The sequence below is a fragment of the Streptomyces sp. NPDC059874 genome (genome assembly GCF_042731135.1).
Classification (GTDB): Bacteria; Actinomycetota; Actinomycetes; order Streptomycetales; family Streptomycetaceae; genus Streptomyces.
On record NZ_JBHWJY010000038.1, the window covers coordinates 1 to 57671 of the forward strand.

Genomic DNA, 57671 nt, shown 5'->3' on the forward strand with positions numbered 1-57671 from the left:
GGCTTGAGGTCGTGGACGGAGACGATCATGCCGTAGTGCTCCGCCACCGCGTCCCGGCCGAAGGGCAGGGTGGGGTTGGTGGAGGAGCCGATGACATTCGGCACGCCCGCCATCTTCAGCACGTTCGGGACGTGCCCGCCGCCACAGCCCTCGATGTGGAAGGCGTGGATGGTGCGGCCATCCAGCACCCGCAGGGTGTCCTCGACGGAGAGGCACTCGTTCAGGCCGTCGCTGTGCAGGGCGACCTGTACGTCGTGCTCCTCGGCCACGCGCAGGGCGGTGTCCAGGGCACGGGTGTGAGCGCCCATGTCCTCGTGGACCTTGAAGCCGCAGGCACCGCCCTCGGCCAGCGCCTCGACCAGCGGCGCCTCGTGGGAGGAGGAACCGCGAGCCAGGAAGCCGATGTTGACGGGCCAGGCGTCGAAGGCGTTGAACCCGTGCTTCAGCGCCCACGGGGAGTTGACGCCGACGCCCCAACTCGGCCCGATCTCCTGGCCGATGATCGTGGTCACACCGGAGGCGAGGGACGCCTCCATGATGCGCGGCGAGAGCAGGTGGACGTGCGTGTCCACGGCCCCGGCGGTGGCGATCAGACCCTCGCCGGAGACGATCGAGGTACCGGTGCCGACGACGACATCGACCCCGTCGAGGGTGTCGGGGTTGCCGGCCCGACCGATCGCGTGGATACGACCCTCGCGGATGCCGATGGAGACCTTGCGGATGCCGACGACCGCGTCGATCACCAGCACGTTGCTGATGACGACATCGCAGGTCTCGCGGATGGCGGCGGCCTTCAGGTGCAGGCCGTCACGGGCCGTCTTGCCGAAGCCCGCGAGGAACTCGTCACCGGGCAGTTGCGAATCGGACTCCACGCGCACGACGAGACCCGAGTCGCCGAGGCGGACCCGATCGCCGGCGCGAGGACCGTGCACGGTGGCGTACTCGTGGGGGTCGATGTGCCGGCTGCCCGGCCCGCAGTGGTCGCCGTGCCTGGTCCGCTTGCTCATGACCGTGCTCCTCGCGCGTGCTCGGCACCCAGGTAGCCGCAGGCCGCGGCCCTGCGCAGGGCCTCGCCCTTCGCACCGGGCGCGTCCAGGGGTCCGTCGACCAGGCCCGCGAAGCCGATCGCGATCCGGGCACCGCCCATCGGCACCAGTTCGACGTCCACGGACTCGCCGGGTTCGAAGCGTGTGGAGGATCCCGCCGGTACCGCCAGGCGCATCCCGTAGGCGGCGGCCCGATCGAAGTCGAGGCGCGGGTTCGCCTCGAAGAAGTGGAAATGGGAAGTGACGCTGACCGGCACCGTGGCGGTGTTGCGCACCGCGAGGGTCGCCGCCGGCCGAAGCCCTCGTACGGGCTCCGAGGCCGGGATGACCGCACCCGGCGCGCTCGGGTCCCAGGGGTGGGCTCCGAACGGGGCGCTGACCACGGCCAGACGCGTGCCGTCTGCGAAGACGGCCTCGACCTGGATCTCGGTGACCACGTCGGCGACTCCGGGCAGCACGTCGTCCGGCCCCAGCACACTGCGGCCGCGGTCGATGGCGGCAGCGAGGCGCAGGCCGTCACGGGCTGCCTCGCAGACCGTGTCCGCGATGAGTGCGGTCGCCTCGGGGACGTTCAGACGGAGCCCCCGGGCACGGCGGGACCGGGCCAGCTCGGCAGCGGTGAACAGCAGGAGCCGGTCACGCTCGGTGGGAGTCAGTGCCATGGCTTCATTCCTTCCTCCGGAAGGTGGGCAGGAGGCCGCCGCGGGGATCGTCGCGGGGCAGGGGGCCGGCATCGGTCGGGAAGTGGACCGGGCGAACGGCAGGGGCAGCGAGGGCGGCACTGCGGCCCATACGGCCGCGGCTCGCATCGGGTGCGGTGCGGCGCCGGACACCATGTCCGGCAGTGGCATCACTCTGTCACTGACTGAAAAATCAGTCAACACGCGAGGCGTGCGGACACCGTGTTCGGTCATCACGTGCGTAGAAGCCCGGGGCGACGGCGCCGAGCCGGGGTTACTTCTGGCGCAGTCGCGCCAGTTCGGCGTCGATCGCGCCTTCCATCAGCGTGCGCGCATGTGTCATCTGGAGTCCGCCACTGAGCCAGCGCATGCTCAGCCCCTCCAGGAGGGCGGTGAGCCGCTCACCGGCCGCGGCCAGGGCGGCCGCCGGGGCCATCGGCTCGACCTGACCCAGCAGAGCGGCGACCTCCTGAACCCACACCAGGGTCGCCCGGGCCAGATCCTCCCGCAGCACCTCGTCGAAGACGGCGCTCGCCCTCAACTCGCCCCAGGCAGAACTGTTCTCGCGGACCTCATCGGTGTCCTGGAGTTCCAGGAGGAGGGTCTCCGCGAGTTCCTCACGGGGGCTGAGCGGTTCCGCGTCCGCGTCTCGGGTCGTGGTGTAGCGCTCGGCCCGGTCGTTGATGAACTCGAGCGTCGCCCGCAAGAGACCGGTGCGGTCCTTGAAGTGGTAGTAGAGCAGCGAGGTGGACACGCCCGCCTCGGCCGCCACTTCCTCCACACGCAGGCCACGGACGCCGCTCCTGGCAATCACCCGGGCGGCCGCTTCGAGAATGGATTTGCGTCGGGCCATGCGGCGAACCTTACCCGGCCGCTCCTGACCACGCGGAATCGGTCTCCGCGTCGCACCGAGCCCGGGCGCACCACGGGTGAGCGGGTGCGGACGGCTCGGGCTCCGTCTCCCCCCGTGCTCCGGTGGTGGCTCATTTCCACTGTGACGGGTCCGCCGCCCGGTGCGGCCTCGATCAGGCGCTGGCGGGGCTCAGCTCGTCCCCGGCCGCGATGAAGGCGTCGCTGTCCTCGGGGGCGACGAACCCGGTCTGGCTGCGCGCCAGGTACCAGGTGGCTGTCTCCGCCGGGACCACCTTTCCGGCCTTGAGATCGAATTCGTAGGTCGGCTCCGGAGAGGTCAGTTCGACGTTCGCGTAGCCGGCGGTGAAGGCGGCGCCCGACGAGGAGGGCGTTTCGGAGTGACCGCCCGGAGCGGCGGGGGAACCCGTCTCCTACCCGTCCGGGACGTCAAGGTGGTAGGCCGCGGCGCCTGCCGGCAGCAGCGCGGAGACTGCCGACAGAGCGATGACCGGCAGTCGGCGTCCACGCCGGCGCGCTCGACGGGAGGGCGGATCCGACCGAACGCTGTTCGCGGCGCGCGGAGATGGAGCCGCCGGGGCCGTGAGGGTGAGCCGGTCGTGGGCGGGGGCCGCCTGCTCGACGTGCCCGGATATCTCCCTGCCGACCTGGCGGGGGAGCCAGCCGTCGGTGAACTCCAGACGATGGCCCACGGCGGGATGGGCCCGTACGGCCGAGATCAGATCACTCGGCGCGGGTCGGTCACCGGCCCGCTTGGACAGACACCACGACAGGAGATCGTGCAGGTCGGACGGCACCCTGGAGAGGTCGGGCTGTTCGTGAACCACCTCGTAGAGGGCGGCCGACTCCGCTCGGTGTGACTTGTAGGCCCATCGCCTGTTCCGGTGCCATGAACGCGGCGGTGCCGATCCGCAGTCCGACACCGGTCAGCGCGGTGGCGTCGGCCGCGCGCGATCCCGAAGTCGATGACGCGGGGGCCGTCCTCGGCGATCAGGACGTTGGCGGGCTTGAGGTCCCGGTGGACCACCCCGGCCCGGTGGATGACCTCGAGCGCCTCGGCGATCCCCGCCACGAGCAACAGCACCGTGCGCACCGACAGCGGACCGTGGCGCTCCACCACCTGCTGCAAGGACGGGCCGGGCACGAAGGCGGTGGCCAGCCACGGGGTGGGGGCGTCCACCCCCGAACGGCCACCTGGGCGATGAACAGCCCGTGGATGCGCCGGGCACTGGCGACTTCCCGAGCGAAGCGCCGCCGGAATTCGGGATCTCCGGCAAAGTCCGCGCGCACCGCCTTCAAGGCGATCGGGCGACCCCCCGGAGTGTGGGCCAGGTACGCCACCCCCATACCGCCCGAGCCCAGCCGGGCCTGGAGGCGGTAGCCGCCGATCTCACGGGGGTCCGAGCCGGCTGGACCGCATCGTGTCGCTAACTGAAGATTCAGTCAATGTGAGACGATGCCCATCGAGAGCATCAGGAGGGATCAGGCAGTGACGGACCGCAGAACGGCGATCTTGGAAGCGGCCGCCCGGCTCATAGCCCGGCGGGGGGTCCGCGGGCTGCGCGTGGAGGAGCTCGCGGCCGAAGCCGGGGTGTCCACAGCGCTCGTCTACTACCACTTCAAGGACCGGGCCGGCATTCTCCGCCGCACCCTGGAGTTCATCAACGACCGCGCGGAACGTTACACGGGCGGCCTCGACGACATGGACGCCTCCCCGTCCGACCCTCGCAAGACCCTGGAGCAGTCCCTGCTGCTCGAATTCCAGGACGTGGCCGCGGTGCGCGAGAACAGCACGGCGTGGGGCGAACTGCGCGCCAGCGCGATCTTCGAGCCCGAGCTGCGAGAGGACCTGGCCAAAGCGGGCCTGAGCTGGGTCCAGGAAGTCGCCTTCCTGCTCGCGTGTGCGCAGCCGATGACACCCGCCCCCGCGCTCACGGCCTCCGCCGAACGGCTGACCGCACTGCTCGAAGGACTCAGCATGCGCTGGCTCAGCGGCGTGTTGCACGTGTCGCACGCCCGTGAACTCATGCTGGAAGCCGTCGAAGTGGAGCTGGGGCATCTGAGCCGCCCGAAAATTGACTGAAACTTCAGTCAATGCAAGAGTGGCAACGAGGCGCCCCCACCCGCTCCTGGCAAGCCCGGCCCCCTCACACGGTGAAGCCGACGCCCCCCCTGCTCCGACCAGGCCCGGGCTGCGATCTCCGCGCCCCGCGTCCCCGCAACGCCCATCGCCGCCGGATAGCTTCATCCCGCCAGTTCACGATCGGAGTCACCCGTGTCCAAACTCGCCCTCTCCCGCCGTACGGCCCTTCGCGCGTTCGCCGGCTTCGGCGCGTTCGTCTTCGGCGCCTCGGCTTGCGGCCCCGGTGAGTCCGGGCGGCCCGCCTCCTCCTCCCCCGCCACCGGCCAGGCCGCCAAGTCGGCCGACGCCCGGAGGCTGGGTGCCGAGTGGGAAAGTCACACGCGCACCTTCATGTCCTGGCCCGCCCTGGCATCCGTCTGGGAGGAGGACCTGCGCTACGTACGGGAGGACATCGCCCGAGTGGCACGGGCGATCGCGGATTACGAGTACGTCGTGATGATGGCCCGGCCGGACCAGCAGGCCGCGGCCCAGAAGGCGTGCGGCTCCGAGGTCGAGGTCATCCCCCTACAGGTCGACGACCTGTGGGCGCGCGACACCGTGCCGGTGTTCGTGGAAGAGGGCGGCAAGGTGATCGGTGTCGACTTCAACTTCAACGGCTGGGGAAACAAGCAGGAGCACAAGAACGACGCCCAGGTCGGCCGCACCCTGCTGGAGAAGTACAAGATCCCGCGCACCCAGGCGCCGCTGGTCGCCGAGGGAGGCTCCTTCGAGACCGACGGCGAGGGCACCCTCCTGGTCACGGAGAGCTCGATCGTCAACGACAACCGCAACCGCGGCAAGACCCGGGACCAGATCGAGGCCGAGCTCAAGCAGACCCTGGGCATCGAGAAGGTCATCTGGCTGGCCGGCGTACGCGGCGAGGACATCACCGACGCGCACGTCGACAGCCTCGTGCGGTTCACGGCGCCCGGTGTGGTCCTCCTCGACAAGGCGTTCCCCGGCATGCCCGCCGATTCCTGGTCCCGCTCGGCCGACCAGGCAAAGTCCGTCCTCACCCAGGCGACCGACGCTCGGGGACGGCGCCTGGAGGTCATCGATCTGCCTCAGCCCGACCCGGACAGGATCACGGGCCGCGGCGACGACTTCGTGTCGACGTACGCCAATTTCTACGTCGCCAACGACTCCGTGTTCATGCCCCGCTTCGGCGACGCCAAGGCCGACGACCGGGCACGGGGAATCCTTCAGGAGCACTTCCCCAAGCGCGACATCGTGCCGGTCGAGATCGACACGATCGCCTCGGGCGGCGGCGGCATCCACTGCTCCACCCATGACGAGCCCGGCAAGCCCGCCGACTGACGGCAGGGCCGGCGGCTGTCGGAGTGCCCGTCGAGTCGAGGTCAGGCATCGACCAGGGGAGAGTGCCGGGAGCTGCGCAGCGGCCCGGCGAGTTCGGCGAGCGCCTGTTCGAGGCCGTGCAAGTGGGCGAGTGCGGGTTCGGTGGCGGCAGGTCGCGGGACCGTGTCGGGCGCCGCGGTGTGCGCGTGGCGTTTCCTCTCGTCCGCGGTCAGCGCCTCCACGGCCGCCTCGACGCGCCAGCAGGCTGCCGCGAGGCGGGCGTCGTGGCTCGCGTCCGGGTCGGCGGCGACCGCCGCGAGGCCGCGCACCTCGCGGGCGCAGTCGTCCAGCAGCGCGATGACCTGTCCGGCGCGTGCCTTGCGCCCCCGGAACGGGCTGAGCGGGTGCACGAGCGGGGCGAGTGCCATCCGGACGCGGGCCAGCAGCACCTCCAGCTCGGCCGCGTGCGGCGCGGGATCGGCGGTCGGGGAACCGGCCAGCCGGGCGGTGGCTTCGGCGGTCGCCGCGTGGACGCAGCGCAGCGCGCGCTGGATCCAGGCGTCGTTGGTGGCGTGGGTGGTGACCGGCAGGATGAGGACCACGGCGAGGGCGGCCCCGAGCGCGCCGATCGCGGTCTCCTGGAACCGCAGGAGCAGCAGACCGGGGTGCAGGACCCCGAGGAGGCCGTAGAGCAGCCCGGCCATGACGGTCACGAAGAACATCATCCAGGAGTACGAGGGCGCCGCGGTGTAGAAGATCCCGAAGACGCACACGGCGACGAGTACGGCGGTGGGCGCCGGTGCTCCGTGCAGCGGTACGGCGATCAGCAGGCCGGCGGCGATGCCGAGGACGGTGCCGAGGACCCGGCGGAAGCCGCGTACGAGGGTCTCGCCGCGGGAGGTGGTGTTGACGAAGATCCACCAGGCGGTGCCGACCGCCCAGTACCAGCGGTCCTCGGAGAGCGCCTGGCCGATGGCGAGCGCGAAGGCACAGGCGGCGGTGGCCTGGAAGGCCTGCCGGGTGGTGGGCCGCGCGAGCCCGGTGCCCGGCAGCCCGGGCGGGGCCGCGGGCGGCGGGGTACGCCGCTCGATGGGCCACAGTACGAAGCGCACGGCCCCGGAGGCGAGGAGCGCCAGCCCGACGGCGGCGAACAGCTCGGGCAGCTGCGCGGGCACGGCGTGCAGGAACTGGGTGACGAAGAACATCATGAAGCCGAAGATGCCGAGGGCGTGCCCGCGCGGCCCCCAGCGGCGGGCGTAGACCCCGACGAAGACGACGGCGAGGAACGCGGCGTCGCGGGCGAGGGGCACTCCGTGCAGGGTGGTGGCCAGCGCCAGGACCGGGAATCCGGCGACGGGCAGCAGGGCGGTGGTGACGCGCTGGGCCGACACCTTCGGGTCGAGCACGGTGAAGAGGGCGAGCAGGGCCGCCAGTCCCCCGGTGATGGAGGCGGTGAGGGAGAGACCGCACAGTTCGGCGAGGGCCACGGCGGCGGCGACGCCGATCACCGCGCGAGCCGAGTTCTTCAGCCTCGTGCGCCCCGGATCCGGAGCAACGAACATCCTCTTCACGGCGGTGTGCCGCCCCCCTTGCGATGGTGCGCGCCGGGCCCGTCGGCCGCCCTGGGGTGGTGGGAGGCGTACGGACACGACGAAGGCACCGCGGTCCGGTCCGGCCTCGTTGCCGGTCCGGCGCTGCGCGGCGCCGTAGATACATGGATACGACACAGATAAGCATGTAGGGGGCAATGGCTCAACCCGGCACCGAATGACTGGGCCATTGGCCCAATGGGGACGTGGGATCTTCGGCCAGGCCACGCCAACGGACCTGCTGCTCCCGGGGGCTCCGGACCGGGGCCCCCGAGGGCGGGTGGCAGCAAACTGCAGCCCCGGCGGCAGTTTGCTGGCGCCGCGGCCCATTGGAGCGGGCCCCGGCGGATGACAGATTTCTTCTTGTCGCCAGCACGACAACCCACTCGGAGGAAATCATGAACGCCCAGCTCACCACCCGCGCCAAGGCCGCCACGATCCTGATCGGCCTCTGTACCGCCCTCGCCCTGGGCGTGGTGACGGGCGCCGACGGGTCGGCCGCGCAGGCCGAGAACGGGTGGCAGTCGACGACCTCCACCGTCGTCCTCGCGGAGAACGGCTGGCAGGTCGCCCCGCTGGACAAGACCGAGAACGGCTGGCAGTGACCGCCGGCCTGGAACACCGCGCCCCGGTTCGCAGCCGGCAGATCGAGCTGGTGGCGCGCGCCGGCTCTCCGGCCATCGCCGAGGGCGCCCCGCTGAGCGTGGTCCGCTGGATCGCGCTGCTGCCCGCCGCGTGGCAGGCGGAATTCCACGGTCTGACGGACGACGGGCTTTCGATCGTGCTGCGGTTCTCGCGGGAACGGGACGTACCGGTGCGACGCGCCTGCGCCGAGGCCCGCCGAGCCCTGAGCGACCCCGCCATGGACGGCTGGGAGTTCCTGGCGTGCCGCGAGGTCGGGTGAGGGCGCGGGGCGGGAGTACGGCGCGTGGGTGTACGGAGCAGGGCCTGATCCACTGGATGCAGTGGACAGGCCCTTTTTTCGGCCTTTTCGACCTTTTCGGCCTCAGAGGTTGAGGCTCAGGACGCGGTCCACCGCGATCTCGACGACGGCGAGGTCCGGCGGGGTCGGCGGGGCCGCCCGGTAGCGGACGGTGTAGCGGCGGACGGCCTCGGCCAGCCGGGAGGGTTCGTCGGTGACGGTGGCGGGGCCTTCGAGGGTGATCCATCGGAAGCCGTCCACCTGGCAGAGCGCGACTCGCGCCGCCGGGCCGGCCGCGTCGACGTTCCGGGCCTTGCGGGCTCCCGCCCGGGTGGTCACCCGGGCCAGGCCGGTGGTCGCGTCGTAGGTGAAGCGGACGGGAGTGACGTGCGGGGTGCCGTCGGGGCGCAGGGTGGTGAAGGTGGCCGGGTGGGGGCGCGTCAGGAACGCCCTCGCGGCGGAGGCGAGATCCACCGATGCCCGGCTCACTTCTTCTTCACGCCCTCGTTCCAGATCAGCTTGGCGATGTTCGGTTTCACGGCCGTGGTGATGACGCCCATGGCCGTACGGACGTACCGTCGCTCCTCCAGCTCGCGCACCATGCTCGCGGCGAGGTCGGCGCGGGCGGTGAAGACGCCGTCGGCGCTGGTCTCGGCGGTCTCGTAGTCCGTGACGACGGGGTGCTCGAAGAGGCCCGAGGGACGGACGAGGGTCCAGTCGAGGTCCGTACGACGGATCACGGCCTCCATGCGGCGCATGTCCTCGTGGAGCGTGCGGCCGAGGCGCCGGTTCACCAGCGGGTCGAGCACGTGGTTGAAGAAGTGCGCGCCGGTGGGGCGCCAGTTCGGGTCGGCGATGCTGGAGCTGACGGCGAGCAGCCGCTTGACGCCCTGGCGGGCCATGGCCCCGGTGATGGCGGTGGCGCTCGCGGAGTAGGTGGTGATGGTCTCCTTGCTGAAGCGCGCCCCCAGCGCCGAGAGGACGGCGTCCGTCCCCTGGATGGCGGTGTCGACCGCCGCCGGGTCGGTGGCGTCGGCTACGGCGACGGTGAGGCCGGGCCGCGCGGGGATGGAGCCGGGGCGGCGGGTCACGGCGACGACCTGGTGGCCGGCGGCGAGGGCTTGTTCGGTGAGCCGGCGGCCGGTCGGTCCGTTGGCGCCGAAGACTGCGATACGCATGATGTCGGGTCATCCCTCCGTGTGATTTCCGGAACGCCCTTGACTGTGCCGATCACGGAACGCAGGCTCAACGCTGATGAATAACGCCGCCCCTGCCCCCGGCCGCTCCCGAGGCCGCCCCCGCGGGAACCCGCCGACCCGCGAGTCGATCGTCTCGGCGGCCCGTGCGCTGTTCCTGGAGCGCGGCTACCGGGGCACCACCCTGCGCGCGGTCGCCGGGGCCGCCGGGGTCGACCCGGCGTTGATCGCGTACCACTTCGGTTCGAAGAAGGGCCTGTTCGCGGACGTGATGCAGGTCCAGTGCGCCAATGCGCTGGCGGTGGACGAGGTGCTCGGCGGCGACCCGGCCACCCTCCCCGACCGCCTGATCGACGCGGTGACGGGGCTGTGGGAGGACGCCGACTTCCGCCGGCTCACCCTTCAGGGCGACGAAGCCGCCGAGGTGCTCCGCGAGTACCTGGAACACGAGCTGCTGGCCCGGCTTGTTGAATTTCTGGGCGGCCGGGACGCGACCGCCCGCGCCACGGCCGTCGTGACGGTCCTCGGTGGTCTCATCTACACCCGCTACCTCAACCCGCTCCCCACCCCGGCCGCCCTCACCCCGGCCGAGGCCCGCCGAGTCCTCACCCCGGCACTGCGCGCGGCACTGGCACCGAGGCCGCGCACCGCGGCCGCCGCGGCGGTCGCCGGAGCCGGCCGTCGGGGCTCGCCGGGCCGGGCGTACAGGACCGGGCCGTAGGGGACGTGCCGTAGCGGACGCGCCGTTACATCCAGCCGCGGTCCTTGGCGAGCATCGCCGCCTGGAAGCGGTTCGAGGCCCCCAGACGCAGCATCAGGTCGGCCACGTGCCGTCGGAAGGTGCGGATGGAGATGCCCATCTCGCGGGCCGCGACCTCGTCCTTGTCGAAGCGGGAGAGCAGGGTCAACACCTCGCGGTCGGTCTCGGTGATGCCGTCGGAGCTCTCGCCCCCGTTCCTGCCGGGCAGCGCTTCCGCCGAGGTCCACACCTTCTCGAAGAGGGCGACCATGTTGGAGACGAGTCCGCTCTGGCGGACCAGGAGCGCCCCTCGGGCGCTGTCGGACGGGTCGAGCGGCACGACGGCCGTGGCGCGGTCGTAGATGACCATTCGGTCCATGACCTTGTCGACCACTCTGAATTCGGCCCCCAGATCGGCCATCTCGTACAGATAGCCGCAGGTGGCGGGGTCTTCCAGGGCTGTGCGCAGAACCACCGTCCGAAGGGTGACCCCGCGCCTGATACATCGGAGGTCGAGGGGGCGGGCGGCCTCGATGAAGGCCGGTGTGAGCGGTCCGTCGGGCTGGAGAGCGCACATCTCCTCGCGGGCGAAGAAGGCGAGGTCGTCCAGCCGGGCCCGGATCTCGGCGAGTCCGTCGATCCGCTCGATCCCGCCCGCCGGGGTCTCCGTACGCTCCGCCGCGCGCGCCTCCTCCACCAGCTCCGGGATGAGCGAGCGGGCCGAGGAGACCAGCCTCAGCTGCTCGTTCAGCTCCCCCAGCCGCTGCTCGATCAGGCGCTCTATCCCGAGGGCCGGGTCGATGGCCACCCACTGCCCTTCGCCGGCTTCCCGTACCAGCTTGTAGCTGCACAGGCTCCGCAGGACGGAGTCCGCTTCGTCCCGGCTCATCCCCAGCTTCTCGCCCACCGATTCGGGACCGAGATCAGGCGCGCGCAGGAAGTGCCGGTAGACGGTTTCCTCGCCGCGGCTCAGCCCCAGACTCATCAAACTCACGATGCGCTCCCCCCCTGGCACGTCTGAGAATTCAGGCGGCATGCTACCGCAGGGGGCTGTTTTTGGATAAGTATTTTCGCATCGTGGAAGTAAGCCTCGCCAGGCGGAGCCCGTCAGGCCGTGAGCTTGAGCCGCTCCAGCGGTGCCAGTGCCTCGTCCAACAGCTCGACGACCCGTTCCCCGATGCGCCGCTGGGCCTCCTGGGTCAGGGCCCCGATGTGCGGGGTCAGCACCACGTTGTCCAGCGCCGCCAATTCGGTCGGCGCGCCCTCGCTCGCGAGCACGTCGGTCGCCGCCCCCGCGAGCGCCCCGGAGCGCAGCGCCTCCAGCAGTGCCTCCTCGTCCACGGTGCCGCCGCGGGCCACGTTCACCAGGTACGAGTCCGGCTTCATCAGGGCCAGTTCCGCGCGGCCGATCAGGCCCCGGGTGTCCGCCGTCAGCGGCACGGACAGGCACACCACGTCCGCCGCGGGCAGCAGGTCGTCCAGTGCGACGAGCCGGATGCCGCGCTCGGCCAGCTGCCGTGCCCGGTCCTGCCCCGGGCGGGCGACCGACACGATCACCTCCATGCCGAAGCCCTGGGCCAGCGAGGCGATCCGCGACCCGATACCGCCGAAGCCGATCAGCCCGAGCGTCTTGCCCCGCAGCTCACTGCCCATCAGGCCCTGCTTGTGCCAGACGGTGGACCGGGTGTGCCGGTCCCCCACCACGATCCGGCGGCACACCGCGAGCATCAGGCCGAGTGCCAGCTCGGCCACCGCGTCGCTGGACCCTCCGGGTACGTTGCGCACCTCCACGCCGGCCCGGGCGGCCGCCGCGAGGTCGATGTTGTCGAGCCCGACCCCCGCCCGGATCACCGTACGCAGCCGGGGCGCGGCGGCGATCACCTCCTCCGTCACCCGCACCCCGGCCCGCAGGACCAGGGCGTCCGCGGTCCGGGCGAGCGAGACGAGCTGCCCGGGCGTGGGCTTGGGGTGCAGGGCCACCTGGTAGCGCCGGCGCAGGTCGTGGAGCGCGTCGGGGTGGATCGGATCCACCATCAGTACGCGGGCCATCAGGCGGCCGTCACCAGGACGCGGCCCGGGGCCGGCGCGCCGATGTGCAGGGCGAAGTCGGCCAGCGTGTCGGCGTCGAACAGCTCGCGGACGGAGGGTCGGGTACCGGTGACCCGCTCCACCCCGGCACAGATCCGCACCGCGAGCATCGAGGTGCCGCCCAGCTCGAAGAAGTTGTCCTCCCGGCCGATCGGCCGGACCTGGAGCGCCTCCTCCCAAAGCCGGACCAGCGCGGCCTCGGTCTCGTCGGCGGCGGGCACTGCGGGCGCGTCGGTGAACAGCAGGCGGTCGTCCATGAGTTCCTCCAAGGGGATGTTTGCCATACGGGTGTGCGGTGAACGGAACGATCGAGGGGCGGCGGTCCGGGGCCTCGGCCTCAGGCCTGTGCGGCCGGCCAGGCCAGACCTCGTACGGCCGGAACCATCGCGGTCGCCGCGCTGACCACCAGCGCGACCGCCGCGGCGGTGACCAGTACGGTCGCGGGTGCGCCGTACGTGAGCAGGTGCGGGACGGCCACCAGGGCGAGCGGGGAGACGCCCAGCGAGATCAGCCAGTCGACGCTGGAGACCCGGCCGATCAGCTCGCCGGGCACCCGGCTCTGCAGGGTGGCCGCCCAGGCCACGGTGGCGGCCGACAGCACGGCCCCCACCACGGTGGCCACCGCGACGGAGGCGACCACCGACGGGGACAGGCCGAGCAGGACGAAGCCCCCGCAGACGACGGCCATCCCGCCGAAGATCAGCAGGCCCGGCGGGATCCGCCGCAGCCGGCCCACCAGCAGGCCGCCGAGCAGCGCACCGGCGGCCTGGCTGCCGACCAGCAGGCTGTACGTGCTCGCGCCGCCGCCGAGCACATCGGCCGAGGCCAGCGGCAGCAGGGCCTTGGCCGGGGCGACCACGAGCGCCACGCTGACGCCAAAGCTGCCGATGGACACCCACAGCCAGGGGTGGGAGAAGACGTAGCGGATTCCGCCGGTGGCCTCCTTGAACAGGCCGTCCCCCGAGGCGGGCCGGTCGGGCACCGGCCAGCGTCCCGCGAGCAGCACCAGGGCCAGTGCCAGCGCGAATCCGGCCGTGCCCAGTCCCAGCGAGACGGTGGCGCCGGCCGCGGCCAGCAATACCCCGCCGAGGGCCGCTCCCGCGATGCCCGCGGTGCGCAGGGCGATCGCCTGGAGCGAGTTGGCCGCCAGCAGTTCCGTCTTGGGCAGCAGCTCGGTGAAGGCCAGGGTGAACGCGGGCTCGAACGCCCCGTCGCCCAGGCCCAGCAGCAGCCCGCACGCGGCGATCGCCCACACGCTGCGGCCGCCCGCCGCGACCTGGGCGGCCACGCCCGCGGTGGCCAGGACCCGGGCCAGATCGGCCCAGAGCATCACCTTGCGGGCGCCGAACCGGTCCGCGAGGGCACCGCCGGCCAGCAGCATCAGCACGGTGCCGGTGGCCTGCCCGAAGAGGGTGTAGGCCAGCAGCGCCGGGCTGCCCGCGGTGACCGCGTACCCGGCGAGCGACACCTGGAAGACGAAGTCGCCGGTACGGGAGAGGCATTGGCCCGTGTACAGCAGCCGGAAGCGGCGCCTGCGCAGCGGTGCCCGCAGACCGGTCCCCGCGGTGCCGTCGGCCGCCCGTTCCCCGGTGGTGGCGGGCTCGGTCGCGGCGCTCATCGGTGGGCCGCCAACTCGGCGTCGACCAGACCGCAGAGCGTCTCCAGCGGACCGCCGGGGTCGAGCATGGTGAAGTGCGTGCCCGGCGTGTCCCGGACGGTCAGCCGGCCGCCGCACCGCGCGCCCCAGCCGAGGTCGTACGGTTCCTCGGTCACGTCCGCGCTGCGGTCCTCGGCGCGGAACAGGACCACGTCGCCGTCGAACGGCTCGATGACGTGCCGCTCCAGGGCGGTGCCGTTGTGCCGGTAGGCCTCCAGCATCCGGCGCAGCCGGTCCTCGTCGTAGTCCGCGGGCAGCGAGCCCGCGGCGACGCCCTGCTCCAGCAGGTGCCGGATCCGTTCCGGCTCGGGCATCGCGCCGAGTTCGGCGAGGTCGAGGTCGAGCTTGAGGGCCATGGTCACGAGGATCCGGGTGGCGTAGTCCTCGGTGGGGTCCAGGTCCATCCGCGGGTTGGTGTCCAGCAGGGCGACGAGGCCGATCTCCTCGCCGGCCGCCTTCAGCTGCCGGGCCGCCTCGAAGGCGATCACCCCGCCCATCGAGTACCCGCCCAGGTGCCAGGGGCCGCCCGGGTGGACCTTGCGCATGTGCTCGATGTAGACGCGGGCCATGTCCGCGAGGGAGGAGCAGGCCTCCTCGCCCGGCTGGATGCCCGGCGACTGGAGGCCGTAGACGGTCAGCCCCTCGCCCAGCGCGCGGGCCACCGGCGCGTACCGCACCACCGTGCCGGCCAGCGGCGGGAAGAGGTACAGCGGCGCCGTCCCGTCACCCGCCCGCAGCCGTACGAGCGGACCCGCCGCCTCGGCCTCGGCGCCGTCGCGGACCCGGCGGGCCAGCGCGGCCACCGTCGGGGCGCGGAACAGCTCGTTCAGTTCCAGCCCGGTCCCGAAGTGGGCCCGGACCGATCCCATCAGCCGGACCGCGGTGAGCGAGTCCCCGCCGAGGTCGAAGAAGTCCTCGTCGATGCCGACCGAGGCGCGGCCCAGGGCCTTGGCCCACAGGTCGCACATCTCGAACTCGACGCCGTCGCGGGCCCCGGCCGCACTGCCGGCCGTGTCGGCCCCGGGCAGCGGGCGGGCGGCGAGGGCCTTGCGGTCGACCTTGCCGCTGGGGGTCAGCGGGAAGCCGTCGACCGTGACGTAGGCGGCGGGCAGCATGTAGTCGGGCAGGACTCCGCGCAGGGCGCGGCGCAGCCGCTGCGGGGCGAGCTCGGCCCCGGCGGCCGGCAGGCAGTGCGCGATGAGCCGCTTGCCCCGGGTGGGCGAGTCGTCGACCACGACCACCGCGTCGGCCACCCCCTCCTGACGGCGGACCTGGGCCTCGATCTCGCCCAGCTCCATCCGGTAGCCGCGGACCTTGACCTGGCCGTCGCGCCGGCCCAGGCACTGGATCCGTCCGTCGGGCAGGGTCCGGCCGAAGTCACCGGTGCGGTACAGGCGGTGGCCGTCACGGACGACGAACCGCTCCGCCGTCATCTCGGGCTTGCCCCGGTAGCCGTCCGCGAGCGCCGCGCCGAAGACGCAGATCTCGCCGGGCACACCGGCCGGCAGCGGCTGTTGGCGGTCGTCGAGGATCTCCACCCGGGTGCGGTCCACGGCCAGGCCGATGGCCGGCAGGTCCGGCCAGGTGTCCGGTGTGCCCGTCAGCCGTTCCGCCGTCACGACGTGCGTCTCCGAGGGGCCGTACTGGTTCTCCAGGAAGGCGGGTACCCGGGTGAAGAAGGTGCGCAGCGCGTCGGTCACCTGGAGCTGCTCGCCGGCCGTGACGACCTCGCGCAGCGACTGCGGGTAGACGCCGGTCTCGGCGGCCGCGTCGGCCAGCTGCTGGAGCGCGACGAAGGGGGCGAAGACCCGGTGCACCCGCTGGGCGTCCACGTAGTCGAGGAGCCGGGCCGGGTCGCGGCGCACCGATTCGTCGACCAGGACGAGCGTGCCGCCGCTCGCCCAGGTGGAGAAATGCTCCTGGAAGGCCACGTCGAAGCTGAACGCCGCGAACTGCAGGGTGTTCCAGCCCTCTTCGGAATCGGAGCGGCCGAGCTGCCAGTCGATGAGGTTGGCGAGCGGGCCGTGCGGCATCTCGACACCCTTGGGCAGGCCGGTGGAGCCGGAGGTGTAGATGATGTAACCGAGGCCGTCGGACGTCGGACCCGATTCGGCCACCGGGGCGTGTGCCTCCGGGGCCTCCGGGGCCTCCGGGGCCTCCGGGGCCTCCGGGGCGTCGAGCCCTTCGAGTACATCGTCCAGCAGCAGGACGCGTACGCCTTCGGGCACCGTGATCGTGCCGGCCACGTCGGAGTGCACGAGCAGGAGCTCGGCCCGACTGTCCTCCAGCATGTAGTCGAGGCGCTCGCGCGGGTAGGCGGGATCCAGCGGCACGTAGCCCGCGCCGCTCTTCAGCACCGCCAGCAGCGCGACGGCGAGTTCGGGGGACCGGTGCGCGCACAGGGCCACCGCCCGGTTGGCGCCGAGCCGGCGGGCCAGCCGGTCCGCGGCGAGCCTGAGGGTCGCGTAGTCGAGCTCGCCGCCGTCCCAACGCAGCGCCGGGGCCTCCGGGATGCGCTCCGCGGTCCGGTCGAACAGCTCGTGGGCCGGTGCCGGTCGCGCGGTGTCGCCCTCGGTGCCCGTACGGTTCTCCGTCGCGGCCGGCGCGGTCAGCGGGAGCGTGCCCACCGGGGCGAGCGGCTCGTCCGCGGCGCCGCGCAGCAGGGTGAGCAGCGCCCGGTTGAACTCCTCGGCGGCCGCGGGGCTGTAGACGTCGGTGGCGTACTCCAGGATGCCGCGGTAGCCGTCCGTCGCGTCCGGGACCAGGGTCAGGGTGAGGTCGAACTTCGCGGTCCCCGAGTGCAGCGGGACGGCGCGTCCGGTCGCCGCGCCCAGGCTCAGCTCGGCCTCGGGTGCGTCCTCCACGACCAGCATCACCTGGAAGAAGGGCGAGCGGTCCAGGCTGCGGCCCGGTGCCAATGCCTTGACCAGGGCCGGGAAGGGCAGGGCGGCCCGGCCCAGGTCGGCGCGCAACTCCTTGCCGGTACGGGTGACCAGCCCGGCGAAGGACTCCTCGGGGGAGATCCGGCGGCGCAGCACCACCGTGTTGGCCAGGTAGCCGATCAGCTGCTCCGCGGCGGCGTGCTCGCGCCGGGCCACCGGGGTGCCGATGGCGACGTCCATGGTGCCGTCGTCCGCGGCGGGTTCCTGGGAGACCCGGGCCAGCAGCAATTGGAGCGCCGCGGTGAACAGGGCGAAGGGGGTGGTGCGCTGCTTGCGGGCCAGGGTGCGCAGTCGGGCGGCCAACGGGCCGGGGATGTCGAAGCTGGCCGTCGCGCCCCGCTGGGTGGCCACCTCGGGGCGTGACACGTCGTGCGGCCAGGTGCTCTCGGCGGGGGCTCCGGCGAGCCGCTCCGTCCAGTACGCCAGGTCCTCCTGGTGGCCGGCGGCCGCCTCGGCCAGGGCGATCCGGTGCTGCTCGGCGTAGACCGGCAGTTCCCCGGCGGGCAGCGGGGCGCCGGCCAGGGCCGCCTCGTAACCGGCGGTGAGCTCTCCGCGCAGCACGTCGATCGACCAGCTGTCGAAGCACCCGTGGTGGACGACCAGGACGAGCAGCGCGTCCCGGTCGCCGGTACAGAGGAGCAGCGCGCGCAGCAGCGGCAGCGCGGACAGTGACAGTGGCTCGGCGGCGAACTCCCGCGCCGCGGCGGCCGCTTCCGCGGCCGGGCGGCCGCGCAGGTCCCGTATCTCCAGCGGCACCTCGGCCGGGGCCGCGGTGACCATCGACGGCTGCCCGTCGGTGACCCGGACGCAGCTGCGCAATGCCGGATGGCGTGCCACGAGCGAGGTCAGGGCCTGGGCGAGGGCGCCCGTGTCGAGGGCGCCGCGGATCTCGTAGGCGACGGGGACGTTGTAGACGGCGGACTTGCCGCGCAGCGATTCGTCGAGCCACAGCGACTGCTGGCCGGAGGAGAGCGGGACGGCGGCGGAAACGGGGTTCATCGGATCGTTCCTCGAAACGGGGTGGGGGCGCGGCCGGACCGCGCGGGAAGAGGCGGGTGGGGGAATGCGGGCGTACGGTCGTCACGGACCGGCGACGGCGGTCCGGGTCGGTACCGGGAACCCGGCGTCGACGCCGGGGGCGGCGGTTGCCCGGGGCGGCTCTAGGCGGCCGCGGCCGCCCGCCCGCCGAGCCATGCGCGGGCCCGCTCGGTCACCCGGTGGGTCAGCCGGACGGACTCGCCGAGGTACCGCGCCGGGTCGAAGAGCACGTCCAGCTCCGCCGCGGACAGCACCTGGCCCAGCTCGTCGTCGGCCTCGATCAGTTCGCGCAGCGACCGCTGCTCGCTGATGCCCTGCTGGATCAGCTGGTAGATCCGCTCGTGGGCGCTCTGCTTGCCCACGTGGCCGGCGAAGGCGAGCATCAGGCTCTCGGTGGCGACCTGGTCCCGTACGGACAGCACGTTGGCCAGCGCCCGGTCGGACCGCACGGACAGCCCCTTGAGCACTCGTGTGGCGATCTCGCAGGCCGTCAGGGTGTAGTGGGAGACGTCCGGGACGCACACCCACTCCATGCGCAGCGTCCGGCCGTCGCGTTCGTGGTCGCCGCCCATCGCGGTGAGCGCGGTGCCGACCTGGGCGGCGGCCAGCCGGGCCATGACCACGATCTGCTCGCAGCCCTCGGGGTTGCGCTTGTGCGGCATCGTGGAGCTGCCCACCTTGCCCAGGTACCAGGCCTCCTGCACCTCGCCGATCTCCGGCCGGCCGAGGGTGCGGATCTCGTCGGCGATCCGGCCCAGGGTGCCGGACACCATCGCGAGGGTGGAGACGTACTCGACCATCCGGTCGCGGGACGCGTGCCAGGCGGTGTCCGGCACGCTCAGGCCGAGCCGCTCGGCCAGCCGCTCCAGCAGCTCCGGGCCGCGGCCGTCGAAGCCCGCCATGGAGCCGGCGCCGCCGAACAGCTGGAGCGTCAGCACGCGCGGCCGCATCGCCTCGACGCGCTCGGCGTGGCGGAGCAGTTCGTCGATCCAGCCGGAGGCCTTCAGGCCGAAGCCGATCGGCAGGGCGGGCTGGGCGTGGGTGCGGCCGAGCACGACCGTGGCGGCGTGCTCCTCGGAGATCTCCACCAGCCGTTCCACCAGCCCGGCGATCAGCTGCTGCAGATTGTCCAGCACCCGCTTCATGGCCAGTACCTGGCCGGTGTCCTGGATGTCCTGGGTGGTGGTCCCGAAGTGGATGAACTCGCCCGCCTCGGGGCCGCACACCGTCTGGAAGGCGCGCAGCACCCCGACCAGCGAGTGCGCGGTACGGCGGATCTCGGCCCGGACACCGTCCAGGTCGAGCAGGTCCACCCGGGCGCTGTCGGCGATGCGGTCGGCGGCCCACTGCGGGATCATGCCGAGTTCGGCCTGGGCGAGCGCGAGTTCGGCCTCGATGTCCAGCCAGCTCTGGAAGCGGCAGACGTCGCAGAAGATCTCCCGGCTGGTCTCGGTGGCGTAGATGTGGCCGTAGAACCGGGAGTCGGTGATGTGGCCCCGCTCGTGGGCACAGGTCGGGACGTCGGCTGCGGGGTGCATGGTTCCTGTCGTGTGGGCGGTGGGGTGGGTGGTCGTGGCCCGGGCCACGGGCAGGGTCGGGGTGCTCAACGGTTCTCTCCGGAGGTAACGCCGATGACGGTGCGGCGGGTACGGGCGGCCCGGCGCAGCGCGCTCTGGGAGTAGGGCCCGGTGCCGTACGGTCGGTCGCCGCGCTTGTCGATGGCCACCGAGGCGAAGTCGAGGGCGGCCTGACGGGGCGTGGTGCGCAGGTTGCGCGCCCGGCTGAGCAGGTCGTCGAGCAGGTCGTCCATCATCGCGGCGACGCTGTCCAGGACCTCCTGGGGCGCGGGGGTGGCGGCCGGGCCGAACAGGGCGTCGATCGAGGCGGATCCGCCGATCCCGCCGATGAAGTCCGGCACCACCAGCACCCCGTGGTCGGCGAGCCGCTGCTCGACGGGGGCGCTCAGCCCGTGGTTGGAGCCGACCACGACCACCGGGCACGGCAGCACCCTGGCCTGCTCCTCGCTGATGGCGTCCTCACCGGCCGCCAGGATCAGTACGTCCGCGGGCAGGTCCAGCAGGCTCTCGCGGGGGAGCCGCAGGGCGCCGGGGGCGAGGGAGTCGACGGCGCTGGTCTGGTCGCTGTCCAGCATCCGGGCGATGTCGAGGCCCCGGGGGTCCACCACACAGGCGTGGGCGTCGGCGACGGCGGTGATGCGGACGCCGTGCTCCAGCAGCGAGTACGCGGCGGCCCGTCCCATGTTGCCGAAGCCCTGCAGGGAGCAGGTCAGGGCCGAGAGCTCGCGGCCCTGGCGGCGTGCGGTCGCGAGGGCGGCGTGCGCCAGGGCGTGGCCGGCCCGGCGCTGCCCGAGGGTCAGCGCGCCGACCGGGGCGTCGAGGGCGCGCAGCCGGTCGAAGAAGTCCTGGTCGGCGATGCCCTGGGCCTTCTTCACCACGTACTTGATGGAGGGGATGCCCTCCAGGGCGGCCAGCTCCTCCAGCTCGTGCCAGCGGGTGCCCATGTCGCAGCCCATGCTGAAGCGCCCCGACAGCTCCTCGCGCAGGAAGTCGAGGAACCGGCGGACGGCGGCGGGCTTGCCCGGGGAGGCCGGGTCGTAGTCGATGCCGGCCTTCGCGCCGTCGACCCCGAGGCCGAGGACGCGCTGCTTGAGGGTCATCCGGGAGGCCAGGGAAGCGACGAGTTCCTCGGTGACTCCGGGCTGTACGCGGAATCCGCCGGCGGCGATGTCGGCGGTGTGGCCGTCGTAGACGAGCCAGCCGCTGAAGCCTTCGACGGGGTCGGTGTACTGAATGGTGGTGGACACGACTTACCTCTTTCCTCCGCACCGGATGTGGCGGCCGGTCGAGCCGACGTAGGAAATCTCGCACCGGGAATTCGGCGGGACCAGATCCGGCCGGATCAGGAAGCTGCACCGGCCCCTGCAGTTTCCTGTCAGCCGTCGCCCGGACCGGACTCCGGTGCGCTGGTAGAAAGAACGAGCCAGGCCGGTTCAGGCCAACTCCACTGAAAGAACGCCTCTCGAGGGGGATCAGTCGTGCAGACAGTCGTGCGGACGCCGGAGCCGGATGCCCGGGAAGTGGCGAGAGCGCGGACGCGCACCGTGGTCAAGGTGGGCTCGTCCTCGTTGACGAGTGCGGCCGGCGGCCTGGACGCCGAACGGCTGGACGCGCTGGTCGACGCGCTCGCCGCGGCCCGGGGCCGGGGGGAGCGGCTGGTGCTGGTGTCCTCCGGGGCCATCGCCGCCGGCCTGGCCCCGCTGGGGCTGACCGCCCGCCCGGCGGACCTCGCCCACCAGCAGGCCGCCGCCAGTGTCGGACAGGGCCTGCTGATCGCCCGTTACACCGCTTCCTTCGCCCGCTACGGCATCCGGGTCGGTCAGGTGCTGCTCACGAACGATGACGTGACGCGCGACGGGCAGTTCGGCAACGCCCGCCGCACCCTGGACGCGCTGCTGGCGATGGGGGTGCTGCCGGTGGTCAACGAGAACGACACCGTCGCCACGGACGAGATCCGCTTCGGCGACAACGACCGGCTCGCCGGGCTGGTCGCCGGGCTGGTCCGGGCCGACCGGCTGGTGCTGCTCTCCGACGTGGACGGGGTCTACGACGCCGATCCGCGCCTGCCCGGCAGCCGGCGCATCGCCGAAGTGCGCTCCGGCGCCGAGCTCGACGGCCTCGACCTGTCGTCGCCCGGTTCCGGGCTCGGCACGGGAGGCATGGCCAGCAAGCTCGCCGCCGCCCGCTCCGCCACCGAGGCCGGCATCACCGTCCTGCTGACCTCCGCGTCGCAGGCGTCCGAGGCGCTGGCCGGTCGCCCGTGCGGCACCCTCTTCCACGCGCGCGATACGGGATGGGACGTTGCCGAGGGCCCCCTGGAGGAGCCGTTCGACGGGCCCCTCGACGGGCCGCTCGACGGGCCCCTGGACGGGTCGCTCGACAGGCTCATGGGCATCGTCCGGGATGTCACCGGGCGGCCGGAAATCACCCCCGACACGCAATTCCACGACATTGGTGGAACGTCTCTCCAGGCCATGCGCATCTGCGCCCGCCTGCGCACCCTGACGGGAATTCCCTTTGCCCCGCAGGACGTTTTCGAAAGTCCTTCCCTGAGGGAATTCCTCGCCCCCGGCACGGAGATACGCCATGCCGCCTGAGGCCACTCCGTCCGAAGCGATGCCGCCCGAAAGCGCGGGCGCCCCGGATTCCGGCAGCCGGCTCATCCACACGGCCGTCACCCGACAGGCCCGCGTCCGCCCCGCCGCCACCGCCCTCGTCGAAGGCTCCGCCCGGATCTCGTACCGGACCCTCGACCACGCTGCCGACACCTACGCCGCCGCGCTGCGAGACCTCGGCGTCCGCCCCGGCGACCTGGTGCCCGTCGCCCTGCCGCGCGGTTCCCGGCTGATCGCGGTGCTGCTCGCCGTCCTCAAGTGCGGGGCCGGGTACGCCGTCCTCGACCCCGCCCAGCCGGCCTTCCGGCGGCGCGAGACCATCAGCCGGCTCGGCTCCCCCGTCCTGGTTACGGCCGCCCCGCAGCACTCGGACCAGGAGCCGGCCGCGGGCCGTGGCGCCGGCGTCTGGGCCCCGCCGGCCGAGGCCCTGGAGGAGGCCGCCGGTCGACGGATCCGGGCCGTCCACCACGAGGTCGACGCCACCTCCACGGCCTCGGTCTTCTTCACGTCCGGCACCAGCGGCCCGCCCAAGGCGGTGCTCTCCCCGCACGCCGCCACCACGCGGCTCTTCGCGGACCGGCCCGTCGCCGGGCTCGGCCCCGGCCGCACCATGCTTCAGGCTGCTCCCGCGTCCTGGGACGCCTTCTCCCTGGAGGTGTGGGGGCCGCTCACCACCGGAGGCACCTGCGCCCTCGCCGCCACCGACCAGTTGCTCCCCGACGACCTGCGCCGACTGCGCGCCGAGGCCGGGGTGGACACGCTCTGGCTCACTTCCGCCGTCTTCAACCTGTTCGTGGACGAGGACACCGCGGCGTTCAGCGGGCTGCGGACCGTCCTGACCGGCGGCGAGACCCTCTCCCCGTCGCACGTCCGGACCTTCCTGGCGCGGCACCCCGGCATCACCCTGATCAACGGCTACGGCCCGGTGGAGAGCTGTGTCTTCGCGACCACCCGGACGATCCGGCCCGAGGACTGCGACCTGCCGGACGGCATCCCCATCGGCACGCCGGTACCGGGCACGGACGTGCACCTGGTGGGCGGCGAGATCTGGGTGACGGGCGAGGGCCTGGCCCACGGCTACCTCGCCGACCCGGCCGCCACCCGGGCCGCCTTCACCACGCTCACCCTCGACGGACGGCCGCGCCGCGCCTACCGCACCGGCGACCGGGGCGAGTTCGACCGGCACGGCGTGCTGCACTTCCACGGACGCGCCGACCGCCAGGTCAAGATCGCCGGCCATCGGCTGGAGCCCGCCGGCATCGAATCGGTGGCTCGCACCGTGCCCGGGATCCGGCACTGCCACGTCCTGCCGGTGCCCGCGCGGGGAACCGGCCCCGGTGCGGGCGGACCCGGCGCGGCCCCCGACCACCTGGCGCTGTTCTACACCTCCTGGTCGAACGACCTCACCGCCGCCGCCATCCGCCGCTCCCTCGCCGACCGGCTCCCCCGCTACAGCGTGCCCGCCGCCGTCTACCGGGTCCCCTACCTGCCCGTCACCGCCAACGGCAAGGTCGACCCCGCCGCCCTGCTGTCCACCCTCACCGCCGCCCGGAGCACGTCATGACCGCCTCCTCCTCGTCCGCCCCGTACCCCATGACGTACGAGCAGGAGTCGATCTGGCTCAACGACCAGCTCCATGACGGGTCCTCGCGCTACGTCGAGTCCTGGAACCACCGGCTCCGCGGCCCCCTCGACCACCGGGCCGTCGAGACGGCGCTCACCGGGATCGTCGAACGGCACGCCACCCTCCGCTCCCGGCTCGCCCTGGAGGACGGCCGGGCCGTGCAGTACGTCGAGGCGCCCCGCCCGGTGAGCGTGGACAAGCGCGCCGTGCTGCCGGGCGAGCTGGAGCGGGCGCTGCGGGAGGCGGTGCGCGGCCCCCTGGACCTGACCCGGCCGCCGTTGCTCCGGGCCACGCTGCTGCACCTGGGCCCGCAGGACGCCGTCCTCGCCGTCGCCCTCCACCACGCCCTGGTCGACGGCTGGTGCTTCCGCCTGCTGGACCTGGAGTTCAGCGCCCGCTACCGGGCCGCGATTGTCGGCGAGCGCCCCGACCTGCCGCCGCTGGAGAAGACCTTCGCCGACTACGCGCGGGAGCAGCGCGCCCGGCCCGCCGCCCACCACGAGGAGCTGCTCGACCACTGGCGCCGGGTGCTGGACGGCGCGCCCGCGCAGTCCACCGTGCCCGCCGCGCGGCCCCGCCCGGACGTCCCCGACCACGGCGGCGGGCAGGTCCGCTTCCGGATCGGGGCCGACACCGGCCGCCGGATGCGGGAGCTGGCCCGCCTGCACCGCACCAGCACGTTCAGCGTCCTCGCCGCCTGTCTCACCGCGCTGGTGGCGCGCTCCTGCGACCAGGACGACGTCGTCATCGGCACCCCGGTCTCCCGCCGGGACGAACCGGACCTCGAACCGCTCCTCGCCTGCCTCACCGATGTCCTGCCGCTGCGTCAGACGGTGGACCCCGCCCGTTCCTTCACCGAGCTCCTGCGCTCCACCAAGGCCACCGTGTGGGACGCCGTGACCCATCGCGACATCCCCTTCGGACATCTCGTCAAGGCCCTCGACACCGAGCGCAGCCCGGCCCGGTTCCCGTTCTTCCAGGTGGTGCTGACCGTCGACGACGCCGCCGCGCCCGGCCTCGACCTGCCCGGGATCGCCTCCGAACAGGTCCGCGTCGACCACGGCACCGCCAAGTTCGACCTCTTCTTCCACCTGGTGCCCGAGGACGGCGGCTACCTCGGCATGCTGACCTTCGCCGACGCCCTGTACGACGCCGCGCACGCCCGGCGCATCGCCGAGTGGTTCACCACCCTGCTGGACAGCGCACTGGCCCGGCCCGACGCGGCGCTCGGTGAGCTGGCGATGCTGTCGGACGCCGAATACGCCCGGGTCACCGCGGAGTTCACCGACGGGCCTTCGGTGACGGCCGAACTCCCCTTGGCGCACGAGGCGTTCAGCCGCCAGGCCCGGCTCACTCCGGACCGGCCGGCCGTCGTCGACGGTTCCCGCGAGATCGACTACGCGACCTTGGACGCCGCCGCCGACCTGCTGGCGCGCAGGCTCACCGCCCTCGGCGCGGGGCCGGGCCGGCGTGTCGCGGTCCGCCTGGACCGCGGGCCCGACGTTCCGACGGCCGTGCTCGCCGTGCTCAAGAGCGGTGCGTGCTGCGTGCCGCTGGATCCCTCGCTGCCCGCCGCGCGGACCGACCTGGTGCTCGCGGACAGCGGCGCCTGCATCCTGCTCACGCGGACCGACACCCCGGGGGCCCGCCCGGCGGCCGCGGGTGTGCGGGTGCTGCTCCTGGACGCTCCGGACGGCGGGTACGAGCCGACCGCGCCCGCGCTGCCCGCCGCCGGCCCGGACGATCCGGCCTACGCCGTCTACACCTCCGGCTCCACCGGCGCCCCCAAGGGCGTCGCCATGCCGCACCGGAGCCTCGCCAACCTCACGGACTGGCAGCGCCGCCGCTCCGCCGCGGCCCCCCGCACCCTCCAGTTCGCCCCCATGGGCTTCGACGTCTTCTTCCAGGAGCTCTTCGCCACCTGGGCGGGCGGCGGCACCCTGGTGCTCGCCGGGGACGACGCCCGAAGGGACCCGGCCCTGCTCCTCGCCCTCGTCGCCGAACAGCGCGTCGACCGGCTCTTCCTGCCGTTCGTCGCCCTCCAACAGCTCGCCGACCACGCGGCGGCGGCCGGCCTCGGCTGCCCCGTCCCCGAGGTCGTCACCTCCGGCGAGCAGCTCCACGTCACCCCCGCCGTCCGGGCCTTCTTCGCCGGTACCGGGGCGTCGCTGGACAACCAGTACGGCCCCTCGGAGACGCACGTGGTCACCGCCCACCGGCTGACCGGCGACCCCGCCGGCTGGCCCGCCCGGCCGCCCATCGGGCGCCCCGTGCAGAACGCCCGCGTCGAGATCCTGGACCGGGCCGGCCGGCCCGTGCCGCAGGGCGCCCCGGGCGAGATCTGGGTCGCCGGCACTCCGGTGGCGGACGGCTACCTGGGGCGCCCGGAGCAGACCGCGCTCCGCTTCCGTCCGGATCCCCGGGTCCCGGGCGGCCTGCGCTACCGGACCGGCGACCTGGGCCGGTTCGGTCCGGACGGGCTCGTCGAGTTCCTCGGGCGCGACGACGACCAGGTCAAGATCCGGGGCCACCGGGTGGAGCCCGGCGAGGTGGAGTCGGCGCTGCGCGCGCTGCCCGGCGTCACACAGGGCGCGGTCACCGTCGTGCAGGGGCCCGCCGGGCCCCGCCTGCACGCCCACTTCGTACCCGGTCCCGGCTCGCCCGCCCTCACCCCGGGCGCGGTCCGCACCGCTCTGGCCGCCGTCCTGCCGGGGTACTGCGTGCCCTCCCGGGTCCTGGCCCACGCCGGCTTTCCCCGTACCGCGACCGGCAAGCTCGACCGGCTTGCCCTGGACCGCGCCGCGGCCCCCGCCGCCCGCACGGAACCCACCGGACCCGCCGGACCCGCCGGCGCGCCCCCGACCTCCGCCGCCGAACGGATCGTCGCGCGGGCCTGGCAGGAGGTCCTCGGGCAGGCGCCCGCGGGTCCGGACGAGAACTTCTTCGACGTCGGCGGCGACTCCCTGCTGGCCGTCCGCCTCGTCCTCGCCCTGCGCACCGCGACGGGCACGGCCCTCCCCGCCCACGCCGTCTTCGGCTTGCCCACCCCCGGCGCGCTCGCGGCCCGCCTCGACGGGGCGGGCGCGCCCGAGGAGGAGGCCCCCGCCCTGGCCGTCGACGCGGTGCTGCCCCCGGACGTACGGCCCGCCGCCGGCGTCGAGGCCTGGATCGCCGACCCCCGCCACCTCCTCCTCACCGGAGCCACCGGCTTCCTCGGCGCCCACCTGCTGTACGAGCTGCTCACGGGGACCGCGGCCCGGGTGCACTGTCCGGTCCGCGCCGCGGACCCCGAAGCGGCCCGGGCCCGGGTCGTCGCCGCCCTGCGCGCGCACCGGCTGTGGCGCCCCGACTTCGCCGACCGCGTCCGCGCGTTCCCCGCCGATCTGGCCGCACCGGGTCTGGGCCTCGCTCCGGGTCTCTTCGACGAGCTGGCCCGTACCGTCGACGCCGTCTACCACTGCGGGGCAGCCGTCAACCTCGCTCATTCCTACGCCCAGTTGAAGGCCGCGAACGTCGACGGCACCACCGAGCTGCTCCGTCTCGCCGCCCTGCACCGAACCGTTGCCCTGCACCACGTGTCCACCGTCGGCGTCCTGGCCCCCGGGCCCGGTTCCGGCCCGGTGGTCCACCCCGACGACCCGCTGCCCGGCCCCGGCCTGCTCCGGCACGGCTACGCGCAGAGCAAGTGGGCGGCCGAGAAGCTGCTGGCGCAGGCCGTCGAACGGGGGCTGCCGGTCACCGTCCACCGCCCGACCCGGATCGCGGCGGACACGGCCACCGGCATCTGCCAGCCCTCCGACTACTTCTGGCTGCTGCTCAAGGCCTGCGTCGAGGCGGGCCTCGCCCCCACCGAGGACCCGGGCGGGGAGATCTCCTTCGACCTGGTCCCCGTCGACCACGTCCGGTCCGCCGTGGTCGCCCTCACCCGCCGCCCGGACACCGTCGGCCGCACCTTCCACATCGCCGCCGACCACCGGGTGACCCTGGACACCGCCGTCGGCTGGCTGCGCGCACTGGGTCACTGCATCACCGGCACCACCAGTGCCGCCTGGGCCGCCCACGTCGAAGCCCGCCGGCTCCCAACGGGCCTGACCCTGCTCGCCACGGTCCGCGAGGGCGGCGCCGAGACCGCCCTGCGCTACGACGTCTCCCCGACCCGGGCCCTGCTGCCCGGCCACGTCCCCACGGCGCTCACCGCCGAGGGGTTCGCCGCGACCGTGGCCCACTTCACGGCGTCGGGCTTCTTCCCCGCCCCGGGGCCGGACACGGCATAGTCCGTCGGGACGCGCCGTCGAACATGGCAGCCGGGGGTAGCGGACCGGGTTCGCGGCGCGCCGCCGGTCCGAGAGGGGAGCGCAGCCTGTAGGGGAAGGGGATGCAGGCGCGGCGGCGAGGCTCTCTGGAGGACGGATGACGTCGGTGGACCCTTCACCGGAAGCGGCACCATCTGACGACCCGACCGGGCGGGTGGGAACCGGGCAGCCGCGGACCGAGCGGCGGGCCGGTCAGGGTTCCGCGGTCCTGCGGTGGCTGTCGACCACCGATCACAAGGTGATCGGCAACCTCTACCTGGTGACGGCCTTCTGCTTCTTCCTCTTCGCCGGCCTGCTGGCCATGCTGATGCGGGCCGAACTCGCCCGCCCCGGACTGCAGCTCATCTCGAACCAGCAGTACAACGAGGCGTTCACCATTCACGCCACGATCATGATGCTGCTGTTCGCGACGCCGACCTTCACCGGTTTCGCCAATGCGATCATGCCGCTGCAGATCGGAGCGCCCGATGTCGCCTTCCCCCGGCTGAACGCCTTCACCTACTGGGTGTACCTGTTCGGGGGACTGCTCGTCGTCTCCGGATTCCTGACCGCCCACGGGGCGGCCGACTTCGGGTGGTTCGCGTACGCGCCGCTGAACGGGCTGCGCTACTCCCCCGGAACCGGCGCCGACCTGTGGGCCATGGGGCTGGCCGTGTCCGGGCTCAGCACGATCCTGGGATCGGTGAACTTCATCACCACGATCATCTGTCTGCGCGCGCCGGGCATGACCTTGTTCCGGATGCCGATCTTCACGTGGAACGTCCTGTTCACCTCGATCCTGGCGCTGCTGGCCTTCCCGGTGCTCACCGCGGCGCTGCTGGTCCTGGAGGCGGACCGGAAGTTCGGTTCGCACGTGTTCGACCCGGCGAACGGCGGCGCGCTGCTGTGGCAGCACCTGTTCTGGTTCTTCGGGCATCCCGAGGTCTACATCGTGGCCCTGCCGTTCTTCGGCGTGGTCAGTGAGATCCTTCCGGTCTTCAGCCGCAAACCCATGTTCGGCTATGTGTCCCTGATCGGTGCCACGATCGCCATCACCGGGCTGTCCGCGACCGTGTGGGCGCACCACATGTTCGCCACGGGAGCCGTGCTGCTGCCCTTCTTCTCCCTGCTGTCGTTCCTGATCGCCGTGCCGACGGGCGTGAAGTTCTTCAACTGGATCGGGACGATGTGGAAGGGGTCGCTCTCCTTCGAGACGCCGATGCTGTGGTCCATCGGCTTCCTCGTCACCTTCCTCCTGGGCGGACTGACGGGCGTGCTGGTGGCGTCGCCCCCGCTCGACTTCCATCTGACGGACAGCTACTTCGTCGTGGCCCATCTCCACTACGTCCTCTTCGGCACCATCGTCTTCGCCACCTTCGGCGGCTTCTACTTCTGGTGGCCCAAGATCACCGGGCGGATGCTGGACGAACGCCTCGGCAGGGTCCACTTCTGGACGCTGTTCGCCGGCTTCCAGACCACCTTCCTCGTCCAGCACTGGCTGGGTGAGGCCGGCATGCCTCGCCGGTACGCGAACTACCTCGCGGGCGACGGCTTCACGCTGCTCAACACCGTCTCCACGCTCGGCTCGTTCCTCCTCGGCGTCTCGACGCTGCCCTTCCTCTACAACGTCTGGAAGACCCACCGCCACGGCGAGCGGGTCACGGTGGACGACCCCTGGGGATGGGGCCGGTCCCTGGAGTGGGCGACGAGTTGTCCGCCGCCCCGGCACAACTTCCACACTCTGCCCCGGATCCGCTCGGAGTCCCCGGCCTTCGACCTTCACCACCCGGAGGTGCCCAGTGAAAGGTGAGGCCTGGCTCTTCACCGGAACGGCCCTGTTCTTCGGGGCGACCACCGTCTTCTACGGATGGCTTTCCGGGGAGCCCGCGGGGAGCGCGGCGCTCTGCGTCTCCTTCGTCATGTCGAGCCTCGTCGCCGCCTTCCTCTGGCGCCAGTACCGGCGGGGCGGAGAGCGGCCGGAGGACCTCGACGAGGCCGAGGTGCGCGACGCCGGTGGCCGGCGGCTCTACTTCCCCGCCCGCAGCTACTTTCCGGTGCTGGCGGCCGCCGGAAGCGCGCTGATCGGCCTGGGCGTGGTCCAGGGGCTGTGGCTGTGCCTGATCGGGTTCGGCGTCCTGCTGCCGGGAATCCTGGGGTTCGCCTTCCAGAACCTCGGCCACCCGGAGTAGGGCGCGTCCTTCGGGTCAGCCGTCCTCGGAGGACCGCTCCCGGTCCGGGCCCGCGGTGGTCTCGGCGGTCTTCCGTAGCTGTTCGGCGGTCGCCGGGTAGCGGACGCGGTCCTGGTAGTACCAGGCGCTGAGGGCCGCCCGGAGACGGCCGCGCCGGTTTCCGGGCCCCGCGCGGCCGGCGTCCTCGGCGGGCTCCACCGGCCGGGGCCGCTCCCGGGCGAGCACGGCGTACCGCTCGGTGGGCGTGAGGGCCCGGTGCTGCGGGTGGAAGCCGCCTTCGGCGCCTTGGAGGACGAGGCCGGACTCCTCACCGTCCGTCAGCAGCCGCCGCTCGCGCCATTGCAGGGCCAGGCACAGCCGCCGGGTGAGCCAGAAGACGGCCACCGGTACGAGGAAGAACGCGATGCGCAGCGCCCAGGTCAGGCCGTGCACCGGCACGTCGAAGACGAACGCCAGGATGTCCTGGCCCCCGGCCAGGAGCAGTACGGCGTAGCAGGAGACGGCCGCCGCGGCCAGGCCCGTGCGGACGGGCCGGTCACGCGGACGGTCGCAGAGGTGCCGCTCCCCGGTCGGGCCGGTGATCCAGCGTTCGAAGTAGGGGTAGGCGTACAGGACCGCGAAGAGCGCACCGGGCAGCAGTACGGCCGTCACCAGCGCGTTCCACGCGATCGTGTGGCCCCACAGTCGGGTTTCCAGGCCGGGCATCAACCGTAGGGCGCCTTCCAGGAACCCGACGTACCAGTCGGGCTGGGAGCCGATGGAGACCACGTCCGCGCGGTAGGGGCCGTAGGTCCAGATGGGGTTGATCTGCGCGACGGCGCCGAGCGCGGCGAGCACCCCGAACACGGCGAAGAACAGGCCGGCGGACTTGGCCGTGTACTGGGGGAAGAAGGGCAGGCCGACGACGTTGCGGCCGGTCCTGCCGGGCCCCGGCCACTGCGTGTGCTTCAAGGTGACGACGAGCAGGATGTGCACGGTGATCAGCCCGGTCAGCAGGCCGGGGACCAGCAGGATGTGCACGGGGTAGAGCCGGGAGACGATGTCGGTCCCCGGGAACTCGCCGCCGAAGGCGAAGAGGCTCAGGTACGTGCCGACGAGCGGGATCGACAGCATGATCCCCTGGGCGATCCGCAGCCCGGTGCCCGACAGCAGGTCGTCGGGGAGCGAGTAGCCCGCGAATCCCTCCAGCAGCGCCAGCAGGAACAGCGTCACGCCCACCGTCCAGTTGACTTCGCGCGGGCGGCGGAAGGCTCCGGTGAGGAACACCCGGAGCATGTGCACCCCGATGGCGGCCACGAAGAGCAGGGCGGCCCAGTGGTGGATCTGGCGGATCAGCAGCCCGCCCCGGACGTCGAAGCTGATCCTCACGGTGGAGAGGTAGGCCTGCGACATGAGCACGCCTTGCAGCGGCTCGTAGGAACCCTGGTAGGGCGTCTCCCGCATCGACGGATCGAAGAAGAAGGTGAGGAACACGCCGGTCAACAGCAGGACGAGGAAGCTGTACAGCGCCAGCTCGCCCAACAGGAACGACCAGTGGTCGGGAAAGATCTTGCGCACGCCCGTCCGCGCCACTTCCGACAGCGGCAGCCGCGCGTCCAGTGCCCCCACTCCGCGCGCCACCGCGCGCTGCGCCTTCCGCGTCGGACCCGGCACGGCATGCACCTCCTCCGAACGGAATGCACGCAAAGCTACCGAATCTCACTCTTTGCTATCAATCAAGACACGAGGTCAGCCGTCGTCCGTGGGCACGCACAGGACCGGCACCGGTGACAGGTGCAGGAGCTTGTGCGGGGTGGAGCCCAGGAGGGCGCCCCGGATCGGGCTGTCGCCCCAGCTGCCGACGATGATGACGCGCGCGTGGTGGCGCTCGGCCGCGTCGAGCAGGGCCTGGGCCGGTTTCTCGTCGACCACCTCGACCGTCGAGGGGACCCCGGCCTCGTCGGCGGCCTCGACGGCGTGCGCGAGGGCGGCGCGGCCCGCCTGGCGGACGGCCTCCCGGTGGGCCCGGTACTCCTCGCCGGTCGAGCCCGGGGCGGCCGCGCCGTAGACGAGGACGAGGGGCTCCCCGAAGGCGGTGGCCACCTCCAGCGCCACGTGCAGGGCCCGCTCCGCGCCGGGCGACTCGTCGTACCCCAGGACCACGGACATGAGGCCTCCTCAGTTCTTCCGGCCGTGGACGAGGTCCGGGTCGGCCACGCCCCGCCGTTCCCGCCAGAACCGGCCGTCGTGCAGCCGCCAATAGCACATGACGAGCACGCCGACTACGGCGATGCCGATCCCGATGACGAGCGGCGGGCCGAGACCGAACCAGGAGACGCCGCCGGCGGAGTTCTCCGGGTTCGACATGTCGTGGACCGACTCCACGAGCAGCCAGATCAACAGGCCGGCGCCGATCACCGGGCCGGCGCCGATGAGCAGGAAGTTGCGCGGGGTCTCCAGCAGGTGGCGGCGGTAGTAGATGGCGCAGGCCAGGCCGGTGAGCGCGTAGTAGAAGGCGATGAGCAGGGAGAGCGCGGTCAGCGAGTCCAGGAGGGCGTTCTCGCTGATCTGGTTGACGACGAGGTACCAGCCGATGGCGATGGCCGCCACCCACCAGGTGCTGACGTTCGGGGTCAGGAAACGCGGGTGGATGTGCGCGAGATGGTGCGGCAGCGCGTGCCGGCGGGCCATGGACAGCGCGGTGCGGGAGGCGGGGATGATCGTGGTCTGGGTGGAGGCGAGCGCGGAGGTGCAGACGGCGGCGAGCACCACCCAGTCCCAGCCGCCCATGACCTCGTGGGCGAGTACGGCGAACACGGCCTCCTCCTCGGCCGCGTTCTCGGCGAGGAAGGCGGTGCCGGCGTAGCCGACGACCGCGAAGCCCACGGACAGGTAGGTCACGAGCAGGACGACGGTCGACCAGATGCCGGCCTTGCCTGGCGCGGTCGCGGAGTTCTCGACTTCCTCGGTGAGGTTGACCGCCGACTCCCAGCCCCAGTAGATGAACACGCCCAGCAGCAGGCCGCCGGTGAGCGCGGCGCCGCCCGCGCCGAAGGGGTTGAGCCAGTCGATGGTCGGTTCGATCGAGTCGAGGGTGCTGGTGCCGGCGTAGATGCGGTAGATGGCCACGACCGCGAAGACCAGGAGGAAGAACACCTGGGCGAGGATGAGGACGTCCTGCAGGTGGGCGGACAGCTCGGTGCCGATGACACAGATCAGGGTCATCACGAGGATCACCGCGACGGCGAGCCCCTGACGGATCGCCTCGTTGGAGGCCCAGCTGTCCAGCCCTGCGGCGAGCAGCCCGAATTGGACGGCCACGTCGGCCAGGGAGCCGATGACGAGTACGCCCGTCATCGCGATGGCCCAGCCGCCGAGCCAGCCCGCCCAGGGCCCCATGGCCCGGGTGACCCACGAGAAGGTCGTGCCGCAGTCCTGGTCGACCTTGTTGAGGTAGTAGAAGGCGGCGGCGATGAGCAGCATCGGCACGAAGGACGCCAGCATCACGCCCGGCGCGTAGATCCCGGCCAGGGCGACGATCGGCCCGATGACGGCGGCGAGGGAGTAGGCGGGCGAGGTCGAGTTCAGGCCGATGACCAGGGCGTCGAGAAAACCGATCGCGTTCGCCTTGAGCCCTGGTTCGGGGTTGCCGTCGCCGTCCCCCGCTTCGCCACCGCTCGCACCGTCGTGGACCATGTACGAATCGTCACGCACCCTGCGGCGCCGCGCGAGGCGGGTACCGCCCGTCAGGGGTGGGTGTTCCAGCCCGCGATCACCGGGAGGCCGTGTTCCGTGGAGAGCATGCTGACGGTGCCGGTGCGCAGCAGGAACAGCCGCCCTTCGGCGGGGTCCAGGCCCAGGTAGCGGGCGGTGAGGACGCGCAGGAAGTGCCCGTGGGCGACGACCACCACGTTGCCCTCGTCCGCGCTGAGCACGGGGGCGATGCGGGCCAGGGCGCGGTCCGCGCGGGCGCCCACCTGGGTGGCGTTCTCGCCCGGGTGCGTGGCGTCGCCCGGCGGGACGCCGTGGGTCCACAGGGACCAGTCGGGGACGGTCCGCCGGATCTCCGCGGTGGTGACGCCCTCGTAGCCGCCGTAGTCCCACTCGTACAGGTCGGGGTCGGTGACTCCGTCGGTGAGGCCGGCGAGCTCGGCCGTGGCGACGGCCCGGCGCAGCGGGCTGGTCAGCACCAGGGCCGGCCGGCGGTCCTGGAAGAAGGGCGCCAGCGAGATGGCCTCCTCGACGCCGCGCGCGGTCAGCGGAACGTCGGTGAGTCCGGTGTGCCGCCCGTCGGCGCTCCAGGCCGTCTCTCCGTGCCTCACCAGCAACAGGTCGCTCATTCTCGGGACCCTATGTCTTCCGGCATGTCGGCGTGGTGGGGCCCGGCGGGCGTGTCACTGTCGGGCGTCATGGACGAGGGGTCGCGGCTGCCCGCACTGATGATCGCACTGACGGTGGCGACGGGGCTGGTGGAAGCGGTGAGCCTGCTCGCGCTCGGGCCGGTGTTCACGGCGATGCAGACCGGCAACGTGCTGTTCCTGGCCTTCGGGGCCGCTCGCGCGGGCGAACTGCCGGCGCTGCCCTCCGGGGTCTCGCTGGCCGCCTTCGTCCTCGGGGTGCTGTGCGGGGCGCTGATGGAGTCGGCGACGGAGGCACGGGGGCGGCGCTGGTTCATCATCGGGCTCACCGTCGAGGCCGTGCTGATCCTGAGCGCCGCCGGCATCGGCTGGGGCCTGGAGCCGCGCTACGGGGCTCCGACCGCCCGCCACCTGGTCGTGACGGCCGTCCTGTCGCTCGCCATGGGCATCCGCACGCTCACGATCATGCGGGCGCACCTGCCGGGTGTGCCGACGACGCTGATCACCCGGTCCATGACCGCCTTCTTCGGGGGATCGGCGATGGGCCAGGCCGGCGCCTTCGGATACGGGACCGCCGCCTGGGAGCTGCGCGGCCTGTCGGTACTGGGCATGTTCGCCGGCGGGTTCCTCGGGGCACTGCTGGTAGGGGCCGAATGGACCGTGGGCCGGCTGCTGCTGCCGGTCGCAGCGCTGGTGCTGGCGTCGGCCGCGGCCGAGCTGGGACAGCCCCGACTGCACTCGGGGCAGCTCCGTGGCGGCAAAGGATCCGGCTGACCTGGGCCATTGGTACAGTCACGGCATGGCGGTGGACGAGCTCGACACGAGAATCCTGCGCCTGCTGATCGAGCAGCCGCGCACCAGCGTCCGTGAGTACGCCCGGATCCTCGGTGTCGCGCGCGGCACCCTCCAGGCCCGGCTGGACCGGCTGGAACGCACCGGGGTGATCACGGGGACGGGTCCGGTGCTCTCTCCCGCCGCGTTGGGCCATCCGGTGCTGGCCTTCGTCCACATCGAGGTCACGCAGGGGCACCTGGACGACGTCGGTGACGCCCTCGCGGCCGTGCCCGAGATCATCGAGGCCTTTTCGATCACCGGCGGCGGGGACCTGCTGACGCGGGTGGCGGCCCGGGACAACGCGCATCTGGAGGACGTGATCCAGCGGCTGATCCGGCTCCCGGGTGTGGTCCGCACCCGTACCGAGGTGGCCCTGCGCGAACGGGTCCCGCATCGGCTGTTGCCGCTGGTGGAGTCGGTGGGACGGGCCGCCCGCAAAACCTGACAGGATGGTCTAGACAGGACACGACCGGCAGGACGGGCGCAGCGGATGATTTCCGTCATATTCGATCTCGACGGCACCCTCGTGGACAGCGAGCCGAACTACTACGAGTCCGGGCGCCGCACCTTGGAGCGGCACGGGGTCCCCGATTTCACGTGGGAGGAGCACTCCCGCTTCATCGGAATCGGCACCCTGGAGACGTTGGAGATCCTCCGGGACCGCCACGGGATCCAGGCGCCGGTCGAGCAACTGCTCGCCGAACAGAACGCCGCCTACCTGGAGCTGGCCCGCACCGAGACCGAGACCTTCCCGGAGATGCGCAAGTTCGTCGAGCGGCTGCACTCCGAGGGCGTTCCGATGGCGGTGGCCTCCGGCTCCTCGCGCGAGGCGATCGACGCCGTGTTGGCGGGCACCGGTCTGGACGCGATGCTGAGCCTGGTGGTCTCCGCCGAGGAGGTCGCCCACGGCAAGCCCGCCCCGGACGTGTTCCTGGAGGCGGCCCGGCGGCTGGGCGCGCGGCCCGCCGACTGCGTGGTCGTCGAGGACGCGGCGCCGGGGGCACGGGCCGCCCACGCCGCCGGCATGGAATGCGTGGCGATCCCGTACGTGGTGGAGACCGCGCACGACCCGGCCTTCGCGGACGCCGGGCTCCTCTTCCCGGGCGGGCAGGGCGAGTTCAGCGCGGACGCGGCGCACGACTGGCTGACGTCACTGCGGGCCGCCTGACCCCGCACGAGCCGCCCGGCCGGACCACGATCGGCCGGCCCGCGCCGACCGCACGAGCCGCCCGGCCGGGGCGGTCCGCACTCTGGTGCTCTGCGGGGACGGCTGCCACCATGCCCGCGTGACCTCGACCCAGTCCCCGGCCACCCAGCCCCCCGACACCGCGAGCGGCGGGCCGCGCCGCTGGCCCCTGCTCGGCAACCTGCCGGCCTTCGCCCGCGATCCGCTGGCCTTCTTCGAGTCCCTGCGCGACGACCACGGGGACTGGGTCCCCTGGGCGCTCGGCCCTCAGCGCAACGTGCTGGCCTCCCGGCCCGAGCACGTCGGCGAACTGCTGGGGGCGGTGGAGTCCACCTTCAGGCCGACGGAACTGGGCTGGGCCTTCCGCCAGTTGCTGGGCGAGGGCGTGGTCGTCGCCCAGGGGGACGACTGGCGGCGCAAACGGGCCTTGGTCCAGCCCGCCGTACGGCCGCGCCAAGTACGCTCGTACGCCGCCACGATGGTGGAGTGCGCAGACGCGCTGGCCGGGACCTGGCACGAGGGCGACCAGATCGACGTGCACCGGGAGATGGCCGGGCTCACCCAACGGATCGCGGTGCGCACCCTGTTCGGCAGCGACGCCGCCGGCCGTGAGGCGCCCATCAGCGCCGCCATGGCCACGGCGCAGCGCGAGCTGGGGGCCGAGTTCCGGGGGGTGACGCTGTTCCTGCCGCCCTGGGTGCGCACGCCCGGCCGGCGCCGGATGCGGCAGGCGGTGGCGGTCCTCGACCGGGAGATCGAGCACGTCATACGCGCGCACGAGGCCGCGTCGAGCGCCGGCGCGGAGCGGGACGACCTGCTGAGCCGGCTGCTCGCCGCCCGCGACGAACACGGCGGCCCGCTCTCCCGCAAGGAGCTGCGCGACGAGTCGATCACCCTCTACATCGGCGGACACGAGACCACCTCGACCACGCTGACCTGGGCCTGGCAGCTGCTGTCGGGCGCGCCCGCGGCACGGGCCCGGCTGACGCAGGAGCTGGACCGGGTACTCGGCGGGCGGCTGCCCACGTACGACGACTACGCGCGGCTGCCGTGGACCCGGCAGGTGGTCAAGGAGGCGCTGCGGATCTATCCGCCGATCTGGCTGATCTCGGCGGTGGCCGCGCAGGACACGAGCATCGGCGGGCGTCCGGTGCCCGCAGGGACCTCGGTGTGGGTCAGCCCGTGGTCGATGCACCGGGATCCGCGCTGGTTCCCGGATCCGGAGGCCTTCCGCCCGGAGCGATGGGACGCGGACGCCCCGCACGCCGTCCCGGATCACGCCTGGTTCCCCTTCGGCGGCGGGCCCCGGGCCTGCCTGGGGGCGCGGTTCGCGCTGGTGGAGGCGGCGCTCGTGCTGGCCGTACTGGCGCAGCGGTTCCACTTGGACAGCGGCTCCGGACGGGCCGGGGTCTTCCCGGGACTCACCCTGCAGCCGAAGACCCCGGTGCTGGCGACCCTGACGACGCCCTGACGGCACCCCGAAGGCGCCCCGACGGCGCCCCGAAGGCGCCCCGACGATCGCGGGAAGATCCCGCACGCCTCGCGAGTTGGTAGAACCGTGAACGAAATCTCGCGGGACGTGGACGTGGTGGTCATCGGCGCGGGGCAGGCGGGCCTGTCCAGCGCCTACCACCTCGCCCGGACGGGGATCGAGCACGTGGTCCTGGACCACGCGCCCCGCCCGGGCGGGGCCTGGCAGTTCCGCTGGCCCTCCCTCACCTACGGCAAAGTCCACGGGATGCACGCCCTGCCCGGCATGGAACTCACGGGCGCGGACGCCGGGCGGCCCTCATCGGAGGTGATCGCGGAGTACTTCGCCGCCTACGAGGACCGCTTCGACCTGCGCGTACGGCGTCCCGTGGACGTCTCGGCGGTACGCGTGGGGGACGGCGGCCGGCTGCGGGTGGAGTCCTCGGACGGCATCTGGTCGCCCCGGGCCCTGATCAACGCCACCGGGACCTGGGACCGGCCGTTCTGGCCGCGCTACTCGGGCCAGGAGAGTTTCCGCGGCCGCCAACTGCACACGGCGAACTACCCGGGGCCGCGGGAGTTCGCCGGGGCGCGGGTGATCGTCGTGGGCGGCGGCACCTCCGCGGTGCAGCACCTGCTGGAGATCGCCGAAGTGGCGGCGGAGACCACCTGGGTGACCCGACGGCCCCCGGTCTTCCGCGAGGGGAGCTTCGGCGAGGCCGAGGGCCGGGCGGCGGTGGCCCTCGTCGACGAGCGGGTCCGACAGGGGCTGCCGCCGCAGAGCGTGGTCAGCGTGACGGGACTCCCGCTGAACGAGGTGGTCCGGGCCGGGCTGGACTCGGGGGTGCTGGAGCGGCGCCCGATGTTCGAGCGCATCACCGCCACGGGCGCCGCCTGGGCGGACGGGAGCCGGGTGGACGCCGACGTCATCCTGTGGGCCACCGGATTCCGCGCGGCCGTCGACCACCTGGCGCCGCTGCGCCTGCGCGAGCCGGGCGGCGGCATCCGTGTCGAGGGGACCAGGGCCGTCCGCGACGAGCGGGTCCACCTGGTCGGCTACGGCCCCTCGGCGTCCACCATCGGCGCCAACCGCGCGGGCGGCGCCGCGGTCCGCGAGATCCGCCGGCTGCTGACCCGCGAACGGGCCTTCGACCCGGTCCCGGTCCCGGTGGCCTGAGCGCCGCGCCGCCGCCCCTCAATCGGCCTCCGGTTCATCGATGGGGAACACCCGGTCCGGGGTGCCACCGGCCGCGCGGGCCTCCCTGGTCGGGTACACCCAACCCTCCCCGTCCCGCACGTCCAGAACGGGATCGGTCCAGCTCTCGGTGGCCTCCGGGACGAGTTTTCGCGTGGTGCCCCGCCGCGCGTCGTGGATCAGGAGCGAGACGATGTTGTAGAGCTGGTTGCCGATGGGGCCGAGTCCCTGCTCCGGGTGGTCCTTGGGGCCCTCGATCCGGATGGTGAAGAAGCGCTCGTCCTCCCAGAAACCGCCCTTGTCCAGCCATTCGCCCTCCCCCACGCGCACGCCGTCCACCCAGAGCCGGGCTTCGCCCGGATGGTCGCGGAACAGGAGCACCGATCGGTGCTCGTCGCCGTCGGCGAAGGTCACGTCGATCTCGTGCTTGGAAAAGCAGTCGATGAAGCTGCTGCACGCCCCGGGTATCCCCCCGTGCCGATAGTTCGCGAGCTTCTCGCCCGGCGGCGGATCCTGGCTGCAGATATCGGCGAAACGGCAGGCCCGGTCGACGCGCCGGGTGCAGCCGAGCCCCATCGCCGCGATGTCGCGCGCCGAAGCCTGCGAGAGCAGTTCTCCCAGCCGTTCCACGTACCGCTCCTCGCCGACCAGGGAGGTCAGTTCGGCCTCGTCGAACCACCAGTGCAGCAGGTCCACTCCGGTGGGGGAACGGGCCAGCCAGTCCTGCCAGTCGACCACGCGGTCGCCCCACCGCTCGACCATCCGCCGGCGCCCTTCCCGTTCGGCGGCCGCGGCGGCCTTTTCGGCCGCGTCCCTGCGCTCCCGAATGAGCTTCCCGAACGAGTCCTCCTCGGCCGCGGGCCCGTCCGTCGTTCCCGCGCCCGCTTCCGCGTCCGCTCCGGCCTTCGCTTCAGCCCTCGTCTTCGCTCTCCATGGCCATTTCACGGTTCGCCCCCTCGGTCCACGTACTCGGCAGGCCGCCGATCTTAGAACCGTCGTGGAGTCCGCCGCCCCTCATTTCCCGGCGGCGGGGCCCGCCTTGGCGCGCAGCCGGTTGAACTCCGCCACGTGCTTCTTGTGTTCGTCGTACGTCGCCGAGAAGCGGGTGTCCCCCGGTTTCACGGTGACGAAGAACAGCCAGTCGCCGGGCGTCGGGGCGACCGCGGCCGCCATGGCCGCCAGCCCGGGGCTGTCGATGGGCGTGGGTGGCAGTCCCTGTCGTTCGTACGTGTTGAAGGGGCTGTCGATGCGCGTCTCGCTCAGCTTGGTGTCCACCGTGCTGCGGTTCAGCGCGTAGTTGATGGTGGAGTCCATCTGGAGCGGCATCGACTTCGCCAGCCGGTTGTGCACCACCCTGGCCACCTTGCCCATGTCGGCGCGGCCATCGGCCTCCGCTTCGATGATGCTGGCCAGCGTGGCCGTCTGGTACGGGGTCATGCCGTGGGCCTTGCCGCCGTCCGCGACGGCCCGGGTGGCGAGCTTCTCGTTCGCCGTGCTCACCATGTGCGCGAGGAGCGCGGCCGGGGTGGTCTTCGAGGTCACCGGATAGGTGGCCGGGAAGAGGTAGCCCTCCGGATTGCCCTTGGCCTCCGCCGGCAGGGGCAGGCCCGCCGTGGCCACCGCCGCCTTGGTGGAGCCCGCCGGAAGCCGAAGTTCGCGGTCCACGGCGGCGTAGACCTGCGGGGCCCGCCAGCCCTCGGGGATCACCAGCCGGCGCGGGGTTTCCGGCACCGGTTCGCCCCGGAACATCGGGATCAGGACCACCGCGCCGATCGTGAGCAGTGCGGTGAGGAAGAGCGCCAGCCGACCCCGGCGGGTGAGCCGGGAACGGCGCTGCGGCGGCAGGTACTCATGACGCATGCGGGAACGCTAACGCGCCGAGCGCGACATTCCCGGCACCCAGCCGGTGCGCCGGTCATACGATCACACGCGCACCGGGGCCAACTGGGTGAGGTCCCGGTCCCGGCGGACCAGGGCCGCGTACCGGCCGTCCGCCTTGAGCAGCTCCTCGTGCGTACCGCGCTCGGCGATCCGGCCCTTGTCCAGGACCACGATCTGGTCGGCGTCGCGCACGGTGGAGAGCCGGTGGGCGATGGTGATGGTGGTGCGGCCCGCGGACAGGTTGTCGATGGCCTGCTGGACGGCGTGCTCCGTGCGGGTGTCCAGGGCGCTGGTGGCCTCGTCGAGGATCAGCACCGGCGGGTCCCGCAGGATGGTACGGGCGATGGCGAGCCGCTGCTTCTCCCCGCCGGAGAACCGGTAGCCGCGCTCGCCGACCAGGGTCGCGTACCCGTCGGGCAGGGACTCGATGTGGTCGTGGATCTGGGCCGCGCGCGCCGCCTCCTCGATCTCCTCGTCCGTGGCGTCCGGCTTGGCGAAGCGCAGGTTGTCCGCGACCGAGGCGTGGAAGAGGTAGGTCTCCTGGGAGACCACGCCGATGGAGCGGGCCAGCGAGTCGAAGTCGAGGTCGCGCACGTCCACCCCGTCGAGGGCGACCCGGCCGCCCGTGACGTCGTAGAGCCGGGGCACCAGGTAGCTGAGCGTGCTCTTCCCGGAGCCGGTGGGGCCGACCACGGCCAGGGAGCCGCCGGCCGGGACCGTGATGTCGATGCCGGAGAGGGTCGGCCCGCTCTTGGCGTCGTACTCGAAGTCCACGCCCTCCAACGTGACCTCGCCCTTGGCCCGGTCGATGCGCACCGCGCCCTCGCGCTCGGTGATGTCCACCGGCAGGTCGAGGTACTCGAAGATGCGGGCGAACAGGGCGAGCGAGGTCTGTATCTGCACTCCGGTCGACAGCAGGCTCACGGCGGGCCGGAAGAGGCCCTGCTGGAGGGTGACGAAGGCGACGAGGGTGCCGACGGAGAGCGAGGGGGCGCCCGTCTGCAGGGCTATGCCGGCCGCCCAGTAGATGAGCGCGGGCATGGCGGCCATGACGATGCCGATGGTGGACATCCGCCAACGCCCGGCCATGCTGGAGCGCACTTCGAGGCCGACGAGCTTCTCGGACTCCTCGGCGAAGGCGGCCGTGAGCGATTCGGAGCGGCCCATCGTGCGGCCGAGCAGGATGCCGCTCACCGACAGCGACTCGGTGACCGTCGCGGCCATGGCGGCCATCTGCCGCTGGCGCTGCGTGGTGATCCGCTTGCGCTCGCGGCCGACGCGGCGGCTGATCCACACGAAGACGGGGAGCAGGAGCAGCGAGACGAGGGTGAGCCGCCAGTCGAGGGCGAGCATGGCGACGACGGTGGCGATGACGGCCGTCAGGTTCGAGACGAGCGAAGTCGCGGTGGAGGTGACGGTGGCTTGCATGCCGCCGATGTCATTGGCGATCCGGGACTGCACCTCGCCGGTGCGCGTCCGGGTGAAGAAGGCCAGCGGCATCCGCTGGAGCTGGGCGTAGACGGCGGTGCGCAGGTCGTGCATGACGCGCTGACCGACCGTGGTGGAGATCAGGGTCTGGAGCACGCCGAAGACGCTGGTGACGACGGCGGTCAGGATCATGCCGAGCGCGAGCAGGCTGAGCAGCCCGGTGCGGCCCTGCGGGATCGCGACGTCGAGGATCTCCTTGAGCAGGAACGGCGAGGCGACGCCGACCAGCGAGGAGGCGCCGACGAGCAGGCCGACGACGGCGAGCCGGCCGCGGTAGGGCCGGAAGAGCCCCACGATGCGGCGCAGCTCCCGCGGCTGTTCGGCGGGGGCGGGTCGGGTCGGGTCGAGGGGATCTTTCGATGGGGTCCACTTCGGTTCGTCGTGCGGCATGGGCACCCTCTCGGGGGTCGGGAGTCCGGGTCTTCGTAGACCCGGGGCCATTGGAGCATAGGTGATTGTTACCTATACTCACAATGAACGGCGTCCTGATATTGTTCCCGGCATGAGCTCCGCCTCCGACACAGATCGCCTCCTCGCCGAGCAGCTCCTCCGCCTGACGCGCAGGCTCCACCGGATCCAGAAGCGCCACATGGAGCCGCTCGGGATCACTCCCGCCCAGAGTCGACTGCTGCGCCTCGTCTCGCACTACGAGGACGAGCAGCCGCCCCGGATGGCGGACCTCGCCGCCCGCCTGGAGGTGGTCCCCCGCGCGGTGACCACCCTCGTGGACGGCTTGGAGGCGGCCGAGTGCGTACGCCGCGCGCCCGACCCGGTGAACCGCCGTGTCATCAGGATCGAGCTCACCGATACCGGCCGCGCCACGCTGCGCCGTCTGCGCAACGCGCGAACCGACGCGGCAGAGGAGATCCTGGCTCCATTGACCGCCGACCAGCGCGAGGTGCTCGGCGGCCTGCTGAACGCCCTGTCGGACGCCCCGGCGGAGCGCCGCTGCTGAACAGGCCGGCCACACCCGCGCCGGCCGCGAGCGAGGCGAGGGGTCGCACATGCCGCTGCTGGAACCGAAGCCGGGGGCCATGCGCCCGCGCGGCATCGGCGGCCCCGCCCACGACCGGGTCCCCGAGCACCGGTCGGGCGGCACCCCGGAGCCGCTGCGCTCCGAGCTGATCGAGCTGCTGGGCGCCGAGAAGGTGCTGTGGAAGGTCTCCGACCTGATCCGCTACGCCTCGGACGCCTCCCCCTACCGCTTCGTACCGCAGGTCGTGGTGATCGCCGAGGACATCGACGACGTCTCCGCGGTGCTCTCCTACGCCCACGGCAGACAGCGCGAGGTGGTCTTCCGCGCCGCCGGGACCTCGCTCAACGGCCAGGCCCAGGGCGAGGACATCCTGGTGGACGTACGCCGCCACTGGGCCGGGATCGAAGTCCTTGACGGGGGCCGGAGGGCCCGGATCCAGCCCGGCACCACCGTCGTGCGGGCCAATGCCGCCCTTGCCCGGCACGGCCGGATCCTCGGACCCGACCCGGCCAGTGCCATCGCCTGCACCCTCGGCGGGGTCGTCGCGAACAACGCGTCCGGCATGACCGCGGGCACCACGAGGAACTCGTACCGCACGCTCTCCTCCCTGACCTTCGTCCTGCCCGGCGGCACCGTCGTGGACACGGCCGACCCGCTCGCCGACGAGGAGCTGGCGCGCGCCGAACCGGCCCTGTGCCGCGGGCTGATGGAGATCAAGAAGGAGATCGAGGCCGACGCCGCCCTCGTCGCCCGGATCCGCGCCAAGTACGAGATCAAGAACACCACCGGCTACCGCCTCGACGCCTACCTCGACGGCAACACCCCCGTGGAGATCCTGCGCGGTCTGATGGTCGGTTCGGAGGGCACCCTGGGATTCATCTCCGAGGTCGTCTTCGACACCCTCCCCCTCGACCGCGCACTCTGCTCCGCCCTGCTGTTCTTCCCGTCGCTGCCCGCGGCGGCCGCGGCCGTGCCGCTCTTCAACGAGGCGGGCGCCATCGCCGTCGAGCTGATGGACGGCAACACCCTGCGCGCCTCGGTCAGCGTCGAGGGCGTACCCGCCGACTGGGCCGGTCTGCCCAAGGACACCACCGCCCTGCTCGTGGAGTTCCGGGCCCCGGACGAGGAGGGGCGGGCCGCCTGTGAGCGGCGCGCGGCCCAAGTGCTGTCCGGGCTGGACCTGGTGGCGCCGGCGGCCTCGGTCACCAACGCCTTCACCCGGGACGCGCACACCATCAACGGCTACTGGAAGGCCCGCAAGGCCTTCGTCACCGCCGTCGGCGGGGCCCGCCCCTCCGGCACCACCCTGATCACCGAGGACTTCGCGGTACCGCCGTCCCGGCTGGCGGAGGCCTGCGATGCGCTGCTCGAACTCCAGGCGGAGCACGGCTTCGACGCCGCCGTCGCCGGTCACGCGGCCCACGGCAACCTGCACTTCCTCCTCGCCTTTGACGCCTCCGACCCGGCCGACGTGGAGCGGTACGGGGCCTTCATGGACGCCTTCTGCCGGCTCACGGTGGAGCGGTTCGACGGCTCCCTGAAGGCCGAGCACTCCACCGGCCGCAACATGGCGCCGTTCCTGGAACTGGAGTGGGGCCCGCGGGCCACCGAGCTGATGTGGCGCACCAAGCGGGTCGTCGACCCGGACGGGGTGCTCGCCCCGCGCATCCTCCTCGACCGCGACCCTCAGGCCCATCTGCGCGGCCTGAAGACGATTCCGCGGGTGGAGGCGGTGGCCGACCCGTGCATCGAGTGCGGTTTCTGCGAACCGACCTGCCCCAGCGAGGACCTGACGACCACTCCGCGCCAGCGGATCGTGCTGCGCCGCGAGATGACGCGCCAGCAGCCGGGCTCCCCCGTGCTGGACGGGCTGCTGGGCTCCTACGGCTACGACGCGGTGGACACCTGCGCGGGCGACTCCACCTGCAAGCTCGCCTGCCCGGTCGGCATCGACACCGGCGCGCTGATGAAGGACTTCCGCCACCGCCGGCACAGTCCGCGCGAGGAGGCGGCCGCCGCGCTCGTCGCACGCCGGTTCAAGGCCGTCGAGGCCGCCGCCCGACTGGCCGTGGCCGCCGCCGCCACGATCACGGACCGGGTCGGGGACGGGCTGCTCACGGCGGTGACGGGAGCCGCGCGCAAGGCCGTGCGCCCGGACCTCGTTCCGCAGTGGCTGCCGCGGATCCCCGGGGCGGCCGCACGGAAACTGCCGCCGACGCGGCGGGTGGGCGCCTCTGCCGTGTACTACCCGGCTTGCGTCAACCGCGTCTTCGGCGGGCCCGAGGGCCGGCCCGGCCCCTCCCTGCCGGAGGCGGTGGTGGCCGTTTCGGAGCGGGCCGGGAAGCCGGTGTGGATTCCCCGCGACGTGAACGGCACGTGCTGCGCGACCATCTGGCACTCCAAGGGCTACGAGTCCGGCAACCGGGTGATGGCCAACCGGATCGTGGAGGCGGCCTGGGGTTGGACGGCGGGAGGCCGGCTGCCACTGGTCGTCGACGCCTCCTCCTGCACCCTGGGCATCGCGCACGAGGTGGTGCCCTACCTGACGGACGACAACCGGGCGCTGCACGCCGAGTTGCGGATCATCGACTCGATCGTGTGGGCGGCGGACGAGCTGCTGCCGCACCTGGAGATCCGGGGCACGGTCGGCTCGGCGGTGCTCCACCCCACCTGCTCGATGCGGCACTTGGGCGACGAGGCGCACCTGCGGGCGGTCGCCGAGGCCTGCGCGGACGAGGTGGTGGTCCCGGACGACGCGGGCTGCTGCGCCTTCGCCGGCGACCGGGGCATGCTGCATCCGGAGCTGACGGCCTCGGCGACGGCTCGCGAGGCGGCGGAGGTGACGGCGCGGGACTTCGACGCGCACCTGTCGGCGAACAGGATGTGCGAGGTGGGCATGGACCGGGCGACGGGCCGGGGCTACCACTCGGCCCTGCTCGAACTGGAGCGCGCCACCCGACCGTGAGCGCCGGTGTGCGCGACCCTCCTGACCAGGTGCTACGCGGCCCCCCGAGTCCGCAAACCTCTTCGTGGAAGGCCGATGCCCACGGAAAATCGATTGCCCGGCGCGGATCCGGAAGGCGAACCTTGCACGGTTTGGACCACTCGACCAGTCATGGGGCGTCATGCAGATCAGCGATCTTCCGTATCCGGATCCCGGGGTACCCGACGCTCGCTCCGGCCCCCGTTTCCTGCTCTGGCTGGGGCGCGGTCAACTCGGCGGCCAGTTCAAGAGCCTGGCCTGGGGGATGCTGCACTTCTCGGGCATCGCCGGGCTGCCGTACGCGGTGGGCCTGGGCGTCGACGCGGTGGTCGAGCGCGACTCCGGCCGGCTGCTGCTCGTCGGCGCGCTGCTCGTCCTGATCGGCGTCGCCATCGCGCTGGGTGACGCCATGCTGCACCGCACGGCCGTCACCAACTGGATCACCGCCGCCGCACGCGTGCAGCAGCTGCTCGCGCGCAAGACCGCCGAGCTCGGCTCCGCCCTGACCCGCCGGGTCGCGGCGGGCGAGGTGGTCGCGGTGTCCACCGGCGACGTGGAGAAGATCGGCTGGTTCGTCGAGGCGGTCTCCCGATTCCTCGCGGCCGTCTTCGCGATCGTCCTCGTCTGTGTCGGCCTGTTGTTCTACGCGCCCGAGCTGGGCGTGGTCGTCGCGGTCGGCGTGCCTCTGATCGCCCTGGCCTCGCTCCCGTTGCTGCCGCGCGCCACCAAGCGCGCCGACATCCAGCGGGAGAAGGCGGGCAAGGCCACCGAGCTGGCCTCCGACACCGTCGCGGGCCTGCGCGTCCTGCGCGGCATCGGCGGCGAGGAACTCTTCCTCGGCCGCTACCGCGAGGCCTCGCAGGAGGTCCGCGAGGCCGCCGTGCGCAGTGCCCGGATGTGGGCGCTGATCTCCGCGATCCAGGTGCTGCTGCCGGGGGCGCTGCTGATCACGGTGGTCTGGTACGGCGCCACGCTCGTCCTGGACGGCCGCATCGCGGTCGGTGAACTCGTCGCGGCGTTCAGCGCGGTGGCGACCATGTTGTACCCGCTGCGCCACTTCGAGGAGATCGCCATGGCGTACTCCTTCTCGCGCCCCTCCGCCAAGCGGGCCGCCCGGGTGCTCTCGCTGACCAGGCACGAGGCCGCCGAGCGCACCTCGCTCGCCGAGGCGCCGCAGCCGCCCGCTCCGGGCGGGGACCTGTACGACCCGCAGACCGGGTTGCTGGCCCCCGCGGGCCGGTTCACCGCCGTGGTGTGCGGGGACCCGGACCTGGCGGGCCGGCTCGCGGAACGCCTCGGTGGCCATCCGACGGACCCGGCCGCCGACGCGGCCGGTGGGCCCTCGGTGCTGCTGGGCGGGGTCGCGCTGGACGAACTCGTACTGGACGACGCGCGCCGGCTGGTCCTCGTACAGGACAAGGATCCGGTGCTGCTGTCCGGGACGCTGCGGGAACTGTTCGACGTACCGGCCTCCGGGGCGGTGGACTCCGGCGACGCGCTGGCGGCCGCCCGGTGCGCGGACGTGCTGGACGCTCTGCTGCAGGCGGCGCCGGACGGGGTGGACGACCCGATGGACGCGCGGATCACCGAGCGCGGCCGGTCGCTGTCCGGTGGGCAGCGACAGCGACTCGCGCTGGCCCGGTCCCTGGTCACCGACCCGGAGGTGCTGGTCCTCGACGAGCCGACCTCGGCGGTCGACTCGCACACCGAGGCGCGGATCGCCGAAGGGGTGGCCGCCCTGCGCGCCGGCCGGACCACGGTGGTGCTGGCGTCCTCACCACTGCTGCTGGACCGCGCCGACCGGGTGGTCCTGATCGACGGGGGCACGGTGGCGGCGGTCGGCACCCATCGCGAACTGCTGGGCGCCGAACCGCTCTACCGGGCGGTCGTCACCCGCGAGACGGAAGAGGAGCAGCGGCTCGCCACGCTCCGCCTGACGGATCTGGAAGAACAACTCACAGAGATCGAGGAATCCGCATGATCGGCGTGGCGCCGCCGGAGTACGACCCGGCGGCCCCCGAGACGGCCGCGACCCTGCCCGTGGGCACGTCGGCGACCGTACGGGGCTATGTGCGCGGCCTGTTCCGACGCCACCGGCGTGCCTTCCTGGCGCTGGTGGGCGTCAACGCGGTCGCGGTGATCGCCTCCATGGTCGGCCCGTACCTGCTGGGCCGGGTCGTGGACGACCTCGCGGCGGGGGCGCGCGATCTCCATCTGGGGCGCGTGGCCCTGCTGTTCGCGCTGGCTCTCGCCATCCAGTCGTTCTTCGTCCGGCTGGTACGGCTGCGCGGGGCGATGCTCGGCGAGGAGATGCTGGCCGATCTGCGCGAGGACTTCCTCGTGCGGTCGGTGGGCCTGCCGCCGGGCGTGCTGGAGCGGGCCGGTACCGGGGACCTGCTGTCGCGCATCACCACCGACATCGACCGGCTGGCCAACGCCATGCGGGAGGCCGTGCCCCAACTGGCCATCGGCGTGGTGTGGGTGTCGCTGCTGTTCGGGGCGCTCGCGGTCACCGCGCCGCCGCTGGCCTTGGCCTCGCTGGTGGCCTTGCCGGTGCTGGTGATCGGCTGCCGCTGGTACTTCAAGCGGGCGCCTTCGGCGTACCGCTCGGAGGCCGCCGGTTACGCGGCGGTCGCCGCCGCGCTGACGGAGACGGTGGACGCGGGCCGCACGGTCGAGGCGCACCGCCTCGGGCCGGAGCGGATCGCGCGGTCGGAACGGCGGATCTCGCAGTGGGTCGCGTGGGAGCGGTACACGCTCTTCCTGCGGACGGTCCTGTTCCCCGTCGTGAACGTGACGTTCGTGACGATCCTCGGCTCGGTGCTGATGATCGGCGGCTACTGCGTGCTGCGGGGCTGGATGTCGGTGGGGCAGCTGACCACGGGCGCACTGCTGGCGCAGATGATGGTCGACCCGATCGGGCTGATCCTGCGCTGGTACGACGAACTGCAGGTGGCTCAGGTCTCGCTGGGCCGGCTGGTGGGCGTACGGGAGATCGAGCCGGACGCGGGCGACGCGACGGTGGCGCCCGAGGGCCGGGAGGTACGGGCAGACTCGGTCCACTTCGGCTACCGGGAGGGCGTGGACGTCCTGCACGAGGTGTCGATGGCCGTGCCGCCGGGCACCCGGATGGCGCTCGTCGGCCCTTCGGGCGCGGGCAAGTCCACCCTGGGGCGGCTGCTCGCGGGCATCTACGCGCCCCGGACCGGCGAGGTCACGCTCGGCGGGGCGCGACTGGCGCGGATGCCCGCGGAGCGGGTGCGCGAGCACGTGGCGCTGGTCAACCAGGAGCACCACGTGTTCGTCGGCTCGCTGCGGGACAACCTCCGCCTCGCGCGGACGGGCGCCGGGGACGCCGAGTTGTGGGCGGCTCTGGGCGCGGTGGACGCGGACGGCTGGGCCCGGGCCCTGGAGGCCGGCCTGGACACCGAGGTGGGCTCCGGCGGCACGGCGCTGACTCCGGCGCAGGCACAGCAGATCGCGCTGGCCCGGCTGGTGCTGGCGGACCCGCACACCCTGGTGCTGGACGAGGCGACATCGCTGCTGGACCCGCGCGCGGCCCGGCACTTGGAGCGTTCGCTGGCGCGGGTGCTGGACGGCCGTACGGTCATCGCCATCGCCCACCGACTGCACACCGCGCACGACGCGGACGTGATCGCGGTGGTCGAGGGTGGTCGGATCAGCGAACTCGGCTCGCACGACGAGCTGGTGGCGGCCGACGGCGCGTACGCGGCACTGTGGCGGTCCTGGCACGGGTGAGTGCGCTTGGAGAGTGGGCAAGGGGGAAACCCGCTCCTTGCCACTCTCAACTTATAGCGCAGTGGGGGGCTTGCGGCAAGGCCCTGATCATGACGCAGAATCAGCGGCCTAAGCCAGATCCTGCGGACATGGGAGATTCACTCAGTGCGAGCTTCGACCCGTACCACCAGCGCGTTCGACCTTCCCGATCACCTCTCGCCCAAGGCCGACCCCACGCTGATCAAGGGCGACGAGCAGCACTTCGCAGCCATCGCCGAGAGCCTGGAGCAGTCGATTGCCGAGGTGTCCGACCGTCTCGACGCCGCGCGCCGGGCGCCGGGCGGCATCGGCCGGGAGGCGATGGACCGGGACACGGAGATCCACCGGCTCACCGGTCGCCTGCGCGCCTTGCGCCGCTTCGGCCTGGACCTCTGCCTCGGACGCATCGTCGACACGGACAGCCCCGAGCCCGTGTACATCGGACGGCTCGGCCTGACCGACAGCACGGGACGCCGGTTGCTGCTCGACTGGCGCTCGCCCGCGGCCGAGCCGTTCTTCGCGGCGACCCACGCCAACCCGATGGGTCTGACGAGCCGCCGCAGGTACCGCTGGACGCACGGCCGAATCACCGACTACTGGGACGAGGTGTTCAACGCCGACGGGCTCGAAGGGCACGCCGCGCTCGACGACCAGTCCGCGTTCATCGCGAGCCTGGGCGGCAACCGCTCGTCCCGGATGCGCGACGTGCTCGGCACCATCCAGGCCGACCAGGACGCCATCATCCGGGCCGGATCCCGCGGCGCCCTCGTCGTCGACGGCGGCCCGGGTACGGGCAAGACCGTCGTCGCGCTGCACCGCACGGCGCACCTCCTCTACTCCGACCCCCGCCTCGGTCACCGTCGCGGCGGCGTGCTGTTCGTCGGTCCGCATCGGCCCTACCTGGACTACGTCGCCGACGTCCTGCCCAGCCTCGGCGAGGAGGGCGTGCAGACCTGCACCGTGCGAGACCTCGTCGACGAGGGCGCCGGCGCACCCGTCGAGATAGACCCGGACGTGGCCCGCCTGAAGTCGTCCGCGGACATGGTGAAGGCGGTCGAACCGGCCGTCGCCCTCTACGAGGAGCCGCCCGCCAAGGGGATGTGGGTCGAGACCCACTGGTCCGACATCTGGCTGAGCCCCGAGGATTGGGCCGCGGCGTTCGAAGCACCGGAACCGGGCACTCCGCACAATGAGGCGCGCGACCTGATCTGGGAGGAGCTGGCCACGATCCTGCTGGACAAGCACGACGGCGACGAGGTCTCCCCCCAGCTGTTCCACAGGTCCCTTCGGCAGAACAGGGAGCTGGTCACGACGCTCAACAACGCGTGGCCGATGCTCGAGGCGACCGACCTCGTCGGCGACCTGTGGTCCGTACCCGCCTACCTGCGCAAGTGCGCTCCCTGGCTGGGGCCCGATGACGTCGCGAAGCTGCAGCGCGCGGACGCCCACGCCTGGACGGTGTCGGACCTGCCCCTCCTGGACGCCGCGCGGCAGCGGCTCGGCGACCCGGAGGCGTCGAAGCGCAAGCGCCGCCACGAGGCCGCCGTCGCCGCCGAACGCGCGCGCCTGGCCAACGTCATCGACAGCGTCCTCGAAGCCGACGCCGATGGCGAGGGCGCGGTGACGATGCTGCGCGGCAAGGACCTGCAGGACAGCCTGATCGACGAGACCGCGCTGCCCGGTACCGACCGGGACCTGCTGGCCGGTCCGTTCGCGCACATCGTCGTGGACGAGGCGCAGGAACTGACGGACGCGGAGTGGCAGATGCTGCTGCTCCGCTGCCCGTCCCGGAGCTTCACGATCGTCGGGGACCGGGCCCAGGCGAGGGACGGGTTCACGGAGTCGTGGCAGGAGCGGCTCGAGCGGATCGGGCTGGACCGGATCGACCTGGCTTCCCTGAGCATCAACTACCGGACGCCGGAGGAGGTCATGGCGGAGGCCGAGCCGGTCATCCGATCCGTGCTCCCGGACGCCAACGTGCCGACCTCCATCCGCAGCAGTGGCGTTCCCGTCGTCCGCGGATCCGTTTCGGACCTGGACTCGGTCCTCGACACCTGGCTCGCCGCCCATGCCGAAGGGATCGCCTGCGTCATCGGTGCTCCCGGGTTCCGGGCGACGTCCCGCGTCCGGTCGCTGACGCCGACCTTGTCGAAGGGGCTCGAGTTCGACCTGGTCGTCCTCGTCGACCCGGAGACGTTCGGCGAGGGCGTGGAAGGGGCGGTCGACCGCTACGTCGCGATGACCCGGGCGACCCGGCAGCTCGTCATCCTCACGAGCTCCTGACGCAGGCCGGTGGCCGCCGTCGTGGTGTCACGACGGCGGCCACCCGGGCCGGCGCCGCACTAGATGAAGCCGAGGGCCGAGGCTCCGCCGAAGCCGCCCAGCAGGACGAACACCGGCATCAGGACCTTGAGCTCCACCCAGCTGCCGGCCCGGAAGCGGATCGCCTTCGGCGGGCCGAGCGCGTACCAGCGCTTGCCCGCGATCGGAAGGGGCCACAGGACCGGGCAGCCGGACACGGTCAGCGCGTCGCCGATGTCGTGGACCAGGGCCCCGAGCACGATCGGCAGGCCGAGCCAGAGGTACTCCTGGCCGGTACCGGTGAACAGCCAGTTCGCCCCGTTGCCCGGCTGGTCGAGGACCCCGGCCAGGATCCACGCGCTGGTGGCGCCGAGCAGCCAGACCAGGACGTCGCTGGACATCCGGGCGGCCCGCCACAGCAGGCCTTCGACCGCGAGTACCAGGTGGACGAAGAGCAGCGCGAGCACGCCCCAGCGGTCGGCGGTGACGGCGAGCACGGAGGCGCCGCCGCCGATCAGGACGGCCCAGAGCCAGGTGTGCGTCAGGGTGCGGTGGCCGCCGGTGCGGCGGGCGTCCTTCTTGGAGCGGGTTGCCTTGTAGACGGCGTAGGAGATCTTGTCGACCACCTCGCACAGGCCGCGTGACAGCGGGCCGAAGGCACGCGAGATCGTCGCCGACTTGTGGTCGAGGTCGGGGGCGAGTGCCGCTCCCGCGCAGATCAGTGCGCCGACGACGAGGACCGGCCACGGCATGGGGTGCCCCGCGGCCGCGGTCGCGGCGCCCACCCCCAGCCAGGCCGCTGCCCCGGACAGTGAGTGCGCCGGACCCATCATGGTCGTTTCCCCGCCCCGGTGGTGTGGTGTTCGGGCCCCTTCGACTGGTTCGTTCGGGCCGCATCGACGGCACAGCGTACCGTCGATGATCTTCATTCCGTCCGCCGGTTCCCTCATCCGGGGGGAAGCCAGGCAAGATGGGGGGTGTGACCCTCATTGATCAGCTCCCGCCGAACGCCGACCCCGACGCCCTCTTCGAGGCTTTCTCCTCGTGGGCGGAGGACCAGGGCATCACCCTGTACCCGGCTCAGGAGGAGGCGCTGATCGAGGTCGTCTCCGGGGCGAACGTGATCCTGTCCACCCCGACCGGCTCCGGCAAGAGCCTCGTCGCCGCGGGCGCGCACTTCACGGCCCTCGCCCAGGACAAGGTCACCTTCTACACCGCGCCGATCAAGGCGCTGGTGTCGGAGAAGTTCTTCGACCTGTGCAAGCTCTTCGGCACCGAGAACGTCGGCATGCTGACCGGCGACGCCTCGGTGAACGCGGACGCCCCGGTGATCTGCTGCACCGCCGAGGTGCTGGCCTCCATCGCCCTGCGCGACGGCAAGCACGCCGACATCGGCCAGGTCGTGATGGACGAGTTCCACTTCTACGCCGAACCGGACCGCGGCTGGGCGTGGCAGATCCCGCTGCTGGAGCTGCCGCAGGCACAGTTCGTGCTGATGTCCGCGACCCTCGGCGACATGAAGCGGTTCGAGGAGGACCTGACCCGGCGCACCGGCCGGCCCACCTCGGTGGTCCGCTCCGCGACCCGGCCCGTCCCGCTGTCGTACGAGTACGTCACCACGCCGATCACCGACACGATCACCGAGCTGCTGGAGACCCGGCAGGCTCCCGTCTACATCGTGCACTTCACCCAGGCCCAGGCGGTCGAGCGGGCGCAGTCGCTCATGAGCATCAACATGTGCACCCGCGAGGAGAAGGACAAGATCCAGGACCTGATCGGAAACTTCCGCTTCACCACCAAGTTCGGGCAGAACCTCTCCCGCTACGTCCGTCACGGCATCGGCGTGCACCACGCCGGCATGCTGCCCAAGTACCGGCGCCTGGTGGAGAAGCTGGCCCAGGCCGGCCTGCTGAAGGTGATCTGTGGCACCGACACCCTCGGTGTCGGTGTGAACGTCCCGATCCGCACGGTGCTGTTCACCGCGCTCACCAAGTACGACGGCAACCGGGTCCGCACACTGCGCGCCCGCGAGTTCCACCAGATCGCCGGCCGCGCCGGCCGGGCCGGTTTCGACACGGCTGGTTATGTGGTCGCCCAGGCGCCCGAGCACGTCATCGAGAACGAGAAGGCCCTCGCGAAGGCGGGCGACGACCCGAAGAAGCGCCGCAAGGTGGTCCGCAAGAAGGCTCCCGAGGGCTTCGTCGCCTGGTCGGACACCACCTTCGAAAAGCTGATCGCGGCCGACCCGGAGCCGCTGACCTCGCGCTTCAAGGTCACCAACATCATGCTCCTGTCGGTCATCGCCCGGCCGGGCGACGCCTTCCAGGCGATGCGCCACCTCCTGGAGGACAACCACGAGCCGCGCAAGGCCCAGCTCCGACACATCCGCCGGGCCATCGCGATCTACCGCTCGCTGCTGGACGGCGGTGTGGTCGAGAAGCTCGACACCCCGGACGCGGAGGGCCGCACGATCCGGCTCACCGTCGACCTCCAGCAGGACTTCGCGCTCAACCAGCCGCTGTCCACCTTCGCGCTGGCCTCCTTCGACCTGCTGGACCCGGAGTCCCCCTCCTACGCGCTGGACATGGTGTCCGTCGTGGAGTCGACCCTGGACGACCCGCGCCAGATCCTGGCCGCCCAGCAGAACAAGGAACGCGGCATGGCGGTCGGCCAGATGAAGGCCGACGGGATCGAGTACGAGGAGCGGATGGAGCGTCTCCAGGACGTCACCTATCCCAAGCCCCTCGAAGAGCTGCTCTTCCACGCCTACGACGTGTACGCCAAGAGCCACCCGTGGGTGCGCGACCACCCGGTCTCCCCGAAGTCGATCATCCGCGACATGTACGAACGCGCGATGACCTTCACCGAGTTCACCTCGTACTACGAGCTGGCCCGCACCGAGGGCATCGTGCTGCGCTATCTGGCGAGCGCGTTCAAGGCGCTGGACCACACCATCCCCGACGACCTCAAGTCCGAGGACCTCCAGGACCTGATCGAGTGGCTCGGCGAGCTGGTCCGCCAGGTCGACTCCAGCCTGTTGGACGAGTGGGAGCAGCTGGCGAACCCGGAGGTGGAGACGGCGGAGCAGGCTCAGGAGAAGGCCGACCAGGTCAAGCCGGTCACAGCCAACTCGCGGGCCTTCCGCGTCCTGGTCCGCAACGCCATGTTCCGCCGCGTGGAGCTGGCCGCCCTGGACCACGTCAACGTGCTGGGCGAGCTGGACGCCGAGTCGGGCTGGGACGCCGACGCCTGGGGCGACGCCATGGACGGGTACTGGGACGAGTACGACGACCTGGGCACCGGCCCCGACGCGCGCGGACCGAAGCTGCTGCAGATCGAGGAGGACCCGGCGCACGGCCTGTGGCGCGTCCGGCAGACCTTCGCCGACCCCAACGGGGACCATGGCTGGGGCATCAGTGCCGAGGTCGACCTCGCGGCTTCCGACGAGGAGGGCCGGGCCGTCATCCGGGTCACCTCGGTGGGCGAGCTCGGCGCGCTCTGACCGGCACCCGCGTCCCGCCGACCCGACCACCGACCGTGGAGATCCTCTGATGACGAACCCCGCCGAGAGACTGGTCGACCTGCTCGATCTGGAGCAGATCGAGGTCAACATCTTCCGCGGCGCCAGCCCCCAGGAGTCGCTCCAGCGCGTCTTCGGCGGGCAGGTCGCCGGCCAGGCGCTGGTGGCCGCCGGCCGCACTGTCGAGAGCGACCGGCCGGTCCACTCGCTGCACGCGTACTTCCTGCGCCCCGGCATCCCCGGGGTGCCGATCGTGTACCAGGTGGAGCGGGTGCGCGACGGGCGGTCCTTCACCACGCGCCGGGTCACCGCGGTCCAGCAGGGCAAGACGATCTTCAATCTCACCGCCTCCTTCCATCACCCGGAGGAGGGCAGCATCGAGCACCAGCTGCCTCCTCACCATTACCCCCATCCGGAAACGCTCCCGAAGGTCGCGGACGAGATCCGCGAGCACCTCGGGGCGCTGCCGGAGGCGCTGGAGCGGATGGCCCGCCGCCAGCCCTTCGACATCCGGTACGTGAACCGGCTCCGTTGGACCCCCGAGGAACTCAAGGGCGCCGATCCCCGCAGCGCCGTGTGGATGCGCGCGGTCGGCCCCCTGGGCGACGACCCGCTCGTGCACACCTGCGCCCTCACCTACGCCAGCGACATGACCCTCCTCGATGCCGTGCGCATCCCGGTGGAACCGTTGTGGGGGATGCGCGGTTTCGACATGGCGAGCCTGGACCACGCCATGTGGTTCCACCGGCCGTTCCGGACGGACGAGTGGTTCCTGTACGACCAGGAGTCGCCCATCGCGCACGGCGGCCGGGGCCTGGCCCGTGGCCGTATCTACGACCTGGAGGGCAGGCTGCTGGTCTCCGTGGTCCAGGAAGGCCTCTTCCGCCCCTATCCCTCCCCGCCGTCCCCGAAGAACTGAGCTCACCCATGCCCACCCCGGCCCTCCCCTGCCCCTGCGGGCTGCCCGCCGCCTACCCGGAGTGCTGCGGCCGCTTCCACTCCGGTGCTCAGCAGGCACCCACCGCCGAGCGGTTGATGCGTTCCCGCTTCAGTGCCTTCGCGGTCGGCGACACCGCCTACCTGCTTCGTTCCTGGCACAGCTCGACCCGTCCGGCCGACCTCGATCTGGATCCCGGGCAGCGCTGGGAGCGGCTGGAGATCCTCGCGACCGAGCGCGGCGGGATGTTCGAGACGGAGGGCTCGGTGGAGTTCCGGGCCCACTACCGCGAGGGCCGGCATGC

Annotated in this window: 46 protein-coding genes (1 of these 46 running past the window's edge); 23 read left to right on the forward strand and 23 right to left on the reverse strand. The window is 72.4% G+C overall.

Going from position 1 to position 57671, the window contains the following annotated elements; translation table 11 throughout:
• The 5 genes from ACFV9H_RS21955 to ACFV9H_RS21975 all read right to left on the reverse strand — a co-directional run.
• On the reverse strand, nt 1-1007 hold a 1007-nt coding region (locus ACFV9H_RS21955; protein WP_385400717.1), incomplete at its 3' end, for an urease subunit alpha.
• Nucleotides 1004-1708 carry an urease subunit gamma gene (gene ureA, locus ACFV9H_RS21960; protein WP_385400720.1) on the reverse strand — a complete coding sequence of 235 codons (705 nt, stop codon included), beginning with the start codon at nt 1706-1708 and terminating at the stop codon, nt 1004-1006. The genes ureA and ACFV9H_RS21955, both read right to left, overlap by 4 nt.
• 292 nt (nt 1709-2000) lie before the next feature.
• Nucleotides 2001-2579 (reverse strand): TetR/AcrR family transcriptional regulator, encoded by a 579-nt coding sequence (locus tag ACFV9H_RS21965; RefSeq protein ID WP_385400723.1) that lies wholly within the window; start codon nt 2577-2579, stop codon nt 2001-2003.
• A 430-nt stretch (nt 2580-3009) separates the two neighbouring features.
• Entirely contained in the window at nt 3010-3423 is a 414-nt protein-coding gene (locus tag ACFV9H_RS21970; protein WP_385400870.1) for a hypothetical protein, read from the reverse strand.
• Complete coding sequence (locus ACFV9H_RS21975) at nt 3315-3776, reverse strand: protein kinase (RefSeq protein ID WP_385400725.1); 462 nt, start codon at nt 3774-3776, stop codon at nt 3315-3317. Before ACFV9H_RS21975 ends, ACFV9H_RS21970 begins: the two co-directional genes overlap by 109 nt.
• Before the next feature lie 309 nt (nt 3777-4085).
• On the opposite strand from ACFV9H_RS21975, the gene ACFV9H_RS21980 reads away from it, so the two are divergent.
• Nucleotides 4086-4679, forward strand: coding sequence for a TetR/AcrR family transcriptional regulator (locus ACFV9H_RS21980; protein ID WP_385400727.1), 594 nt, complete (start codon nt 4086-4088; stop codon nt 4677-4679).
• Nucleotides 4680-4871: 192 nt separating this feature from the next.
• Nucleotides 4872-6035 carry an agmatine deiminase family protein gene (locus ACFV9H_RS21985; RefSeq protein ID WP_385400730.1) on the forward strand — a complete coding sequence of 388 codons (1164 nt, stop codon included), beginning with the start codon at nt 4872-4874 and terminating at the stop codon, nt 6033-6035.
• A 41-nt stretch (nt 6036-6076) separates the two neighbouring features.
• On the opposite strand, the gene ACFV9H_RS21990 is transcribed toward ACFV9H_RS21985, so the two are convergent.
• Nucleotides 6077-7576 (reverse strand): FUSC family protein, encoded by a 1500-nt coding sequence (locus ACFV9H_RS21990; RefSeq protein ID WP_385400732.1) that lies wholly within the window; start codon nt 7574-7576, stop codon nt 6077-6079.
• 425 nt (nt 7577-8001) lie between these two features.
• On the opposite strand from ACFV9H_RS21990, the gene ACFV9H_RS21995 reads away from it, so the two are divergent.
• Both ACFV9H_RS21995 and ACFV9H_RS22000 read left to right on the forward strand, forming a co-directional pair.
• Nucleotides 8002-8208: a hypothetical protein gene (locus tag ACFV9H_RS21995; protein WP_385400734.1), complete on the forward strand. Its 207-nt coding sequence runs from the start codon at nt 8002-8004 to the stop codon at nt 8206-8208.
• Nucleotides 8205-8507: a hypothetical protein gene (locus tag ACFV9H_RS22000; protein ID WP_385400737.1), complete on the forward strand. Its 303-nt coding sequence runs from the start codon at nt 8205-8207 to the stop codon at nt 8505-8507. The genes ACFV9H_RS21995 and ACFV9H_RS22000 overlap by 4 nt, the downstream gene beginning before the upstream one ends.
• Before the next feature lie 102 nt (nt 8508-8609).
• Here ACFV9H_RS22000 and ACFV9H_RS22005 read toward each other — a convergent pair whose 3' ends face one another.
• Both ACFV9H_RS22005 and ACFV9H_RS22010 read right to left on the reverse strand, forming a co-directional pair.
• A complete protein-coding gene (locus tag ACFV9H_RS22005) occupies nt 8610-9014 on the reverse strand; it encodes a pyridoxamine 5'-phosphate oxidase family protein (RefSeq protein ID WP_385400739.1) in 405 nt (134 codons plus the stop codon).
• Nucleotides 9011-9703, reverse strand: a complete 693-nt coding sequence (locus tag ACFV9H_RS22010) for an NAD(P)-dependent oxidoreductase (protein WP_385400741.1) — start codon at nt 9701-9703, stop codon at nt 9011-9013. Before ACFV9H_RS22010 ends, ACFV9H_RS22005 begins: the two co-directional genes overlap by 4 nt.
• A 76-nt stretch (nt 9704-9779) precedes the next feature.
• On the opposite strand from ACFV9H_RS22010, the gene ACFV9H_RS22015 reads away from it, so the two are divergent.
• Entirely contained in the window at nt 9780-10442 is a 663-nt protein-coding gene (locus tag ACFV9H_RS22015; protein ID WP_385400744.1) for a TetR/AcrR family transcriptional regulator, read from the forward strand.
• A 25-nt stretch (nt 10443-10467) separates the two neighbouring features.
• On the opposite strand, the gene ACFV9H_RS22020 is transcribed toward ACFV9H_RS22015, so the two are convergent.
• The 7 genes from ACFV9H_RS22020 to ACFV9H_RS22050 all read right to left on the reverse strand — a co-directional run bounded on the left by ACFV9H_RS22020 (nt 10468) and on the right by ACFV9H_RS22050 (nt 21009).
• The gene (locus ACFV9H_RS22020) at nt 10468-11454 is read right to left on the reverse strand and encodes a LuxR C-terminal-related transcriptional regulator (protein WP_385400746.1); all 987 of its coding nucleotides are present in this window, start codon (nt 11452-11454) and stop codon (nt 10468-10470) included.
• Nucleotides 11455-11567: 113 nt separating this feature from the next.
• Nucleotides 11568-12509, reverse strand: coding sequence for an NAD(P)-dependent oxidoreductase (locus ACFV9H_RS22025; protein WP_385400748.1), 942 nt, complete (start codon nt 12507-12509; stop codon nt 11568-11570).
• Nucleotides 12509-12805 (reverse strand): phosphopantetheine-binding protein, encoded by a 297-nt coding sequence (locus tag ACFV9H_RS22030; RefSeq protein ID WP_385400749.1) that lies wholly within the window; start codon nt 12803-12805, stop codon nt 12509-12511. Before ACFV9H_RS22030 ends, ACFV9H_RS22025 begins: the two co-directional genes overlap by 1 nt.
• Nucleotides 12806-12885: 80 nt before the next feature.
• Complete coding sequence (locus ACFV9H_RS22035; protein ID WP_385400752.1) at nt 12886-14166, reverse strand: MFS transporter; 1281 nt, start codon at nt 14164-14166, stop codon at nt 12886-12888.
• Complete coding sequence (locus ACFV9H_RS22040; RefSeq protein WP_385400755.1) at nt 14163-18146, reverse strand: amino acid adenylation domain-containing protein; 3984 nt, start codon at nt 18144-18146, stop codon at nt 14163-14165. Before ACFV9H_RS22040 ends, ACFV9H_RS22035 begins: the two co-directional genes overlap by 4 nt.
• Nucleotides 18147-18307: 161 nt before the next feature.
• Nucleotides 18308-19792 carry an adenylosuccinate lyase family protein gene (locus tag ACFV9H_RS22045; RefSeq protein ID WP_385400758.1) on the reverse strand — a complete coding sequence of 495 codons (1485 nt, stop codon included), beginning with the start codon at nt 19790-19792 and terminating at the stop codon, nt 18308-18310.
• Nucleotides 19789-21009, reverse strand: coding sequence for a Glu/Leu/Phe/Val dehydrogenase dimerization domain-containing protein (locus ACFV9H_RS22050; protein ID WP_385400760.1), 1221 nt, complete (start codon nt 21007-21009; stop codon nt 19789-19791). The genes ACFV9H_RS22045 and ACFV9H_RS22050 overlap by 4 nt, the downstream gene beginning before the upstream one ends.
• Nucleotides 21010-21240: 231 nt before the next feature.
• Between ACFV9H_RS22050 and proB the strand changes: the two genes are divergently transcribed.
• From proB to ACFV9H_RS22075, 5 genes are all read left to right on the forward strand, one after another.
• The gene (gene proB, locus ACFV9H_RS22055) at nt 21241-22359 is read left to right on the forward strand and encodes a glutamate 5-kinase (RefSeq protein WP_385400762.1); all 1119 of its coding nucleotides are present in this window, start codon (nt 21241-21243) and stop codon (nt 22357-22359) included.
• A complete protein-coding gene (locus ACFV9H_RS22060) occupies nt 22349-23941 on the forward strand; it encodes an AMP-binding protein (protein WP_385400765.1) in 1593 nt (530 codons plus the stop codon). The genes proB and ACFV9H_RS22060 overlap by 11 nt, the downstream gene beginning before the upstream one ends.
• Nucleotides 23938-28275 carry an amino acid adenylation domain-containing protein gene (locus tag ACFV9H_RS22065; RefSeq protein WP_385400767.1) on the forward strand — a complete coding sequence of 1446 codons (4338 nt, stop codon included), beginning with the start codon at nt 23938-23940 and terminating at the stop codon, nt 28273-28275. Before ACFV9H_RS22060 ends, ACFV9H_RS22065 begins: the two co-directional genes overlap by 4 nt.
• A gap of 136 nt (nt 28276-28411) precedes the next feature.
• Complete coding sequence (gene ctaD / locus ACFV9H_RS22070) at nt 28412-30103, forward strand: cytochrome c oxidase subunit I (RefSeq protein WP_385400769.1); 1692 nt, start codon at nt 28412-28414, stop codon at nt 30101-30103.
• A complete protein-coding gene (locus ACFV9H_RS22075) occupies nt 30093-30482 on the forward strand; it encodes a cytochrome c oxidase subunit 4 (protein WP_385400772.1) in 390 nt (129 codons plus the stop codon). Before ctaD ends, ACFV9H_RS22075 begins: the two co-directional genes overlap by 11 nt.
• A gap of 15 nt (nt 30483-30497) precedes the next feature.
• On the opposite strand, the gene ACFV9H_RS22080 is transcribed toward ACFV9H_RS22075, so the two are convergent.
• The 4 genes from ACFV9H_RS22080 to ACFV9H_RS22095 form a co-directional block, all read right to left on the reverse strand.
• Nucleotides 30498-32135 carry a cytochrome b N-terminal domain-containing protein gene (locus tag ACFV9H_RS22080; protein ID WP_385400775.1) on the reverse strand — a complete coding sequence of 546 codons (1638 nt, stop codon included), beginning with the start codon at nt 32133-32135 and terminating at the stop codon, nt 30498-30500.
• A gap of 75 nt (nt 32136-32210) precedes the next feature.
• Complete coding sequence (locus ACFV9H_RS22085; RefSeq protein ID WP_385400776.1) at nt 32211-32630, reverse strand: universal stress protein; 420 nt, start codon at nt 32628-32630, stop codon at nt 32211-32213.
• A gap of 9 nt (nt 32631-32639) precedes the next feature.
• On the reverse strand, nt 32640-34157 hold the full coding sequence (locus ACFV9H_RS22090) for an APC family permease (RefSeq protein WP_385400779.1): 1518 nt from the start codon (nt 34155-34157) through the stop codon (nt 32640-32642).
• Nucleotides 34158-34207: 50 nt separating this feature from the next.
• Nucleotides 34208-34801: a histidine phosphatase family protein gene (locus ACFV9H_RS22095; protein ID WP_385400782.1), complete on the reverse strand. Its 594-nt coding sequence runs from the start codon at nt 34799-34801 to the stop codon at nt 34208-34210.
• 24 nt (nt 34802-34825) lie between these two features.
• Here ACFV9H_RS22095 and ACFV9H_RS22100 point away from each other — a divergent pair, with 24 nt between their 5' ends.
• The 5 genes from ACFV9H_RS22100 to ACFV9H_RS22120 all read left to right on the forward strand — a co-directional run bounded on the left by ACFV9H_RS22100 (nt 34826) and on the right by ACFV9H_RS22120 (nt 39486).
• Nucleotides 34826-35593 carry a YoaK family protein gene (locus ACFV9H_RS22100; protein ID WP_385400784.1) on the forward strand — a complete coding sequence of 256 codons (768 nt, stop codon included), beginning with the start codon at nt 34826-34828 and terminating at the stop codon, nt 35591-35593.
• A 25-nt stretch (nt 35594-35618) separates the two neighbouring features.
• Nucleotides 35619-36098, forward strand: a complete 480-nt coding sequence (locus ACFV9H_RS22105) for an Lrp/AsnC family transcriptional regulator (RefSeq protein WP_385400787.1) — start codon at nt 35619-35621, stop codon at nt 36096-36098.
• 45 nt (nt 36099-36143) lie between these two features.
• Nucleotides 36144-36821 carry an HAD family hydrolase gene (locus tag ACFV9H_RS22110; RefSeq protein WP_385400789.1) on the forward strand — a complete coding sequence of 226 codons (678 nt, stop codon included), beginning with the start codon at nt 36144-36146 and terminating at the stop codon, nt 36819-36821.
• Between the two features lie 118 nt (nt 36822-36939).
• A complete protein-coding gene (locus ACFV9H_RS22115) occupies nt 36940-38310 on the forward strand; it encodes a cytochrome P450 (protein ID WP_385400791.1) in 1371 nt (456 codons plus the stop codon).
• 87 nt (nt 38311-38397) lie between these two features.
• Entirely contained in the window at nt 38398-39486 is a 1089-nt protein-coding gene (locus ACFV9H_RS22120; protein ID WP_385400794.1) for an FAD-dependent oxidoreductase, read from the forward strand.
• A gap of 18 nt (nt 39487-39504) precedes the next feature.
• On the opposite strand, the gene ACFV9H_RS22125 is transcribed toward ACFV9H_RS22120, so the two are convergent.
• The 3 genes from ACFV9H_RS22125 to ACFV9H_RS22135 form a co-directional block, all read right to left on the reverse strand.
• Nucleotides 39505-40449 carry a hypothetical protein gene (locus ACFV9H_RS22125; RefSeq protein WP_385400796.1) on the reverse strand — a complete coding sequence of 315 codons (945 nt, stop codon included), beginning with the start codon at nt 40447-40449 and terminating at the stop codon, nt 39505-39507.
• Between the two features lie 69 nt (nt 40450-40518).
• Complete coding sequence (gene mltG, locus ACFV9H_RS22130) at nt 40519-41364, reverse strand: endolytic transglycosylase MltG (RefSeq protein ID WP_385400798.1); 846 nt, start codon at nt 41362-41364, stop codon at nt 40519-40521.
• Nucleotides 41365-41427: 63 nt separating this feature from the next.
• Complete coding sequence (locus tag ACFV9H_RS22135) at nt 41428-43263, reverse strand: ABC transporter ATP-binding protein (RefSeq protein WP_385400801.1); 1836 nt, start codon at nt 43261-43263, stop codon at nt 41428-41430.
• 112 nt (nt 43264-43375) lie between these two features.
• Here ACFV9H_RS22135 and ACFV9H_RS22140 point away from each other — a divergent pair, with 112 nt between their 5' ends.
• The 5 genes from ACFV9H_RS22140 to helR all read left to right on the forward strand — a co-directional run bounded on the left by ACFV9H_RS22140 (nt 43376) and on the right by helR (nt 52892).
• Entirely contained in the window at nt 43376-43828 is a 453-nt protein-coding gene (locus ACFV9H_RS22140; protein WP_385400805.1) for a MarR family winged helix-turn-helix transcriptional regulator, read from the forward strand.
• Nucleotides 43829-43877: 49 nt separating this feature from the next.
• Nucleotides 43878-46814: an FAD-binding and (Fe-S)-binding domain-containing protein gene (locus ACFV9H_RS22145; RefSeq protein WP_385400808.1), complete on the forward strand. Its 2937-nt coding sequence runs from the start codon at nt 43878-43880 to the stop codon at nt 46812-46814.
• A 160-nt stretch (nt 46815-46974) separates the two neighbouring features.
• On the forward strand, nt 46975-48813 hold the full coding sequence (locus ACFV9H_RS22150) for an ABC transporter ATP-binding protein (RefSeq protein ID WP_385400811.1): 1839 nt from the start codon (nt 46975-46977) through the stop codon (nt 48811-48813).
• Nucleotides 48810-50591, forward strand: coding sequence for an ABC transporter ATP-binding protein (locus tag ACFV9H_RS22155; RefSeq protein ID WP_385400813.1), 1782 nt, complete (start codon nt 48810-48812; stop codon nt 50589-50591). The genes ACFV9H_RS22150 and ACFV9H_RS22155 overlap by 4 nt, the downstream gene beginning before the upstream one ends.
• Nucleotides 50592-50735: 144 nt before the next feature.
• Nucleotides 50736-52892, forward strand: a complete 2157-nt coding sequence (gene helR / locus ACFV9H_RS22160; RefSeq protein ID WP_385400816.1) for an RNA polymerase recycling motor ATPase HelR — start codon at nt 50736-50738, stop codon at nt 52890-52892.
• A gap of 59 nt (nt 52893-52951) precedes the next feature.
• On the opposite strand, the gene ACFV9H_RS22165 is transcribed toward helR, so the two are convergent.
• Nucleotides 52952-53743 (reverse strand): metal-dependent hydrolase, encoded by a 792-nt coding sequence (locus tag ACFV9H_RS22165; protein ID WP_385400819.1) that lies wholly within the window; start codon nt 53741-53743, stop codon nt 52952-52954.
• Nucleotides 53744-53889: 146 nt separating this feature from the next.
• On the opposite strand from ACFV9H_RS22165, the gene ACFV9H_RS22170 reads away from it, so the two are divergent.
• The 3 genes in view from ACFV9H_RS22170 to ACFV9H_RS22180 are tightly spaced (at most 49 nt apart) and all read left to right on the forward strand, a layout consistent with a single transcriptional unit that may run on beyond the window.
• Complete coding sequence (locus ACFV9H_RS22170) at nt 53890-56412, forward strand: DEAD/DEAH box helicase (protein ID WP_385400822.1); 2523 nt, start codon at nt 53890-53892, stop codon at nt 56410-56412.
• A 49-nt stretch (nt 56413-56461) separates the two neighbouring features.
• Complete coding sequence (locus tag ACFV9H_RS22175) at nt 56462-57349, forward strand: acyl-CoA thioesterase (RefSeq protein ID WP_385400824.1); 888 nt, start codon at nt 56462-56464, stop codon at nt 57347-57349.
• 8 nt (nt 57350-57357) lie between these two features.
• On the forward strand, nt 57358-57671 hold the 5' portion of the coding sequence (locus tag ACFV9H_RS22180) for a YchJ family protein (RefSeq protein ID WP_385400827.1). 88 nt of this gene lie beyond the right edge of the window; 314 of the gene's 402 nt are visible here — the first part of the coding sequence; the start codon lies at nt 57358-57360; its stop codon lies off the right edge, out of view.

Excerpts from the sequence above, each read along its gene's own strand:
- ureA (WP_385400720.1), bottom strand. The coding sequence starts at position 1,708 with ATGGCACTGACTCCCACCGAGCGTGACCGGCTCCTGCTGTTCACCGCT.
- ACFV9H_RS21965 (WP_385400723.1), bottom strand. The coding sequence starts at position 2,579 with ATGGCCCGACGCAAATCCATTCTCGAAGCGGCCGCCCGGGTGATTGCC.
- ACFV9H_RS21990 (WP_385400732.1), bottom strand. The coding sequence starts at position 7,576 with ATGTTCGTTGCTCCGGATCCGGGGCGCACGAGGCTGAAGAACTCGGCT.
- ACFV9H_RS21995 (WP_385400734.1), top strand. The coding sequence starts at position 8,002 with ATGAACGCCCAGCTCACCACCCGCGCCAAGGCCGCCACGATCCTGATC.
- ACFV9H_RS22010 (WP_385400741.1), bottom strand. The coding sequence starts at position 9,703 with ATGCGTATCGCAGTCTTCGGCGCCAACGGACCGACCGGCCGCCGGCTC.
- ACFV9H_RS22015 (WP_385400744.1), top strand. The coding sequence starts at position 9,780 with ATGAATAACGCCGCCCCTGCCCCCGGCCGCTCCCGAGGCCGCCCCCGC.
- ACFV9H_RS22025 (WP_385400748.1), bottom strand. The coding sequence starts at position 12,509 with ATGGCCCGCGTACTGATGGTGGATCCGATCCACCCCGACGCGCTCCAC.
- ACFV9H_RS22030 (WP_385400749.1), bottom strand. The coding sequence starts at position 12,805 with ATGGACGACCGCCTGCTGTTCACCGACGCGCCCGCAGTGCCCGCCGCC.
- ACFV9H_RS22035 (WP_385400752.1), bottom strand. The coding sequence starts at position 14,166 with ATGAGCGCCGCGACCGAGCCCGCCACCACCGGGGAACGGGCGGCCGAC.
- ACFV9H_RS22040 (WP_385400755.1), bottom strand. The coding sequence starts at position 18,146 with ATGAACCCCGTTTCCGCCGCCGTCCCGCTCTCCTCCGGCCAGCAGTCG.
- ACFV9H_RS22060 (WP_385400765.1), top strand. The coding sequence starts at position 22,349 with ATGCCGCCTGAGGCCACTCCGTCCGAAGCGATGCCGCCCGAAAGCGCG.
- ACFV9H_RS22065 (WP_385400767.1), top strand. The coding sequence starts at position 23,938 with ATGACCGCCTCCTCCTCGTCCGCCCCGTACCCCATGACGTACGAGCAG.
- ctaD (WP_385400769.1), top strand. The coding sequence starts at position 28,412 with ATGACGTCGGTGGACCCTTCACCGGAAGCGGCACCATCTGACGACCCG.
- ACFV9H_RS22085 (WP_385400776.1), bottom strand. The coding sequence starts at position 32,630 with ATGTCCGTGGTCCTGGGGTACGACGAGTCGCCCGGCGCGGAGCGGGCC.
- ACFV9H_RS22090 (WP_385400779.1), bottom strand. The coding sequence starts at position 34,157 with ATGGTCCACGACGGTGCGAGCGGTGGCGAAGCGGGGGACGGCGACGGC.
- ACFV9H_RS22095 (WP_385400782.1), bottom strand. The coding sequence starts at position 34,801 with ATGAGCGACCTGTTGCTGGTGAGGCACGGAGAGACGGCCTGGAGCGCC.
- ACFV9H_RS22100 (WP_385400784.1), top strand. The coding sequence starts at position 34,826 with ATGTCGGCGTGGTGGGGCCCGGCGGGCGTGTCACTGTCGGGCGTCATG.
- ACFV9H_RS22105 (WP_385400787.1), top strand. The coding sequence starts at position 35,619 with ATGGCGGTGGACGAGCTCGACACGAGAATCCTGCGCCTGCTGATCGAG.
- ACFV9H_RS22110 (WP_385400789.1), top strand. The coding sequence starts at position 36,144 with ATGATTTCCGTCATATTCGATCTCGACGGCACCCTCGTGGACAGCGAG.
- mltG (WP_385400798.1), bottom strand. The coding sequence starts at position 41,364 with ATGCGTCATGAGTACCTGCCGCCGCAGCGCCGTTCCCGGCTCACCCGC.
- ACFV9H_RS22135 (WP_385400801.1), bottom strand. The coding sequence starts at position 43,263 with ATGCCGCACGACGAACCGAAGTGGACCCCATCGAAAGATCCCCTCGAC.
- ACFV9H_RS22140 (WP_385400805.1), top strand. The coding sequence starts at position 43,376 with ATGAGCTCCGCCTCCGACACAGATCGCCTCCTCGCCGAGCAGCTCCTC.
- ACFV9H_RS22145 (WP_385400808.1), top strand. The coding sequence starts at position 43,878 with ATGCCGCTGCTGGAACCGAAGCCGGGGGCCATGCGCCCGCGCGGCATC.
- ACFV9H_RS22150 (WP_385400811.1), top strand. The coding sequence starts at position 46,975 with ATGCAGATCAGCGATCTTCCGTATCCGGATCCCGGGGTACCCGACGCT.
- ACFV9H_RS22155 (WP_385400813.1), top strand. The coding sequence starts at position 48,810 with ATGATCGGCGTGGCGCCGCCGGAGTACGACCCGGCGGCCCCCGAGACG.
- ACFV9H_RS22165 (WP_385400819.1), bottom strand. The coding sequence starts at position 53,743 with ATGATGGGTCCGGCGCACTCACTGTCCGGGGCAGCGGCCTGGCTGGGG.
- ACFV9H_RS22175 (WP_385400824.1), top strand. The coding sequence starts at position 56,462 with ATGACGAACCCCGCCGAGAGACTGGTCGACCTGCTCGATCTGGAGCAG.